Genomic DNA, 57,671 nt, shown 5'->3' on the forward strand with positions numbered 1-57,671 from the left:
GCGCCCGATGTCGCCAGCGCCGGCGGGCTCGCCAGGCGGCGGCAGGTAGTCGAACAGCTGCGGCAGCGGCAGCGGCAGGGCGACGCGGAGGGTGGCGGCAGGGGACGGCATCGGCGCTAGTTTAGCGGTGGGGACGGGGGCCAATGCCCCCTCGGCGGTGGTCGGCAGGGAGCGCCAGTTGCACGCGATAGCTGCTCGCAAAGTGATAAACAAGTCGTAAATAGCTGCCCCGCTTGGAGAATCGATTTTATCCACACCCGCTGTGGATAAAGCTGTGCATGAAAGGGATGCTCCACGCCGTGAAGACGGATTCACAAGCCTCTGCCACAAGTTGGACAAAAAAGCGCCAATCGGATAAATCCAATAAATAACAACAACTTGGCCGTGAAACATGGCTGCAACATGATTTCGCGGGGGCTTGACAGGAGGCGCCGCCCGCGCCTCCGGGGCGCTGTGCACAACCCGTCGGTGCGATCCGCCCGGCTGGCGCCTGAAGCAGCCGATCGGCGCGCCGTTGTCAAGCGCGCGGCGCGGCGGCGGCCTCGCTATCATCGCGCCGATGATGGAGTTCCGATGACCGCCGCGCCCCCCTCCGACGGCGCGGTCGCACCGCCCGCCCTGGCCGCCTTCCTGCGCGGCATCGAACGCCGCGCCGCGGTGCTGGCCGAGTTGCAGAGCGGCAGCGTCGAGCGCGGCGCGCCGGCGTTGGCCGCGGCGATGCGTGCGTTCCGCAGCCATGCCGCGACCCTGCCGATGGCCGACTGGCCGCTGCGCTTCTGGAAGCTGCTCGCCGCGGTGCCGTCGCTGCGCCAGGTCGCGACCGCCGCCGGCAGCGGCTGGCCCGCGCCGCTGGCGCACCTGGGCGCGTTGGGCGCCGCCGATCGCCTGGCGCTGCTGCTGCGGATCGTGGCCGGGCTGGACGAGCCGACCGCGGCGCAGGTCCTGAACCAATCCACCCAGGACTACCAGCAGGCGCTGGCGCGGGCCTGTCCGCGCGATGCCGGCGGGCGTCCGGACGCCGCCGGCTGGCGCGCGCTGGCCGACGCCGCCCAGCAGCACCTGCGCGAACTGCCGCCACAGCGGCTGCAGGCGCTGGCGCACCTGCGCGATGCGGCCATCGCCGGCGCGGCGCCCACGCCCGCGGCGACGCCGGCGGCGCCTGCTGCGGTCCGTCCGCGCCGTCGCGGCGGCGCGCGCGGGCTGACCCGGCCACGGCTGGCGGCCGCGGTCGTCGTGCTGGTGGCCCTGGCGCTGCTGGGGACGCTGTGGTGGGGGCGGGCGCCGTCGCGGCCTGCGGCGACGGACGCCGGCTCGAGCCTGGCGCTGGGCGATACCGGGCCGGTGCAGGTGGAGGAACTGCCGGCCGAGTCGGATGCGCCCACCGCGCCGCCGTTGCCGGCCGCCGCGCCGGCGCCGCTGCCGGAACCGGCGGTCTACGACCTGGACTTCTTCGCCTGGTACGCGGCGGGCGCGCCGCCGGCACGGATCGAGCGCAGCGCGCCGAGCGCGGAGGACCTCGCCGAAGCCGCCGCCGCCCAGGCCGCCACCGGCAGCGCCGCCCCGGCGGCGCCGGCCGCTGCCGCCGACCCGCCGCCGGCGCTGACCCCGGCGCAGTTGCGCGAGCGCCAGTCCGCCTGGGAGGCGCTGGACGCCACGGTGCAGGCGCGCCTGCGCCAGGTGGCCAGCGCCTTCGCCGGCTTGCCGGTGGAGCAGCAGCACACGCTGCGCGCGCAATTCGCCGCACTGGATGCGCTGGAGCGCCACGGCTGGTTGCTGGGACCGGAACTGGGCAGCGAATACTGGGCGTTGCAGCCGCTGTTCGGCTATGTGCCCGACGCGCAGCGTGCGGCGCTGCTGGGCCTGCTGCGCACGCTGCCGGCCGAGCAGCGCGAGCACCTGGCGCTGTTGTCGCAGCGCACCCCGCCGCAGGAGCGCGCGGCGCTGCGCCGCGAGTTGCTGGCGCAGGGCGCGGACGCGCGCGCGGCCTGGCTGCGCCAACGCGCCGCGCGCTGAGCGCACCGTTCTCCGAGTCCCGAGTCCCGAGTCCCGAAGCCTGCGCCAACCAGCCGCGCAGGTTAAACTGCCGCCCCTCCGCCACCCGGCGCCGGCGCTTTCCTGCGCGGCCGCAGTCGGCGGGATCGCCAGAGTCTTGCAATGTCTTCGTCCTCCACCCCGGCGTCGGTCCGGGGCCGCGAACTGCGCACCACCGCGCAGCTCGCCCTGCCGCTGGTCCTGGGGCACATCTCCGCCGGCCTGATCAGCTTCGTCGACAACGTGATCGCCGGCCACCACGGCACCCGCACGCTGGCCTCGGTCACGGTCGGCACCGCGTTGCTGTGGTTGCCGATGATGATTCCGATCGGCACCCTGATCGCGTTGACCGCGTCGGTGTCGCAACTCGACGGCGGCAAGCGCCATGCGCAGATCGGCCCGATGTTCCGCCAGGCGCTGTGGCTGTCGCTGGGCCTGGGCGTGCTGATGTTCGCGTTCCTGAGCGTGATGCCGATGGCGCTGCCGCAGCTGGGCATCGCTCCGGAGATCGTGCCCGGCGCGCGCGATTTCCTGCATGCGATCCGCTGGGGCGTGCCGGCGATGGTGCTGTACTTCTGCATGCGCTATCTCAGCGAGGGCATGCACTGGACGCTGCCGACGATGCTGCTCGGCTTCGGCGGGCTGCTGGTGCTGGCGCCGCTGGGCTACGTGCTGACCTTCGGCCTGTTCGGGTTGCGCGAACGCGGCGCCGGCGGGTTGGGCATGGCCTCGGCGATCATGATGTGGCTGCAGGCGCTGTGTTTCGCCATCTACCTGGCGCGCTCCAGGCGCTTCGCGCCGCTGCGCCTGTTCGCGAGCTTCGAGGCGCCGGACCTGCGCGCGATCGGCGGGCTGCTGAAGACCGGGCTGCCGATCGGCATCACCATCCTGATGGAAGGCGGGCTGTTCATCGTCACCGCGCTGCTGATCGCGCGGCTGGGCGAAGTGCCGGCGGCCGCGCACCAGATCGCGATCAACGTGGCGCAGCTGTGCTTCATGGTGCCGATGGGCGTGGCCGAGGCGACCACGGTGCGGGTCGGGCGCGCCGCCGGCGGCGGCGACGCGGTCGGCGTGCGCGGCGCGGCCTGGGCCGGCTATACGATCGTGCTCGGCACCCAGGCGCTGTCGGCGCTGGTGCTGCTGTTCGGCCACGACGCCATCGTCGGCGTCTACACCCGCGACATCGCGGTGGCCGGGCTGGCGTCCACGCTGCTGCTGTACGCGGCCGCGTTCCAGTTCCCCGACGGGGTGCAGGTGCTGTCGGCCGGCGCGCTGCGCGGGCTCAAGGACACCCGCGTGCCGATGCTGCTCGCGCTGTGTTCCTACTGGGGCCTGGGCATGCCGCTGGGCGCCGGGCTCGGCCTGTGGCTGGGCTGGGGACCGCAGGGCATGTGGATCGGGCTGATCCTGGGCCTGACCGCCGCTGCGGTGATGATGGCCGCGCGTTTCCGGCTCAGCAGCGGGCGCCTGCTCGCCGCCGCGGCTGCCTGACCCCTGACTTCAGGCGCATGTGCGGCGCCGGCACAGCCGGTATGCTGCACGCGCGCAAGACGCCTTCCTTCCGGAGTTTTCCATGAACCAACCCGTGCGTCGCAGCCCCATCGCCAGCTTCTTCGTTGGCCTGTGGGATGTGATGAACTTTACCCGCCGGCTGATCCTGAACCTGGTGTTCTTCGGCTTCCTGCTGCTGCTCCTGCTGGCGATCGTGTTCGCGATGGCGCGTGGCGATGGCGCCAAGACGCTGCGCGACCGCACCACGCTGTTGATCGCGCCGGAAGGCACCCTGGTCGAGCAGTTCAGCGCCGATCCGGTCAGCCGCGCGCTGACCAAGGCGATGGGCGACAAGGGCGCCGAGGAGATCCAGCTGCGCGATCTGATCCGCGCGCTGGAAGCGGCCAAGACCGATCCGAAGATCGAGCGCGTGGCGCTGCGCCTGGACAAGCTGCAGCCGAGCGGGTTCGCCTCGATGCGCGAAGTGTCCGCGGCGCTGCAGGACCTGCGCGCTTCCGGCAAGCAGGTCGTGGCCTACAGCGACAGCCTGAGCCAGGCGCAGTACCTACTGGCCGCGCAGGCCAACGAGGTCTACCTGGACCCGATGGGCTCGGTGGTGCTGGAAGGCCTGGGCCGCTACCGCCAGTACTTCCGCGAAGGCCTGCAGGACAAGCTCGGCGTGGACGTGCACCTGTTCAAGGTCGGCGAGTTCAAGTCCGCGGCCGAGCCGTACGTGCTCGACGCGGCCTCGCCGGCGTCCAAGGAAGCCGACCTGTTCTGGATGAACGACGTGTGGCAGCGCTACGTGGCCGACATCGCCAAGGCGCGCAAGCTGGCGCCCGAGCAGATCTCCGCCGGCATCGACACGATGCCCGAAGGCATCGCCGCGGCCGGCGGCGACATGGCCAAGTTCGCGCTGCAGCAGAAGCTGGTCGACGGCCTGAAGACCCGCGAGGAGGTCGAGGAACTGCTGACCAAGCGCGGCGTCGCCGACGACGATGCCGATACCGGCTTCCGCAACGTCAACCTGGATGCCTACCTGCAGCAGCTGGACCTGCGCCGTTCGCCGGTGGATTCGCGGCCGCAGGTGGCGGTGGTGGTCGCCGCGGGCGAGATCAGCGGCGGCGAGCAGCCGGCCGGGCGCATCGGCGGCGAGTCGACCGCGGCGCTGCTGCGCGACGCGCGCGACGACGAGGCGGTCAAGGCGGTGGTGCTGCGCGTGGATTCGCCCGGCGGCGAAGTGTTCGCCTCCGAGCAGATCCGCCGCGAGGTGGTGGCGCTGAAGGCGGCCGGCAAGCCGGTGGTGGTGTCGATGGGCGACCTGGCCGCGTCCGGCGGCTACTGGATCAGCATGAACGCCGATCGCATCTACGCCGACCCATCGACGATCACCGGCTCGATCGGCATCTTCGGCATGATCCCCAACCTGACCCGCAGCCTGGACAAGATCGGCGTGCATACCGACGGCGTCGGCACCACCCGGTTCGCCGGTGCGTTCGACGTCACCCGGCCGATGGATCCGGTGGTCGGGCAGGTGATCCAGTCGGTGATCAACAAGGGCTATGCCGACTTCACCGGCAAGGTCGCGCAGGCGCGCAACAAGCCGGTCGAGGCCATCGACCAGGTCGCGCGCGGCCGCGTGTGGAGCGGTGCGCAGGCCAAGGAACGCGGCCTGGTGGACGCGTTCGGCGGCTTCAAGGACGCGGTGGCCGATGCCGCCGCGCGGGCCAAGCTGGGCGATCGCGACAAGTACCGCGTGCGCTACATCGAGAAGCCGGCCACGCCGTTCGCGCAGTTCGTCAGCGGTTTCGCCGGCAGCCGCATGGGCGCGTGGATGCTGGGCGACTCGGCCCTGGCGCACGCCGTGCTGGCGCGCAGCATGCCGGAGCTGGATACGCAGCTGCGCTTCGTGCAGGACGCGACCGACAAGCGCGACGGGACGCCGGTCAAGGCGCTGGCCTACTGCTTCTGCGGTTTCTGATGCAGGCCTGATGCAGGCGCGTCCGCCACTGGCGGGCGCGCTGCGAGCAACGACGAACGCCGGCCGATGCCGGCGTTTTTCATTTCCCGGTGGCGGCGTCGATCGCCGCGTTCTGCGCGGCGGCGGACTGCTCGGTGCCGGCGGCCGCCTGCTTGGCGCGGTCCAGCGGCTGCGCGATCGCCGCGCGCAGCGCGCCGGCCTGCGGTTCGGGCGGCTTGTCCGGCGGTTTTGGCGGCGCCGGCTTGCAGGCGGCCAGCGCGGCCAGCAGCGACAGTGCCAACGTCATCAAGCGCAGTGAACCGGTCATGGCAGCGACCTCGTTGAGCGTGGGCGTTATCCTACGCCCACCCCGGTGCAGACAGGCAAGGCGATGCAGCAACGTTGGCGGCTGGACGGACAGACCGCATTGATCACCGGCGCCAGCGCCGGCATCGGCCTGGCGATCGCGCGCGAGTTGCTCGGCTTCGGCGCCGAGCTGATGCTGGTGGCGCGCGACATCGATGCGCTGGAAGCGGCGCGCGACGAACTGGCCGACGCCTTTCCGGAGCGGCGCATCCTGGCGCTGGCCGCGGACGTGGCCGACGACGAGGACCGGCGCGAGATCCTGGACTGGGTCGAGGACCATGCCGACGGCTTGCACCTGCTGATCAACAACGCCGGCGGCAACCTGAGCAAGGCGGCGGTGGACTACACCGAAGACGAGTGGCGCGGCATCTTCGAGACCAATCTGTTTTCGGCGTTCGAGCTGTCGCGCTATGCGCATCCGCTGCTGGCGCAGCACGCGTCCGCGGCGATCGTCAACGTCGGCAGCGTGTCCGGGCTGACCCACGTGCGCAGCGGCGCGCCCTACGGCATGACCAAGGCCGCGCTGCACCAGCTGACCCGCAACCTGGCCGCCGAATGGGCCGAGGACGGGATCCGGGTCAATGCGGTGGCGCCGTGGTACATCCGCACCCGCCGCACCTCCGGGCCGTTGTCGGATCCGGACTACTACGAGCAGGTGATCGAGCGCACGCCGATGCGCCGGATCGGCGAGCCGGAGGAAGTGGCGGCCGCGGTCGGCTTCCTGTGCCTGCCGGCCGCCAGCTACATCACCGGCGAATGCATCGCGGTGGACGGTGGGTTTCTGCGCTACGGGTTCTAGGGCGCCGGTAGACCGGCGAGTGCCGGCCAAGCCCTGTAGGAGCGGCTTCAGCCGCGACGCTTTGCTGACAATGCCTGTCGCGGCTGAAGCCGCTCCTACAGGGGCAGTGTCGGGTGCAGGGGCAGTGTCGGATCGAACATCCGCGGGGGCACCCTAATCCGGCGCGCCGCAGTTGCTCGCCTGCAGCAGGTGCTGGCGACGCAGGAATTCCTGCCGCAGCTGCTCGGCGTGCTCGGATGTGGCGAAACGCCAGTGCGTCTCGGCTTCGGCCACGTAGGTTGCCCAGGCTTCGCAGGCGCCGGCCTCGGGCAACGCCTCGCAGCGGTCGCGCAGCACCTCGCAGGCGCTGCCGCCGGTCCTGTCGGGGCTGCCGTCCAGGCCCATGGTGCGCAACGGCACGCAGCGCGGCGTCGGCTCGGCGGTTTCGCCGATGTAGCGTTGCTGCTCGTAGGTGGTACAGGCATACAGCGTGGGCGGCGGCAGGCGCGGCGCGGTCTCTGCCGGCGCTGGCGGCGGTGGATCGGGCGTGGCGGCGGCAGCGGCCGGTGCGGGGGGCGGCGGTATCGGCGCGGCTGGTGCCGCCGGCGCCTGCGCGGGGGCGCGGCCGACGCCCTGCATGAGTTTCTTTTCCTGGCGCATGCCCTTGGGGCACGGCTGGTTCTGCACGGTCAGGTTGTCGTGCGCATCGGTGCAGCGATAGAACACCACTTGCTCGGCCTGCGCGGCGCCGGCGCAGGCCAGGAGCGCGGCGAGGCAGGCGCCGCCCCGCATCTCAGCCGCTGCCGCAGTCGCGGTCGAGCCGCGCGTCGATGCCGCGCTGTTCGGTTTCCAGCGCGCGGCGCTCGCTCTGCAGCGCACTGTTGTAGCGCCGGATCAGTTCCCAGCGGCGGTCGGTCAGGCGTGCGCACACTTCCTGCGGCGGCAGCACGTTGCAGGTGTCGCGGATCAGGGTGCTGCCGGCCGGGACTACCACGCCGACGCCGGGATACACCGGCCGCGGCGGGCGCGGGTGGCCGCCTTCGCCGCCACCATTGCCGCCACTGCCACCGCCACCGCCACCGCCACGACGATGGCCGTAGCCATAGCTGCCGGCATAGCCGACGGTCCACAGCGGCACCCAGCGCGGATTGCCTTCGTTGTCGTCGCTGGTATAGCGCTGGCCCTCGCTGGTGACGCATTCGTACATCGGCTGCGGCGGTTGCACGGTGACGATGCGGATCTCGCGCTGCGGCAGCGGCGCCGGCGCCGCGGCGTCGCGCGCCGGGTCGGTACTGAGCGTGGTGGTCGGGCGCGGCGGCGGATCGCGCGGGCGCTGCATGTCCAGCACCTGCTGCTGGCGCGCGTTCTCGCAGGGCGCGTTCTGCAGGCTGACCGCGCCGGAACTGCCGATGCAGCGGTAGATGCGCACCGACCCTTGCGCGCCATCGCTGCTGGTGGTCCGCGTGCTTTGCGCCCAGGCGGCGCCGGCCAACGGCAACAGCGCGGTCAGGAGCAGGGCAGGGCGGGCGAGGCTGGGCATGCGCGCATCTTGCGCGCCTTCGCCGACCAGGGAAAGTGAAGGCGGGCGGGGAGTCGCCCTGCGCTCAGGCGCGCAGGATCTCGCCGCTGACCGCGTCGCGGATCGGAGTGGGTTGGGCCAGGCCGCCGGTTTCGCCCCCGACCACGCCGTCGAGCGCGGCCAGCAGGTGCGGATCCAGTTCGGCGCGCTGCCGCGCCGGCGGCTCGCCGCCGCGGTTGGCGCTGGTCGAGACCAGGGCGCCGCCCCAGGCGCGGCACAGCGCGGCCACCTGCGGGTGCGCGCTGATCCGCACTGCGATGCTGCGGTGCGCGCCGGTGATCCAGGGCGGCGCCTGCGCCGCGGCCGGCAGCACCCAGGTATGCGCTCCGGGCCAGCTGGCCAGCACCGCGGCCAGGCGCTCCGGCGGCAGCGCCGGCAGGTCCAGCAGCGGGCGCAGCGGCTCCAGTTCGGCGGCGACCACGATCAGGCCTTTCTCCACCGGGCGCTGCTTGATCTGCAGCAGGCGCGTCACCGCCGCCTGGTCGTACGGATCGCAACCCAAGCCCCAGACCGCCTCGGTCGGGTAGGCGATGACACCGCCCTGGCGCAGGGCGGCGACGGCTTGGCTGAGCGACAGATCGGTCATGCGCGCATGATGCGGCAGGCTGTTTTGTGGGGCAATGCCGGAGGGCCGGGATTGGGGATTTGGGATTTGGGATTGGCAAGAGCGAAGCGCGCTTTGCTGCCGGTTCCGGGTTCGATTGCTGTCGGGCGGCGTGGGCGGTGCGCAGGCGGTGGGGCTGATGCGCAGGCTGTGGCGGCTACGGTTCTTCCAGTCTGCGCGGCGCCGCTTCCGAATGGGGCCGTGGAACTCGATTGCGGCAAGCGCGAGCGGATCGCTTGGTGCGATGAATGGCGATTGCGGCCATCCGGCGCCGCTCCTGCGGATGTGGCATCCGCAGGAACGGGGTGGTGGATCAGGCGGGCTTGGCCGCGGCCTTCTTGACCACTTTCTTTGCGGCTTTCTTCGCGGTCTTCTTCGCCGCTTTCTTGACCGCCTTCTTCGCCGCGGGCTTGGCCGGGGCGTCGGCCGCGGCCTTCTTGGCTGCGCTCTTCTTCGGCGCCGCTTCTTTCTTCGCCGCGGCCTTCTTCGCGCCGAAGCCGCGCCGCGCCGGCTTGCCGGTCTCTTCCAGCAGCTTCTGCACTTCTTCCAGGGTCAGCGTTGCAGGCTCGCGATCCTTGGGGATCTTGCCGTTGAGCTTGCCGTCGCTGATGTACGGGCCGAAGCGGCCGTTCAGCACCTGGATGTCGCTGCCGTCGTATTCCTTGATGATGCGGTTGCGCGCGATCTCTTCCTTCTCCTCGATCAGGAACACCGCGCGCGCCAGGTCGATGGTGTACGGGTCGTCTTCCTTCTTCAGCGAGGCATAGACGCTGCCGCGCTTGGCGAACGGCCCGAAGCGGCCGATGCCGACGCTGACGTCCTCGCCCTTGTCCTCGCCCAGCGCGCGCGGCATCAGGAACAGCTCCAGCGCGTCTTCCAGGGTGATGGTGTGCATGCTCTGGCCCGGCCGCAGCGAGGCGAACTTGGGCTTGTCCTCGGCGTCCTCGGCGGTGCTGCCGATCGCCGCATACGGGCCGAACCGGCCCAGGCGCACGCTGACCGGCTTGCCGGTCTTGGGGTCGGTGCCGAGTTCGCGCGCGCCGGTGGCCTCGGAGCGGTCCACCGATTCCTTCTTTTCCTCGACCAGTTCCTTGAACGGGCCCCAGAACTTCTCCATCAGCGGCCGCCATTCCTCTTCGCCGCGCGACACCGCGTCCAGCTCGTCTTCGAGCTTGGCGGTGAAGTCGTAGTCGACATAGCGGGTGAAGTGGCCGGACAGGAACTTGCTGACCGCGCGGCCCACGTCCGAGGGGCGGAAACGGCGCGCGTCCAGCTCCACGTACTTGCGGAACAGCAGGGTCTGGATGATCGAGGCATAGGTCGACGGGCGGCCGATGCCGTATTCCTCGAGCGTCTTGACCAGCGAGGCTTCCGAGTAGCGCGGCGGCGGCTCGGTGAAATGCTGGTCGGCATGGATGCGGTCGAGCGGGATGCGGTCGCCGGGCTTCATCGGCGGCAGCTTGCGGCCCTCGTCCTCGTCCTCGGCGGCCTTCTGGTCCTTGCCTTCCTCGTACACGGCCAGGAAGCCCGGGTCGATCACCGTGGTGCCGCTGGCGCGGAAGCTGTGCTCGTTGCCCGCAGCCAGTTCCACGGTGACGGTGTTCATCGTCGCCGGCACCATCTGGCAAGCCACCGCGCGCTTCCAGATCAGCTCGTACAGGCGGCGGCCGTCGTCGTCCAGGTACTTGGCCATCTGCGCCGGGGTGCGCAGCGCGCTGGTCGGGCGGATCGCCTCGTGCGCTTCCTGCGCGTTCTTGGACTTGGTCTGGTACATGTTCGGCTTGTCCGGCAGCGCGCCGGTGCCGAAGTCGCGCGCGATCACGTCGCGGATCTCGGCCAGCGCGTCCTGCGACAGGTTCACCGAGTCGGTACGCATGTAGCTGATCAGGCCGACCGTGCCTTCGTCGCCCAGGGTCACGCCTTCGTACAGCTTCTGCGCCACGCGCATGGTGCGGCTGGTGGTGAAGCCGAGCTTGCGCGAGGCTTCCTGCTGCAGCGTGGAAGTGGTGAACGGCGGCGCCGGGCGGCGCTTGCGCTCCTTGCTGGCCACGTCGGTGACGTGCAGCGCGCCCTGCGCGGCCTTCTGCAGGCGCATCCGCGCGTCTTCGGCGGTGTCGCCGTCGGTGATTGTGAACTGCTCGAACTTCTGCCCGTCGAGCTTGACCAGCTTGGCCGCGAACGGTTGCGAGGGGTGCAGGCAGTCGGCGCCGATGCTCCAGTATTCGCGGGCGACGAAGGCTTCGATCTCTTCCTCGCGCTCGACGATCATGCGCAGCGCCGGCGACTGCACGCGGCCGGCGGACAGGCCGCGCTGCACCTTGCGCCACAGCACCGGCGACAGGTTGAAACCGACCAGGTAGTCCAGCGCGCGCCGCGCCTGCTGCGCATCGACCAGGTCCACGGCGATCTGCCGGGGGTTGGCCATCGCCTCCTTGATCGCGCGCGGGGTGATCTCGGTGAACACCACCCGGTGCAGCGGCTTGTCCTTGAGCAGCCCGCGCTCCTTCAGGATCTCCGCGATGTGCCAGCTGATCGCCTCGCCCTCGCGATCCGGGTCGGTCGCCAGATAGATGTCGTCGGCGACCTTGGCGGCCTTGGCGATGGCCTCGACGTGCTTCTCGTTCTTCTCGATCAGCGCGTAGCGCATCGCGAAGCCGTCGTCCGGATCCACCGCGCCCTCTTTCGGGATCAGGTCGCGCACGTGCCCATACGAGGCCAGGACGTGGAAGTCCTTGCCGAGGTATTTGTTGATCGTCTTGGCCTTGGCGGGCGATTCGACGATGAGCAGGTGCTTGGACATGATGAGGTGGGCTTCGAATGGGCGGGGCGGGCGCCCTGGGGGCGGTAGGGTGGCGCAATTGCTCCGGTTAGTGAAGCGTTGCGGTGTTCAGAGAGGCCGACGCCCGGGGCTGGTACCCCGGGCGTTCAGCTGCGTCTCTTTTTATTAGTGGACATGTCCGGCGGCGGCTGTCAAGCGCGACCGCCCGATCAAGTCTCCGGCATGGGGGCTTCGCCGACTTCCGTCCACCGGGTCCCCGGTCCCGAGTCCCGGCCGTCAGTGCCAGCCGCCCTTGGCGGCCAGGCCGATGGCCAGGATCACCAGCAGCAGGATCCCGACCATCAGCACGCCGAACAGCGACAGGATCACCACGGTGACCGTGCCCAGCTTGTGCTGCTGCCACTCCGGGTGGTCGGTGTAGGCCCACTTGTCCACCACCAGGGTGTCGCAGAGCATGTCGTGCAGGGCCTGCTTGCGCTCGGTGAAGGCGGCCATCAGGAAGCCGATGAAGATGGTCAGGCTGCTCAGCAGGAAGCCGAAATAGCGGCCGATGCCGCGGCCAACGCTGATCCGGCTGCCGTCGGTGCGCACCACCTTGATGCCGACCGCCATCTTGCCCAGCGTGGCCTGCTTGGACGAGGCGTGGAACAGGCCGAAGTACAGCGCCGACATGCCCAGCGGCACCAGGTACACCAGCACCAGCATGACGATGCCGCTGGCGGTGGCGAAATCCGGGGTGCCGCCGCCGCCGAGGCCGCTGAAGCCGAAGAAGCCGAGCATGATCACGAACTGGATCACCTGCGCGACCATGCCCACCAGCATGCCGTCGATCAGATAGGCGGCGGTGCGCTTCCAGAAGCCGGCCTGCACCACCTCGCCGCCGGCGACGAAGCGTGGCTCCTCGCCGAGGGTGGCGGCAGGCGCGGCATAGGGCGAATGCGTTGCGGCGTCGGATTCCGGCGCGGCCCAGGCCGCGGGCAACGCCTGCGCGGGCGGCGTCGGCGCCACCTCGACGGCGTCGCTCGGCGCGATCGCCGCCGGCGCCTGGGTCAGGCCCAGTTCGTCGACGAAGTCGGCCAGCGGATGCCATTCGCTGAGGCCGTCGCGCCACACCAGCGTGGTCAGGCCGACGTCGCCGCGCTGGAAGCGCTGCTGCAGGTCGTCGGCGGGCATCGGTCCGTGACGCTGCTGCGCGGCGTCGGCGTAGTACCACTCACTCATTCCTTTTCCCCGGGGTTGCGATCGAAAAATCCGTTTCCGCTCAACCGCCGCGGCAATGCGCGGGCAGGTAGCGGTCGTCCAGCTCGGAACTGCATTTCCAGGCCGAAGCCCGCTCATCGTAGTCCAGCCACAGCGCCTTGCCATCCAGCTTGGCGTTGCCGGGCGCGTGCAGGGTGGCTTCCAGGCCGCAATGGCCGTTGTCGAAACGGCCGATCCGCACCTGTGCGACGAATTCGCTGGCGTAGCTCTCGGCGGTGCCGAAGCCGGGATCGCCGTTGACCGGACAGCGCCGCTGCTGCATGGCGAAGCCGGAGATCCGGGACTTCAGCGGGGTGACGCTGCCGATCGCCAGTGTGGCCTTGGTGCGCAGCGTGTAGTCCTGATACGCGGGCAAGGCGATGGCGGCGAGAATCCCGATCATCGCCAGCAGCACCGCGCCGACCACGACCGCGACGATCGCGCCGATGCCGCAGCCGGACAGGCCGTTGCGCGGAGCCGCGGCGTGGATGGTCGGGGTGGCGCTCGCCGCTGGTGGCAGCGGGGGCGGTGGCGGTGGCGGCGGCGGCGGGGCTGTCGCTGACAGGCCGAGTTCGTCGGCAAGCGCGTGCAGCGGCCGCCATTCCGGCATGCCTTCGCGCCAGACCAGGGTACTGCGCTCCAGCAGCCCGTCGCGCAGGCGTTCCAGCAACGTCGCGGTGCTCAGCGGGCCGTGCCGCTGGCGCGCCGCGTCGGCGTAGTACCAGGCGCTCAGGACCGGTTCCTCGTGCATCCGTGCATGGCCCGTCAGTGCCTCAGTGCACCGGCTCCGGCTCGTCGACGAACATCTGCGTTTCCATCCACGCGTAGGCCGCCTCGGCGCCGGGCTGGTTGAACAGCACCATCAGCACCACCCATTTCAGGTCGTCCAGGTCCAGTTCGTCCTGGTCCAGCGCCATCGCCCGGTCCAGCACCAGCTCGCGCTGGTCGCTGTCGAGGATGCCGTGCTGTTCCAGGAACAGCAAAAAGCCGCGGCATTCCACGTCGAGCTTGTCCAGCTCCGGGCCGTGATAGATGCGGATCGGACCGTCGATGCGCGGCTGCGGCACGGCCGGCCGCTGGTCGGCCAGCGCATCGAGCCAGTCGAACGCCTTGCTGATTTCGGTGGGGCTGAAGCCAGCCTGGATCAGGCCATTCTGGAGGGAGTCGCGATCGCGGACCGGGTCCGCATCCTCGCTGAAATAATGTTCGAACAGGTACAGCAGGACATCCAGAATGCTCTCTTTCATTGCCCCTCGGCCTGCGTCGCTAGACGCTGTGGAGGTGAAGAAACTAGGGTTTGCGGGTGTAACGACCTCGTTCGACCGCCACGTAGCCATCCAGTTCCATGGCCAGCAGCATGGAGGAGGCCGCCGCGGCCGTCAATCCGGTGCGTGCGATCACTGAATCCATACAGGTAGGGTCGTGGCCCAGCGCCTGCCACAAGCGCTGGTAGTTCGGATCGGGGAAGGACGGCGTGGCGCCGGGGTCGTCGGCGATCCTCTCAGTGGGGGCGCGCAGGCGTCCGCGCAAGGCGTCGGCCAGTTCCGAGGCCAGCGGCGCGACCCCGGCCAGCACCTCCTCGGCGTTCTCCACCAGCCCGGCGCCGTCGCGGATCAGCCGATGGCAGCCGCGCGCCAGCGGGTTGTGGATCGAGCCGGGCAGCGCGAACACCTCGCGCCCGGCCTCGGCCGCCAGGCGCGCGGTGATCAGCGCGCCGGAGCGGGTGGCGGCCTCGATCACCAGGGTGGCCAGGGTCAGTCCGGCGATGATCCGGTTGCGGGCGGGGAAGTGGCTGGGCCGCGCCGGGGTGCCGGGCGGATGTTCGCTGACCACCGCGCCGCGCGCGGCGATGCGCTCGCGCAGGGCGGCATGCTGGCGCGGGTAGGCCAGGTCCGGGCCGGTGCCGACCACCGCCACGGTCAGCCCGTCCTGGCGCGACAGCGCCGCCGCGTGCGCGGCGGCATCGACCCCGGCGGCCATGCCGCTGGTCACCGCCAGCCCGGACGTGGCCAGCGCCAGGGCGAAGCGATACGCATTGTCGCGGCCGCCGGCGCTGGGCGCGCGGCTGCCCACCACCGCTACCGCCGGATGCCACAGCGCCGCCGGGTCGCCTTCCAGGTACAGCGCCAGCGGCGGGTTGGGGCTGCGCAGCAGCAGCGCCGGATAGTCTGGGTCGTGGCAGCCGAGCAGGTGCCGGCGCGGCTGCGCCAGCCAGGCCAGCGCGGCGTCCATCGCGGCGCGGTCGGGCTGCCCCAGTGCCGCGCTCTGCGCCGGATCCAGTCCCGCCGCCTGCCAGGCCGCCGCGCCGGCGGCCAGCGCGGCGGCAGGGCTGCCGTGTCGCTCGAGCAGGCGCCTGCGCGGGGCGCTGGCACCACCGGCCAGCGACAGCGCCAGCAATGCGGGGTCGGGACTGGAGTGTGCGTGGTCGGTGGGCAGGGCGGACATGGGCCCCAGGCTAGGCCGCAAACGCAGACGGCGCCCTCGGGCGCCGTCTGTTGCGGATGTAGGACTTGCCCGCGTGCGCGGGTCAGCGCGCGTCCGGGTGCTTCACGTCGTAGCCGATCCGGGTCGGCTTGACGCCGTCCATCACCAGCGCGTAGCTGACCTTGTCGAAGGTGCGGAACACCATCGCGTGCGCGGCGTATTCGTCGGGCAAGGCCACCGAGCCGCGGCCGCCGGTGAAGCCGTCGTCGGCGCGCGAGGTGTTCGGGCGCTGCACGCGGTCGTTGACCCGGGTGCCATGCCGCCACAGCGACACCACCGTGCCGTTGTCGATGCCCTCGCGGCTGCCGCCGGAGATCGCGATCACGTCGCGCGGACCGGCGGCGCTGAACGCGTCGGCCACCGCCAGCACCCGCAGCCCGGCCTCGAGCGCCTGCGCCGAGGGCGGATGCGGAACGAACTGCAGGTCGTAGGGCTGCGCCTGGACCGCGATCAGGCGGTCGCCGGCGCGCACTTCGCGGGCGCTGTCCTGCAGCAGCAGGGTGGTGGCCTGGCTATCGTCGGCCGAAACGCGGGTGACGGTACCGATATTGACCTGGGCCAGCTCGTAGCCCAGCGTTTCGCGGCGCTTGTTGTCCGGCGCCACGAAGGTCTGCCACAGGTTGCCGGTGCCCGGGGTGCTGCGTCCCTCGTTGTTCAGGTCGTCGCTGAGCCTGGGCAGTTCGTAGCGCAGGGTCGGCCGTACCACCGCGTAGCGCTGCCCGACCTGCGCGTCGCCGAGCCCGGTCGCGTAGACCACCTGGCCGATGGTGGCGCGCAGCCGGTTGTCCTCGAAGCCCACCACGTAGGGCAGCTCGTCGATGCTGTCGGCCACGCGCAGGTTCTTCAGGAACGGCTCGACGTCGGACAGCGGGATCGCGTCGATCGGCGCGTCCTGGCGCGGGCCCGGCTTGACCGTGGCGCGCGCCACCCTGTCCAGGTAGGCCAGGCTGAGCACGTCGCCGGGGTAGATCAGATGCGGGTTCTGCACCTGCGGGTTGGCCTGCCAGATTTCCGGCCACAGCCACGGCTTGCCGAGGAAGCGCCCGGCGATGTCCCACAGCGTGTCGCCCTTGCGCACCACGTAGGTGTCAGGGTGTTCGGCAGCCATGCTCGCGGAAGCGGCATAGGTCGCTACGGTAAGCATCGCCACGGCGACGACCGTACGGAGTCGTTTGAACATGAGTGCGGAGCCTGATTCCCCAACAGGTCCGCGCACTATAGTCCAGAACCCTGGGCGCGGCGCAAGCGTTCGCGCCAGAACGGGGTAGAATTGTCACGTCTTGCCGAATTTTCCGGCGCCCCCATCTGGGTACCGCTATGGCCCTGCTTCCCATCCTCGAATTCCCCGATCCCCGCCTGCGCACCAAGGCGGTGCCGGTCGACCCTGCCGACGTGACCGCGCCGGCGTTCCAGCGCCTGCTCGACGACATGTTCGAGACCATGTACGAGGCCCCCGGCATCGGCCTGGCCGCGAGCCAGGTGGACGTGCACCAGCGCTTCATGGTCATCGACGTCAGCGAGGAGAAGAACACCCCGCAGGTGTTCATCAACCCGCAGATCGTGCAGCGCGACGGCGAGCAGGTGTACCAGGAAGGCTGCCTGTCGGTGCCCGGCATCTATGCCGACGTGACCCGTGCCGACAGCATCGTCGTGCGCTACCTGGACCGCCACGGCCAGCCGCAGGAACTGTCCGCCGACGGCGTGCTGGCGGTGTGCGTGCAGCACGAGATGGACCACCTGGACGGCAAGCTGTTCGTCGACTACCTCTCCCCGCTCAAGCGCGAGATGGTGCGCAAGAAGCTGGCCAAGGCGCGCAAGCACGTGGCCTGAAGGCCGGGAGACGGGAATGGGGAAACGGGAATCGTAAGAGCGGTGTCCGTCCATTTCCGGGTCCGCGCTTTTCCCATTCTCCATTCCCTATTCCCGGTTCCCAGCCTCCATGAAAATCGTCTTCGCCGGTACGCCGGACTTCGCCGTGCCGTCGTTGCGCGCGGCCGCGCAGCGCCATGAAGTGGTCGCGGTCTATACCCAGCCGGACCGGCCCGCCGGGCGCGGCCGTGGGCTGACGCCGTCGCCGGTGAAGCTGGAGGCGGTCGCGCGCGGCATTCCGGTGCTGCAGCCGGAGACCTTGCGCTCGCCGGAGGCGCTGCAGACTCTGCGTGCGCTGCAGCCGGACCTGATGGTGGTGGTGGCCTACGGCCTGATCCTGCCCAAGGCGGTGCTGGCGATCCCCACCCATGGCTGCTGGAACGTGCACGCCTCGCTGCTGCCGCGCTGGCGCGGCGCCGCGCCGATCCAGCGCGCGATCGAGGCCGGCGACAGCGAAACCGGGGTGTGCCTGATGCAGATGGAAGCGGGCCTGGACACCGGCCCGGTGCTGATGTCGCAGCGCACCCCGATCGGCGACAGCGAGACCGGCGGGCAGCTGCACGACCGGCTGGCCGCGCTCGGCGCGCAGGTGCTGGCCGACGGCCTGGGCCTGCTGCGCGCCGGCATCCGCCCGGTGCCGCAGCCGCAGCCGGACGCCGGCGTCACCTACGCGCACAAGCTGGACAAGGCGCAGGCGCGGCTGGACTGGCAGCAGCCGGCGGCGCAGCTGGCGCTGCGGGTGCGCGCGTTCAATCCGTGGCCGATCACCGAAGCGGTGCTGGCCGGCGAGCGCGTGCGCATCCACGGCGCGGTGGCGCTGGAGCTGGAGCATGCACAGCCGCCGGGCACGGTGCTGGCCGCCTCCAAGCAAGGCATCGACATCGCCTGCGGCCAGGGCGCGTTGCGCCTGCGCGTGCTGCAGCGCGAAGGCGGCAAGGCGATCACCGCGGCCGACTACCTCAATGCCCGGCGCGACCTGCCGGTGCTGGCCTGAGCCGGCGCGACCGCGCATGACGCAGCCGCCTGCCGCGCCGCCTGCCGCCGCGCCGCCGCCGCCGGGCGTCGCGCCCCGCGTTGTCGCCGCCCGCGTACTGAGCGCGGTGATCGACCGCGGCCGTTCGCTGAAGGCCGAGCTGGCCACCGCGCTGCCGGCGCTGCCCGATCCGCGCGATCGCGCCCTGGTCGAGGCGATCTGCTTCGCCGTGCTGCGCCGGCGCCCGGCCTACGAGGCCGCGCTGCGGCTGTGGCTGCAGAAGCAGCTGCCGCAGCGCGACGCCGAACTGCGCACGCTGCTGATGGCCGGCTTCGCCCAGCTCGACGTGCTGGGGTTGGCGCCGCACGCGGCGCTGTCGGCGACGGTGGAGGCGGCACGGGCGCTGGACCGGCCGCGCCAGGCCGGCATGGTCAACGCCTTGCTGCGCCGCGCGCTGCGCGACGGGCTGCCGGCGGTGGCCGCCGACGCCGGCTGGCCGCTGTGGCTGCGCGATGCGCTGCACGCCGACTGGCCGGGACAGGCCGAGGCGATCTTCGCCGCCAGCCAGCAGGCGGCGCCGCTGTGGCTGCGGGTGAACCGCCAGCGCAGCACGCGCGACGCCTATCTGCAGTTGCTGGCCGACGCCGGCATCGCCGCGCAGCCGGTGCCGGACCTGGCCGATGCGATCCGCCTGGCCGAATCGGTGGCGATGAGCGCCTTGCCCGGCTTCGCCGAGGGCTGGGTCTCGGTGCAGGACGGCTCGGCGCAGCAGGTCGCCGACGTGCTGGCGCCGGCGCCGGGCGCGCGCGTGCTAGACGCGTGCGCTGCGCCCGGCGGCAAGTCCGCGCACCTGCTCGAGCGCGACCCGACGCTGCGCCTGACTGCGCTGGACGTGGACCCGCGGCGCCTGGCGCGGGTGCGCGAGACCTTCGACCGCACCGGTGCCGGCGCGCAGGCGCTGCTGCAGGCGGCCGATGCGGCGCAGCCGGACAGCTGGTGGGATGGCGAGGCGTTCGATGCGGTGCTGCTCGACGCGCCGTGCTCGGCCACCGGCATCGTGCGCCGCCAGCCCGACGTGCTGCTGCACCGGCGGCGCGAGGACGTGGTCGCGCTGCAGGCGCTGCAGGCGCGGTTGCTGGATGCCGGCTGGCAGGTGCTGCGGCCGGGCGGGGTGCTGGTCTACGCCACCTGTTCCCTGCTGAAGGACGAGAACGCGCGCCAGCTGCAGGCGTTCCTGGCGCGGACCGCCGACGCCATGGCCGAGGATCCCGGCGCCGCCTGCGGCCACGCGTCCGGCGGCGGCCGCCAGCGCCTGCCCGGCGAGCAGGACCGCGACGGGTTCTTCTATGCGCGGCTGCGCAAGACGGCGTGAACCGGCCCCGGTATCATCCCGTCCCATGCTGAAGACCCGCGCGTCCCGAGAATTCTGGTTGCTGGCCCTGCTTGCGCTGCTGGTGCTCGGCGCGGGCCTCGGCCTGCGCGATCCGCACCCGGCCGACGAGCCGCGCTTCGCGCTGGTCGCCAAGCAGATGGTGGACAGCGGCAACTGGCTGTTCCCGCACCGCGGCACCGAGCTCTACTCGGACAAGCCGCCGATGCTGATGTGGCTGCAGGCGTCGTTCTACACGTTGTTCGGCAACTGGCGGGTGGCGTTCCTGCTGCCGTCGCTGCTGGCCGGGCTGGGCACGCTGGCCTGCGTCTACGACCTGGGCCGGCGCCTGTGGACGCGCCGGGTCGGCATGTATGCGGCGTATGCGCTGCTGTTCGCGTTCCACTTCACCTACCAGGCGAAGAAGGCGCAGATCGATCCGCTGGTGGTGTTCTACATCACCCTGGCCAACTACGGCCTGTTGCGCCACGTGCTGCGCGGACCCGACTGGCGGATGTGGGCGCTGGGCTGGTTCGCCGCCGGCCTGGGCACGATCACCAAGGGCGTGGGCGCGCTGGCGCTGCTGATGCTGCTGCCGGCCGCGGCGGCATCGCTGGCGCAGTGGCGCGGGGTCAGGATCGGCGCGCGCAATCCGCGCTTCTGGCTGGGGCCGCTGGCGTTCCTGGGCGCGGTGTCGATCTGGCTGGTGCCGATGGTGACCACGGCGCTGTCGGCGCACCAGCCCGAATACCGCGCCTACCTCGACGACATCCTGTTCCGGCAGACCGCCGGGCGCTACGCCAGGTCCTGGGACCACCCGCACGGGCCGTTCTACTTCTTCGGGGTGATGCCGAGCATGTGGCTGCCGCTGCTGCTGGCCTTGCCGTGGGCGATCCCGGCCTGGGCGCGGCGCCTGCGCCGGCGCGATCCGCGCTACCTGCTGCCGCTGGCGTGGTGGGCGCTGATCCTGTTGTTCTTTTCTATCCCCACCGGCAAGCGCGACGTCTACATCCTGCCGGCGCTGCCGATGCTGTGCCTGGCGATGGCGCCGCTGATCCCGGGGCTGCTGCGCAAGACCGGGGTCAAGCGCCTGCTGCTGGCGTTCACCGTGGTGCTGACCGTGGCGCTGGGCGGCGTCGGCGCGGCGATCCTGGCCGGGCATGGGTTCCGCGCGCAGATGATGGAGCAGCGCGGCGTCGATCTGCAGACCGTGCAGGCGCTGGCCTGGATCCTGTTGGCGCTCGGCCTGTGGGGCGTGGCCAGCCTGGCGGTGTTCGCGCGGCGGCGTCCGGAGCTGGCGATGGTGTCCACGCTGAGCATGCTGTGGGTGCTGGTGGGGCTGCTGGTGTATCCGCTGATCAATACGTCCAGCTCCGCGCGCGGGGTGATGGAGGCGGCCGGCCGCCGCATCGGGCCGGACGCGGAACTGGGCCTGGTGGCCTGGAAGGAACAGAACCTGCTGATGGCCGACCGCGCCGCGACCACCTTCGGTTTCGTGGTGCCGTGGGACGAGCAGTTGCGCCGCGGCGTGGCCTGGCAGGCGCAGGCGCCGCAGCGGCGCTGGCTGCTGGTGCAGGAGGCGGCGATGCTCGGCTGCGTCGATCGCCGCGCCAGCACCCTGGCCGGCGTATCCAACCGCCGCAACTGGTGGCTGGTGCCGGCCGCCGCCGTGCACGGCCGTTGCACGGTCACCACCGGCGACCGCGACCGCTTGCGCGAGCAGGACAAGGACCGCTTCGAGTGAGCCGCGGCCGCGCCTGCTTCGGTCTCGATCTGGGCGCCGCGCGGGCGGGAGGCGTGGCATGCCGCTGCGCCTGATCCGGGTCATCAGCCGCGACAACGGCGGCGGCCTGAGCCGCGACCTGCAGGTGGTCGCCGAGGCGCTGCGCAGCAGCGGCCGCTATCGGGTGGAGGTGCTCGGCTTCGGCACCGTGCGTTTGGCCAACCACCTGCGCGAACTGCGCCTGGCCCTGCGCAGCCTGTTGCTCGGCCGCGCCGACCTGCAGATTTTCCTGGAGCGGGTCTATCCGCGCTGCCTGGGCGCCGGCAGGCGCAATGTGCTGGTGCCCAATCCGGAGTGGTTCCGCCGCAAGTGGCTGCGCTGGCTGCCGCGTTTCCAACGGGTCTTGTGCAAGACCTGGCAGGCAGAGCAGCTTTTTTCCGCGCAGGGTCCGGCGACCACCTTCATCGGTTTCTGCAGCGACGACTGCTACCGCCCGGAGGTGCCGCGCGAGCGCGCCTGCCTGCATGTGGCCGGGCGCAGTTCGGCCAAGGGCACTGCGGTGCTGCTGCAGACCTGGGCGCGGCACCCGGAATGGCCGCGGCTGACGGTGGTGCAGAGCGCGAAGAAATCGCGCCCGATCGATGCCGAGAACATCGACTACCTGACCGGCTACCTGGACCAGCACGAACTGCGCCGGCTACAGAACGCGCATCGCTTCCACCTGTGCCCGTCCGAGGTCGAGGGCTTCGGCCACTACATCATGGAAGCGCTGAGCGTCGGTGCGGTGGTGATCACCACCAACGGCGCGCCGATGAACGAACTGGTGACCGCCGAGCGCGGCGTGCTGATCGAGCCGGTCGGCGAGCGCGAGGACAATTTCGGCGTGCGCTACCGCATCGACGCGGCCGGCATCGAGCGGGCCATGGCGCAGGCGCTGGCCCTGGCGCCGATGCAATGCGATGCGCTGGGCACTGCCGCGCGCACGTTCTTCGAGTCGCGCCAGCAGGAGTTCGGCGAGCGCCTGCAGGCGGTGGTGGCCGATCTGCTCGGCGATGCGCCGCCGCCGGCCACGTCGGCGCCGGCGGGGACCGGCCGCGTGCAGGTCAGGTCGGGTTAGGGGTCGTACTTGGATCATCGCCCCCCACCGTCCCCCCGTCCGTTCTCGCCTAGATGACCGAAGAAGCCCCGTCGCACCATGCTGCGCGGCCGCCGGCCGCATCCCATCGCCACCGGTTGGCCGAGTGGGGCGCCGCGCTGGGCCTGCTGTGCCTGCCGGCCCTGGTGGTCAGCATGCCGGGCGGGCTGCTGCCGTTCGGCCTGCTGTTGCTGGCGAGCAGCCTGCTGGCGCTGGGCCGCATGCGCCGCGCCGCATCCGGCCTGCAGCCCTCGCTGCGCTGGCTGACCGTGCTGGCGCTGCTGGTGATCGTGCTGTCGGTGTTCTCCCTGCTGTACTTCGGCCAGGCGCTGAAGGACATCGACAACCGCACCCGCTTTCTGGTGCTGCCCTGGACCGCGCTGTGGGTCTACGCGCTGCGCCCGCCGCGGCAGGGGCTGTGGTGGGGCGCGCTGCTGGGCATCTTCGCCACCCTGGTGCTGGCGATCGTGCAGGTGCTGCAGGGCCAGCCGCGTGCCGAGGGCTGGACCAACGCGATCGTGCTCGCCGACGTGGTGCTGGTGCTGCTGGTGGTGGCGGTGTTCTGCCGCCCGCCCGGGCGCTGGCCGTGGACGCTGGTGGCGCTCGCCGCCGGCTGCGCCACCATCCTGCTCACGGGTAGCCGCGGCGTGTGGCTGGGCATGTTGCTGCTGCTGGTCGCCACCGCGCTGTGCGTGCGCTGGCGCAGCGGCGTCATGCGTCTGGCGATCCTGGGCGCGATCGCGGCGCTGGCGGCGATGCTGGTGCTGAGCGTGCCGGCGCTGACCCGGCAGACCCGCTTGGCCGAGCTGCATCACGACGTGCAGCGCTACGAGCGCGGCGACAGTGATTCCTCGGCCGGGGCGCGCATCGAACGGCTGCAGGTGGCGGCGGCGACCTTCGTCGAGCATCCGCTGGTCGGGGTCGGCGTGGGCCGTTTCGACAACGCGATGCTGCGCCTGCCCGATTGCCGCAGCAAGACCTGGGTGGAGCGCTGCCATCTGGGCCATGCGCACAACGACCTGGCCGAATGGAGCGCGACCCAGGGCCTGCCCGGCACCGTGCTGATCCTGCTGGTCTACGGCGTGCCGCTGTGGCTGCTGCTGCGCCTGTACCGGCGACGGCCGCGGCGTGAGTTCCATGGCCCGGCCGCGACCGGGATCATGGTGGTGGCCGCCTACATCCTGTGCGGCATGACCCAGTCGATGTTCGCGCATCAGGTCACCACCGGCTTCTACGTGTCCCTGGTCGGCGTGCTGATCGGGCTGGCCGCCTGCGATGCGCAGGCGCCGCGCGTGCGTGCCGGCGCCGCTGAAGGCGCTGCCGGAAGCCGGTAGACTGCCGATCCCGCACCGCCGACCGGCGCGGCGCCGTCCGCGCCGCGACCGCAGGCTGCACCGCTGCCCCGGATACCGAGCGCCATGGCCGACGCCGCCGCGACCACCTTGCCGCTCAGCCTGGTGGTGATGACCTACAACGAAGCCGCCAACATCGCGCGCTGCCTGGACAGCGTGCCGTTCGCCGCCGACAAGCTGGTGGTGGACTGCGGCAGCAGCGACGACACGGCGGCGATCGCCCGCGCGCACGGCGCGCGCGTGGTCGAGCAGGCCTGGCTGGGCTTCGGCGCGCAACGCAACTTCGCCTCCACCCAGGCCGCGCACGACTGGATCCTGGTGCTGGACGCCGACGAATTCCTGTCCGACGCGTTGCGCGCCGAATGCCTGGCGCGGCTGCCGCAACTCCTGGCCGAAGACCGCCTGGACGCGGTGTGGCTGCGCCGCAGTACCTGGTACATGGGGGCGCCGATGCGCTGGTACCGGCCGATGGTCGGCGAACGCCTGGCGCGGCTGTACCACCGCGGCCGCGCGCGCTGGAGCGATGCGCGGGTGCACGAATCGCTGCGCTTCGACGGCGCCAGCGCCGAGTTCGCGCCGCCGTTCAACCACCTGCACAACCCGACCCTGGTGCACAAGCAGCTCAAGGTGCTGCGCTACGCCGAACTGAAGGCGCTCGGCTGGCGCGACAAGCGCAAGCCGGTGAGAATGTGGCAGAGCCCGTTCGTGTTCGCCGGCGCCTTCCTCAAGGATTACCTGCTGCGCCTGGCGGTGCTCGATGGCTGGCGCGGCTTCGTGGTGGCGCAGACCGCGGCCAGCTACGCGCTGTACAAGCGCATGCGCTACTACGAGATGCAGGTCAACCCGGCCTCGGTGGAACAGGTGCGGGCGCAGCTGCAACGGCACGATCTGGAGCACTGATGAGCAAGCATTACCTGCTGTACGGATCCGAACGCTATGCGCTGGCGATCCTGCGCCCGTTGCAGGCCGCGATCCGCGCGCGCGGCGACCAGGTGGCGTGGTTCTTCGACGGTCCCGGCGCCGCCGATCTGAGCGCCGACGAGCGCCACCTGGCGACCGTGGAGGAAGTGCTGGCGTGGAATCCGTATGCGGTGATCACCTCCAGCAACGCGGTGCCGCACTTCTTTCCCGGGGTGAAGGTCGAGACCTTCCACGGCTTCGACGCCGGCAAGCCGCGGCACATCTATGTCCGCGGTTTCTTCGACCTGTACTGCACCACCGGCCCGCGCGACACCGACGCATTCGGCGCGCTGGCGCGCAGGCTCGGCCACTTCGCGGTGAAGGAAACCGGCTTCCCCAAGATCGACCCGTTCATGCGCGAGATCGGCGCCGAGCTGGCGCCGGTGCGGCAACCGCCGGTGATCCTGTACCACTCCACGTTCTCGCCGTCGTGGAGCGCGGCCGGCATCCTCCACGACGAGGTCAAGCGGCTGTCGCGCACGGGCGAATGGCGCTGGATCGTGACCTTCCATCCGAAGATGGACCCGCAGATGGTGGCGCGCTATCGCGCGCTGGAGAACGACTACCTGCGCTTCGCCGACAACGACAACATCCTGGAGCTGTTCCCGCAGGTGGACCTGATGTGCTCGGACACCTCCTCGGCGCTCAACGAGTTCCTGCTCACCTACAAGCCGGTGGTGACGTTCAAGAACCGGCGTCCGGGCCCGCAGCTGATCGACATCGACGACCCCGCGCAGTTCGAGCCGGCGATCCGCCGCGCGCTGGCGCGGCCGCCGGAACTGATGGCGGCGATCCGCGACTTCGCCGACGGCCTGCATCCCTACCGCGACGGGCAGTCCAGCGAGCGCGTGCTGCGCGCGATCGACGACTTCGTCGCCGAGGGTGGACGCAATCCCAGGCGCAAGCCGTGGAATTTCTGGCGCAAGCTGAAGATCCGCCGGCGCATCGGCTACTGGGGGCGCGGCGCGCGTTGATCCGGCGCGTGGCCGGGTACGGCGCTCGCCGCTACCAGCGCAGCCGGCGCCGTGCCAGCGCGCGGCTCAGTTGCAGGTACAGCGCCTGCGCTTGGGCCTCGGGCAGCAGGCGCACCCGCAACGGCGGCTCGCCATGGCGGGCGCCGGCGGTGTCCAGCCACAGCGTGGCGGTGCCGCAGTAGCGGTCCAGCGGCGAGCGGGTCAGCTGCAGCGCCTGCAGCTTGTCGATCTCGGCCAGTCGCCACCAGCGCGTCCACCAGCCGCCGCGCACCGCCACGTAGCGCGCGTCCACGGCATATCCCATGCGTTGCGCCTGGCGCCAGGCCTTGAACGCCGACCACGGCAGCCACAGCAGCGCCAGCGCGGCCCAGGCACCGAACGGCCGCCACAGGCCGGCGCACAGCAGCGGCACCAGGCATAGCGCCGGCAGGCATAGCCGCCACCAGCAGCGCGTGGCGATCCCCTGCCAGTGCGGCGGCGGCCACGCGATCTGCGGCAGCAGCCGGTGCAGCAGCGCGTCGCACGCGGCCGGCGTCGCCAGCGGCGCCAATTCCTTCAGCGCGCGGCCCTCCTCGCCGTGCCCATCCATCACCGCGGTGTCGATGTGCAGGCTGCGCCGCCGCAGCAGGCGTTGCAGCACGCCCTCGTGCAGCGTCCAGGCCTGGATCCGGCGCCGCGCCACGCTGCTGCGCAGCCGCGTCAGCAGGCCGCGCTCCACGGTCAGCCGGCGCTCGCTCTCGCTGAGCCGGAAGCCGTGGTACTGCAGCAGCGCCAGCGCCATCGACAGCACGCGCATGACCAGCAGCAGCGTCGCCAGCATCAGCGCCACGCTGACCACACCGGCCATCCAGCCCAGCTGCAGGTGGCTGGCGTAGCCGAACAACTGCCGCCCGTAGTGCTCGATCGCATTGGAGACCATGCGCTCGGGGAACAGGTGATAGGTGGCGCCGAACGCGGTGATCACCACCACCATGCCGCGGTTGGAGATCAGCCCCTGGCGCAGCACTTCCGAGGTGGGCAGCGCCAACAGCACGTCGCTGGCCGACGCTGCGTCCGCCGACGCGGGCGCGGTCTCGGTGGCATGCGCGCGATGGCGGATCTGCCGCTCCAGCGCCAGCGCCTGGTCCAGCCGCAGCACCCGCATCTGCGCTTCCGGCTTGGTCCCGCCGGCCGATTCCAGCCGCACTTCGGCCACGCCGAACAGCCGATGCAGCAGCGACTGGTGCACGACCACGTTGTGGATGCGCGCGAACGGGATCTCGCGCAGGCTGCGTTCCAACCAGCCGCTGCGGATGCTCAGGCTGTCGCGGCCGATGCGGTACTGGTAGGTGAGGTAGCGCAGCAGCGACACCGCGATCAGCGCGCTGCCCACCAGCAGCATCATCAGCTGGTCGACATGGTCGTTGCGGCCGTCGCGCCCGCCGAACACCAGCAGCGCCAGCAGCGGCAGCAGGAAATGCCGGAGATGCTGCAGCAGCACGAACAGCCACGACCACGGATGCAGGCGCCGGACCGCGGTGTCCTCGGCGTCCAGGGCGGCGCTCACAGCGCGTCGTCGTCGTGGTCGAGCTGGTGCGCCAGGCGTTCGCGCAGGCGCTCGGCGTCGGCCTGGTCCAGGCCGGGCACGGCGACCGCGTTGTGCCGGGTACCCGCGGTGTGCACCACCAGGGTGGCCAGGCGCGCCAGGCGCTCCAGCGGGCCGCGGCGCAGGTCCAGATGCTGCACGCGCGAGATCGGAACGTGCACTTCGCTCTGCCACAGCCGCCCGCGGCGCAGGTCCAGGCCCTGCGCGTTCAGCCGCCAGCGGATCCGGCGATGGCGCACGAAGCCGATGCAGGCGCCGAACAGCGCGCCGAGCGCCGCGGCGCCGGCACCGATGAGCAACGCCTGGCGGCTGTGCAGCGAGAAACCGAAGATCGCCGCGCCGATCAGGACGCACAGGCCCAGCATGCAGCCGCCGCCGAGCGCGGCCAGCCAGGCACCGCGCAGCGGCAGCGGCAGCCAGGCGTCCGCAGGCGCGAACGCGATGGCGGCCTGAGGGTCGGCGCCAAGCGGGGCGGCGGAGGGGTCCAGGGACGGCGGTGCGGTCACGGCGGGCTCTCGAAGCGATGGGCGGGCACTGCGCACGCGCGCCGCGTAGGTCCCCGATCGTAACGCGGGCGGCGCCCGGCGTGCTTCGTGCGCGGGCGCGCGGCGTGGAAACCCTATCCGCAGCACGCCCGGTCGTTCGGCGTGCGCCGCTGTCGTCGCCGCCGGTGCTGCGCCGGCGCGGTTCAGCGCGCGGCGTGGATCAGCGCGTCCACATCCAGCGCATGGCCGGCACGGGCGGCCTTGGTGCGCAGATAGCCCTCGTTCTCGGCGGTGATCGCGCCGGTGATCGGGATGCGTTCGACCACCTCGATGCCGGCCGCGCGCAGACGCTCGGCCTTGGAGGGATTGTTGGTCAGCAGGCGCACGCGCTGGATGCCGAGCCCGCGCAGCATCGCCACCGCACCGCCGTAGCGGCGCTCGTCGGCGCCGAACCCCAACTGCGCATCGGCGTCGATGGTGTCCAGCCCGTCGTGCTGGTAGCCATAGGCGCGCATCTTGGTGGCGATGCCGGTACCGCGGCCTTCCTGGTCCAGGTACAGCAGCACGCCGCCGCCGAGCTCCTTGAGCTTGGCCAGGCCATGCCGCAGCTGGTCGCCGCAGTCGCACTTCAGCGAGCCGAACAGGTCGCCGGTGAGGCAGGAGGAGTGCACCCGCACCGGCACCGGCGCGGACAGGTCGGGCTGGCCGATCACGATCGCGACCTGGTCGCGCTGCGCCACGCCGCCGCGGAACACCACGAATTCGCTGCTGCCGAGATCGCGCAGCGGCACCTGGGTGCGGGTCACCAGTTCGTAGCTGCCGGCGGTGGTGGTCGCGCAGCCGTGTTCCAGGTCGTCCAGCTGCAGCGACTGGCAGCCCTGGAAGGCGCTGCTGTCCGCGCCCAGGTCCACCGCGATCATCGCCGGCAACAACAGGCCCAGGCGCGCGATCTCCACCGCGCCGGCATCCAGCGCATCGCCCGGCAGCCAGTGCGCCGGCAGCGTGCCGTCGCGCAGGTAGGCCAGCGCCGCCAGCGCGTCGTAGGACTGGCCGGCCAGGGCGATGCGCGCGCCCTGCGGCGCGGCCAGGCCCAGCACCTGCGCGCGGGTCGGGGTCAGGAACAGGTAATGCCGTTGCGCCGCCGCCTGGGCGAAGCTGAGGTAGGACTGCGCGGTGCTGCTGTCCAGCGCCAGCACCGCGCGCGCCTGGCCATGGTGCTCGATGACCACCGGGCGGCCGGCACGCAGCTCCGAGGCCGCGCGCTCGCTGCGGATCGCGGCGGGATCGCCGAAGGGGTGCGCGGAGGTGGGGACGGGGCTGGTCATGCACGACTCCAAATGGGGATCTCCGGCGCCGCTTCAAGGCTGGTCGGCGACGGCGCGCCGCGGTCGCGCCGCATGGGAGCGGGCGGGGCGGCGTGCCCGGGCGGCCATTGTCGCGTGGTTTGGCCGCGCCGCCAGCATCCGCAGGATGGAACGCACTGTGCGCCGTGCCGCCATGCAGCGCATGCAACCGCTGGCCGGCGCGCGGTCACTCACCCAATCGCGGCCGCAATCGCCCGGCAAGCGGGGTGGGCATGTTCAAGCGCGGTCGATTGATTTCTACTACGCCGGACCCGTTCTCCAGGACCTGCGCATGCACCTCGTCGAATGCACCGAACAGCGCCATGCCGGCGCGATCCTGGAGATCTTCAACGAGGCCATCGTCCATTCCACCGCCCTGTACGACTACCGGCCGCGCCCGCCGGAGAGCATGGCCGGCTGGTTCGCGGCCAAGCGCGCCGGCGGTTTCCCGGTGATCGGGGTCGAGGATGCGGCCGGCAGCCTGCTCGGTTTCGCCAGTTACGGCACGTTCCGCGCCTGGCCGGCGTTCAAGTACAGCGTCGAGCATTCGGTCTACGTGCACCGCGACCATCGCGGCAAGGGCCTGGGGCGGCGCCTGCTGCTGGCCCTGGTCGAGGCGGCGCAGGCACGCGGCGTGCACGTGCTGGTGGGCGGCATCGACGCCAGCAACGCCGGCAGCATCGCGTTGCACGAGCAATTGGGGTTCGTGCATGCCGGCACCGTGCGCGAGGCCGGGTTCAAGTTCGGGCGCTGGCTGGATCTGGCCTTCTACCAGCGCATCCTCGCCACGCCGGCGGACCCGCACGACGACTAGCCGCTGCGCGGGAGGCGCGACACCGCTAGTGCGGGTGCCTGGCCGTGGCGTAGGGGTTGGCTTCGGCCGGATCCGGACGCAGCGTGTAGCGCTTGTAGGTCCACTGGTACTGCGCCGGGTCGCGGCGCGCCACCCGTTCCACGCCCTCGTTCAACGCGGTCGCGGCGCGCAGCGGGTCCGGGTCGGCGATCGCCTCCGGCGCCGGCTGCACCTGCAGCGCGAATTCCAGGTCGTTGCCGACCCGCTCGCACCACGCGAACAGCACGATCGCGCCGGTGCGTTCGGCCAGCCGGTTGACCAGGGTCATGGTCAGCGCCGGCACGCCGAAGAACGGCGCGAACACGCCGTCGCCGGCCTTGGGTTGCTGGTCGGGAAGAATGCCGACCGCGCCGCCGTCCTTGAGCACCTTGAACAGCTGCCGCACTGCCGGGCCTTCGGCGCGCACCTGGCGCACGTTGTCGCCGCTGCGCACCAGTTGCAGGAAGGCATCGCCGACGTCGGAGGCCGGCGCGCGGTAGACGATGGCGATGTCGCCGCGCGAGGCCAGCCACTGGTTGAGCAGTTCCCAGTTGCCGAAGTGCGGCGCCGCCACGATCACCCCGCGGCCCGTCGCCAGCGCGGCGTCGTACAGGTCCTGGCCGTGGCGCTGGCGCAGCCGCGCCAGGTTCTGCGCCGGCGGCCGGGTCCACAGCACCAGGGTCTCGAACGCCTGTCGCGCGGTGGAGCGCAGCACGTCGCGGTGCAGCGCGATGCGCTCGCTCGGCAGCAACTCCGGATAGGCCAGCTCCAGGTTGCGGCGGGTGACCCGGCTTTCGCGCGCGTCCAGGCGCAGCCACAGGCCGGCCAGGCCGTCGGCCAGGCGCCGCAGCCACGGCCAGGGCAGGCGCGCCACGGCGGCGGCGCAGCGGTACAGAACGGTGGCGAGCGTTGCGGGTTTCATCGCGCCAGTTTATCCGCTCGGCCGGCCGTGCCAGGTCGACTGCGCCCGGATGACCCGATCGGCATCACGGATCGGCCGGCGTGCGGGCCACCGCGGCTTCCGCCGAGCGCCGCGACTCGGCGATGATGCCGGCGGGATGACAGCGCCGCGCCGAACCCTGATGCTTCCGAATCCCGAATCCCGAATCCCGAATCCCGAATCCCGAATCCCGAATCCCGCCCATGCTCTCCCTGATCCAGCGCGTCAGCCAAGCCGAAGTCCGCGTCGACGAGGTGGCGGTCGGCCGTATCGGCCCCGGCCTGCTGGCGCTGGTCGCGGTGGAGCCGGGCGACGACGAGGCCAAGTTCCAGCGCATGGCCGAGCGCCTGCTCGGCTACCGCGTGTTCGCCGACGACAATGGGCGCATGAACCGCTCGCTGCGCGACACCGGCGGCGGCCTGCTGCTGGTCAGCCAGTTCACCCTGGCCGCGGACACGGGCTCAGGGATGCGCCCCAGCTTCACCACCGCCGCGCCGCCGGCCGAGGCTGAACGCGGCTTCAACCGATTGCTGGAAATCTGCCGGGAACGGCACGCCCCCGGGGTGGAAAGCGGGCGCTTCGGTGCCCATATGATCGTCAGCCTGGTCAACGACGGCCCGGTCACTTTCCTGCTTCGGCCCTAGGCCGGGGCGCTCCTGGCGGAGCGATTCAGCTCCTTGTCCGGCAAGCGGCGGTCCGGGCTGTTATAATGCTAGGTTCACTCATTCATCTACCTGCCGGTGGCGCGAGCACTCATGGCCAACGAACGTCCTGCCCAGCAATCCGACATCAAGCTACTGATCAGCAAGGGCCTGGAACAGGGCTATCTGACCTACGCCGAAGTCAATGACCATCTGCCCGACGACCTGGTCGATCCGGAGCAGATCGAAGACATCATCAGCATGATCAACGGCATGGGCATCGACGTCCATGAAGTCGCTCCCGACGCCGAGACCCTGCTGCTCAACGACGGCAACACCGGCAACCGCGAAGTCGACGACACCGCGGCCGAAGAAGCCGCCGCGGCGCTGACCGCGCTCGACACCGAAGGTGGTCGCACCACCGACCCGGTGCGCATGTACATGCGCGAGATGGGCACGGTCGAGCTGCTGACCCGCGAAGGCGAAATCGCCATCGCCAAGCGCATCGAGGAAGGCCTCAGCCAGGTCCAGGCCGCGCTGGGCGCGTTCCCGCTGGCGGTGGAGACCCTGCTCGAGGACTACGAACAGCACAAGGAAGGCAAGAAGCGCCTGGCCGAGATCGTGGTCGGCTTCAACGACCTGATCGAGGAAGAGCCGGCGCCGGTCGTGGTCGCCAGCGACGACGACAGCGCCGCCGATGCCAGCGACGATGACGACGACGAGGAAGTCGAAGCCGCCGAGGAAGAGGCCGGCCCGACCGGTCCGGACCCGGCCGAAGTCGCGCGGCGCATGGAGGTGCTGGCCACCGAATACGCCAAGTTCAAGAAGGCACACGCCAAGAACGGCGCCGAGCACAAGCTGGTCACCAAGCTGCGCACCGACATCGCCGAGGTGTTCGTCACCTTGAAGCTGCCGCTGCCGCTGACCGACGTGCTGGTGCGCAAGCTGCGCGACACCATGGCCCAGGTCAAGGACCACGAGCGTCGCGTGCTGCACCTGGCCACGCACGTGGCGCGCATGCCGCGCAAGGACTTCATCCGTTCCTGGGAAGGCAACCAGACCAACGTGGCCTGGGTCGACGACGCACTGAAGCGCAAGCAGAAGTGGTCCTCGGCGCTGCGCGACGTCAAGGACCAGATCGTCGCCGAGCAGGAAGCCACCGTGGCGGTGGAGCAGGCGACCTACCTGAGCCTGACCGAGCTGAAGGAAATCAGCCGCGCGATGGCCTATGGCGAAGCCAAGGCGCGCAAGGCCAAGAAGGAAATGGTCGAGGCCAACCTGCGTCTGGTGATCTCGATCGCCAAGAAGTACACCAACCGCGGCCTGCAGTTCCTCGACCTCATCCAGGAAGGCAACATCGGCCTGATGAAGGCGGTGGACAAGTTCGAATACCGTCGCGGCTACAAGTTCTCCACGTATGCGACCTGGTGGATCCGCCAGGCCATCACCCGTTCGATCGCCGATCAGGCGCGCACCATCCGTATCCCGGTGCACATGATCGAGACGATCAACAAGTTGAACCGCATTTCCCGGCAGATGCTCCAGCAGTACGGCCGCGAGGCCACGCCGGAGGAGCTGGCCAAGGAAATGGACATGCCGGAGGACAAGATCCGCAAGGTGATGAAGATCGCCAAGGAGCCGATCTCGATGGAAACCCCGATCGGCGACGACGAGGATTCGCATCTGGGCGACTTCATCGAGGACACCAACGTGGAGTCCCCGATCGAGAACACCACCAACATCAACCTGTCCGAGACCGTGCGCGACGTGCTCGCCGGGCTGACCCCGCGCGAGGCCAAGGTGCTGCGCATGCGCTTCGGCATCGACATGAACACCGACCACACCCTCGAGGAAGTCGGCAAGCAGTTCGATGTCACCCGCGAGCGCATCCGCCAGATAGAGGCCAAGGCGTTGCGCAAGCTGCGTCACCCGAGCCGTTCCGAGCAGCTGCGCAGCTTCCTCGATATCGACTGATCGAGCGCGGTTCGCGGCAACGAAAAAGCCCCGCCATGTGCGGGGCTTTTTTGTGGATGGAGAGCTGCGCCGTTCGCCATATCGAACGGCTCCGCGTGCGCCCCCTGTAGGAGCGGCTTCAGCCGCGACCGGGTCTCACCGGTAACATCCTGTCGCGGCTGAAGCCGCTCCTACAGGAAGCAAGGGGCGCCGCATCGCCGGCGCCCCCTGCGCATGCCGCATCCGCGTTACGCGAACGCCCGGCTGCTGCGCATCACCGCCAGCACATCGTGGCAGGCGCCCATGGTGTGGTAGTCGGTCTTGCCGGCCGGGCTCTTCTCGTCGCTGTAGCTGCGGTTGTCGCGGCTGAGGATGCGGAACCAGGCGCCGTAGCGGTGGTCGACCAGGTGCTCCCACGAATACGTCCACACCTTGTCGTAAGCGCTGCGGTAGGACGCATCGCCGCTGGCGGCCAGCAGCCGCGCGGCGGCGGCGATCGCTTCGGCCTGCACCCAGAAATACTTGTCGTCGTCGCAGAAGTAGGTCGGGTGTCGCGCCACGTCGGGCACGCCGACTTCCGGCGTGGCCTCGGTGCCGGAGGCGAAGCCATAGACGATGCCGCCGTGCTGCGCGTCCCAGCCGTGCGCCAGCGCGGTGTCGAACAGGTGGCGGGCGGTCGGCAGCAGCCAGTCCGGCGCGCTGCCCTCGGCGGCCTGCAGATGCCCGTGCAGCAGCACCAGCAGCTTCGACCATTCGACCTGGTGGCCGGGCTGGAAGCCCCATGGCCGGAACAGGTGCTTGGGATTGTCGCGGTTGTAGTCCCAGTCCACCTGCCAGTTCGCGTCGTAGTGCTCCCACACCAGGCCGCCGGCCAGCGCGGCTTGCCGGCGGGTGATGTGGTCGGCGAGCAACAGCGCGCGCTGCAGGTAGCGCGGCTCGGCGCTGGCCTCGTAGGCGGCGATCAGCGCCTCGCACAGGTGCATGTTGGCGTTCTGCCCGCGGTAGCTGGAGAACTGCCAGTCGGGCGTGGCCTCGTCGCGGTACAGGCCGGCGGCGGCGTCCCAGTAGCGCGTTTCCAGCAGCTGCCAGGTCTCGTCCATCCACGCGTCGGTGTCGAGGCCGGCCTTCTTCGCGGTGGAATAGGCCAGCAGCACGAAGGCGGCGCCGTAGGCGTGCTGGGTGCGGTCCTCGGCGACGCCGTCGCGCAGGGTCCACACGTAGCCGCCGCTGGCGGTATCGCGGTGCACCTCGCGCAGGTAGCGCAGGCCGTGGCGCGCGGCATCCAGGTACTCGGCGGCCAGCGGCGAATCGGCGAACTCGTTCGCCGCCATCGCGTAGTTGAAGACGAAGCGGGTGCTGCTGACCAGGTGACGGTGGCCGGCGTCGTACACGCTGCCGTCGTCGCGGAAATAGTGGAAGAAGCCGCCGGCCGGATCGATCGCGCGCGGATGGTAGAAGGCCATGGTGTCGGCGATATGCGCGCGCAGCACGGCGGCATCGGCGAAGTCGGGCAGGGGCGTGGCAGGCAGGTTCATGCGGTCGCTGGGAGCCATGTGAGTGGGGGAAGGGGAGGGACGGGCACGCGCAGGGCGCGACGGCAACGCGCCGCCGCGCCCGTTTCGCGCATCAATGCATCGCGCGCGCCACCGGCTTGGCGCCAGGCGCCTCGGCCGGCAGATTGGCCGACAGCCGCGAGCCGCGCAGGCCGTACCAGAGGATATAGGCGTAGCACAGCAGCGGGATCACGAAGGCGTGCTGGATGCCGACCACGTCGGCCAGCGCGCCCTGCGCCAGCGGCACCAGCGCGCCGCCGACGATGCCCATGATCAGCAGGCTCGAGGCCTTGCTGGTCAGCGGGCCCAGGCGCTCGATGGCCACGGTGAAGATGGTCGGGAACATGATCGAGTTGAACAGGCCGATCGCGATCACGCTCCACATCGCCACGTGGCCGGTGCTGATCATGGTCACGATCAGCAGCAGCGAGGCGACGCCGGCGAACGCGGCCAGCAGCTTGCGCGCCGGGATCACCTGCAGCAGCGCGGCGCCGGCGAAGCGGCCGACCATCGCGCCGCCCCAGTAGAACGCCAGGTAGCGGCTGGCGGTGGCTTCGGTCAGGCCGCCGGTGGTCGGGCCGGAGATGTAGTTGATCAGGAAGCTGCCGATCGACACTTCCGCGCCCACGTACATGAAGATCGCCACCACACCCCACAGCAGGTGCGACTGGCGCAGCGCGTCGCCGAAGCTGTGATGCGACTCGACGCTGCCGGCGTCGTCCTCGCGCAGCGAGGGGATGCGCATCACCAGCACGAACACGGCCAGCAGCAACAGGCCGCCCGCCAGCAGCAGGTACGGCACCTGCACCGATTGCGCCTGCGCGCCGCGGTAGGCCGCCTGCTCGAGCGCGCTCATCGCCGCGATCTTGTCGGCCGACAGCACCGCGCCGGCCAGGATCAGCGGGCCGATCAGCAGCGGGAAGATGGTGGTGCCCAGCGAGTTCAGCGCCTGCGCGAAGTTGAGCCGGCTCGGCGCCTTGTCCGGGTTGCCGATCAGGCTGATGTACGGATTGGCCGCCACCTGCAGCAGGGTGATGCCGCTGGCCAGCACGAACAGCGCGGTCAGGAACAGCGGATACGACGGCAGCCGCGCGGCCGGGTAGAACATCGCCGCGCCGATCGCCGCGACCACCAGGCCGATGACGATGCTGCTCTTGTAGCCGACCCGCGCCACCACCGCACCGGCCGGCAGCGACATCAGGAAGTACGCGCCGAAGAAGGTGAACTGGATCAGCATCGACTGCGCGTAGTTCATCTGGAACACGGCTTTCAGATGCGGGATCAGCACATCGTTGAGGCTGGTCAGGCCGCCCCAGGTGAAGAAGATCATGCTGACCACCGCGATGGCGGCAGTGTTGGACAGCGGACGACGGCTCATGCAGCGACTCCGGGAACGGGCGATAGGGCGACACGGCTGCTGGCACGCAGGCACAACCGGGACGGGGCGATGGTAAGCGCAGGCAGCGCCTGTTGCTGGCGCAGCGCGTCCAGCACCAGCCGTGCGGCCTGCATGCCGCATTCGCGCGGGGCGACGGCGACGGTGGACAGCGGCGGGGTGGCGACGGCGGCTTCGGCGATGTCGTCGAAGCCCATCAGCGCGTAGTCGCGGCCGGCATGGCGGCCGCGTTCGGCCAGACCGCTGGCCAGGCCCAGCGCGACCACGTCGTTGTAGCAGACCAGCGCGGTCGGCAGCGGATCGCGCGCGCACAGCGCGCCGGCCTGGCGCGCGGCGTCCAGCCGGGTCGGCGCGCATTCGATCAGCCAGTCCGGATCGGCGGCGATGCCGGCGGCGGCGAGCGCGTCGCGGTAGCCGGCGCGGCGTTCGGCGCAGGAACTGGACTGGCGGTGGCCGCCGAAGAACGCGATCGCGCGGTGGCCCAACGCCAGCAGGTGCTCGGTGGCCAGGCGCGCGCCGCGGCGGTTGTCCAGCGCCAGCAGCGGCCAGTCGCCGTCCAGCGCGCGGTTGAACAGCAGCACCGGCAGCCGCGTGCCGAGCAATTGGCGCAGCCGCGCCGCGTCGGTGTTCTCGGTCGGCGACAGGATCAGCGCCGCCGGCTGGTGCTCGATCAGCGAGGCCAGTACGGTGTGCTGGCGCTCCGGCGATTCGCCGGTGCTGCCCATCAGCATCACGTAGCCGGCCTCGGCCAGCGCCGCGTCCACGCCGCCGGCGAATTCGGCGAAGAACGGATTGGCCAGGTCGTTGACCACCAGCGCCACCGCGTTGGAGGCGCGCCCGCGCAGGCTGGCCGCGCCGCGATGGTAGACATAGCCCTGCCGCGCGATCTCCGCCGCCACCCGCGCGCGCGTGTCCACATGCACCAGCGGGCTGTTGCGCAGCACCAGCGACACGGTCGCCCGCGACACGCCGCAGGCGGCGGCGATGTCGGACACGGTGACGCGTTTGTCGGCGGGGGACGACGGCACGGCGATTAGACCGGTTCAAAAGGCCGCCCATCCTGCGCTGTCGTGAACCACCGCGCATTTTGCAGTGCAGCAAAAGGGGTGGCGGCTTTTGTGGTATCCGTTTTGGACCGATTCGATCCGGGGGAGGACTCCATGCGTAGCACCTTGACCAAGCGCGCCGCCGCCGCGCTGCTGCTGGCCGCGCTGTGGCCGGCGGCGAACGCCGCCACCAAGCAGGCCGCCACCGACCCAGGTGCGCGTGCGGTCGCCGCGGTGGACCCGTTCATCGGCACCGGCGGCGAAGGCCATACCTATCCCGGCGCCACGGTGCCGTTCGGCATGGTCCAGCTGAGCCCGGACACCCGCATCCAGCCGCGCAAGGAGGCCTACGGCTGGGCCGCCGGCTACCGCTACGACGACCGCAGCCTGGTCGGCTTCTCCCACACCCATTTCTCCGGCACCGGCCATTCCGACCTGGGCGACGTGCTGCTGATGCCGATCAGCGGCGCGGTGCGGCTGGAGCGCGGCGACCCGGACAAGCCCGGCAGCGGCTACAGCTCGCGCTTCCGCCACGACGACGAGCGCGCCGAACCCGGCTACTACGCGGTGACCCTGGACGACTACAAGGTGCGCGCCGAACTCACCGCCAGCGCCCGCGCCGGCGTGCACCGCTACACCTTCCCCAAGGGCCAGCCGGCGCACGTGCTGCTGGACCTGCGCACCAGCATGTACGACTACCCCGGCAAGATCAGCTGGTCGCGGCTGCGCCTGCGCGCCGACGGCACCGTCACCGGCTTCCGCGAAACCCGCGGCTGGGCGCCGGGCCGGCAGCTGTACTTCGCCATGCGCTTCTCGCAACCGCTGCGCGGCCACGCCTTCCACAACACCGAGCAGGACGTTGCGTACAAGGGTTTCCCGCCGCCGGGCGACAACGACCCGGCGCAGCGCGCGCAGATCGAAGGCCGCCAACTGGTGGGCAGCTTCGATTTCGGCGACGCCGGCCGCGAGCCGCTGCTGGTGAAGGTGTCGATCTCGCCGGTCAGCGAGGACAGCGCCATCGCCAATCTCGAGGCCGAGGTGCCGGGCTGGGACTTCGACGGCGTGCGCCGCGCGGCACGCGCGCAATGGGCGCAAGCGCTGGGTGCGGTGGAAGTGGACGCAGCGCCGCAGCAGCGCACCCAGTTCTACACCGCGCTGTACCACAGCCTGCTCGGCCCCACGCTGTTCATGGACAGCGACGGCAGTTACCGCGGGCCGGACAACGCCGTGCACCAGGCGCAGGGCTACACCAACTACTCGACGTTCTCGCTGTGGGACACCTACCGCGCGCTGCATCCGCTGCTGACCCTGGTGCAGCCGCCGCAGCGCACCAACGACATCGTCAACTCGCTGCTCTCGCACCGCAAGAACAGCCCATACGGGGTGCTGCCGGTGTGGTCGTTCCAGGGCCTGGAAACCTGGTGCATGATCGGCTATCACGCCGTGCCGGTGATCGCCGACGCCTACATGAAGGGCATCCGCGGCTACGACTCCGACGCCGCGCTCGAGGCGATGGTCGCCAGCGCCGACTACGGCCCCTACGACGGCATCGCCCAATACCGCGAACTGGGCTACGTGCCGATCGATGAGGAAGGCGAAGCCGCATCCAAGACCCTGGAATACGCGTTCGACGACTGGACCATCGCGCGCATGGCGCAGGCGATGGGCCGCACCGAGGTGGCCAGCGCATTCGAAAAGCGCGCCGGCAACTGGCGCCACGCCTTCGACGCCAAGACCGGCTTCATGCGCGCGCGCAAGCGCGACGGCAGTTTCCGCGAGCCGTTCGATCCCAGCGCCAGCGGCTACGGCAGCGACTACACCGAAGGCAATGCCTGGCAATACTCCTGGTACGTGCCGCAGGACGTGGCGGGCCTGGCCAGTGCGCACGGTGGCGAAGACAAGCTGCTGGCGCGGCTGGACCAGGTGTTCGAGGCCAAGGTCGATCCCAAGGTGTTCGAACACATGGAAGACATCACCGGCTTGATCGGCTGGTATGCGCATGGCAACGAGCCCAGCCACCACGTCGCGTATCTGTATGCGTACGCGGGGCAGCCCTGGCGCACCCAGGCGCGGCTGCAGCAGATCATGCGCAGCCAGTACGCGGCGCGTCCCGACGGCCTGGCCGGCAACGACGACCTGGGGCAGATGTCGGCGTGGTACGTGTTCACCGCGCTGGGCTTCTATCCGGTGGCGCCGGCCAGCAACCAGTACATCATCGGCCGCCCGTTCCTGCCGCACGCCACCCTGGCGCTGCCCAACGGCAAGCGTTTCAGCGTGGTGGCCGAGGGCCTGGACGATGCGCATCCCTACATCGGCAGCGTCACCCTCAACGGCCGTTCGCTGGACCGCGCCTTCCTGCGCCACGAGGAGATCATGGCCGGCGGCGAGCTGCGCTTCACCCTGCAGGCGGAGCCGAACAAGACCTGGGCTGCGGGCGCGGCCGAGCGCGCCTATTCGATGAGCGAATAGGCGAGCGCTGCATCGTCGCGGCAGCGCTCGCCGCGACGCCGAGCTGCCCGAAACATGGCGGCAACCAGCGTCACGCCCGCGTCTTCGCGCTTGGCGAAGATGCCCGCCCGCGTCTGCAAGCTGTCGTAAGCGCGTGAACGGACGATGACGTCAAGGCGTCGGCAGCGCCGCGCCCGCAGTGACGATTCCTGCGCAAACCCCGCGCCGCGGAGCCGCGCGCGCTGCGCATGGCCGCTTGGCGAGCGTCCGCGGCCAGCCGGCGTATGCGTTTATTTAATGCCATGAACACATTCCATTGGCATCCCCTGTGGTCTTGTGGGGTCAGTCGCATGGCATCGAGCGGCATTGGCGCCCCGGCGTCGAATCCGATTGCGGATGCGGCACATCGTGCAGGTGCATTCCGTCTCCGTCTTGTGCGACGGCCGATCCGTGCCGCCGATGGCGATCGCTGCGGTCTGGATCGTGCACTCCTCATTACGCCGAACGGGATATCCGAATGCATGTCTGCCTGCTGTCCCCCCTTACGCACGACGCGGCCACGCTGGAGACGGCCATGGCCGCCGCGCAGGCCAATGGTTGCGATCATGTCGTACTGCCCAATCCGTTCGCGCAGGACCCGCAAGGGCGGCTGACGGACCCGGCCAGCGACGATGCCGCCGGCGTCGCACAGCTGCAGCAGTGGCTGGCGCTGGCGCAGAAGCACGGCCTGAACCTGTTGGTCGATCTGCGCATCGACGAGATCGGCGGCGGCAGCGGCCTGCTGCAGCAACATCCGCACTGGTTCCGCGCGCGCACCTCGGCGCTGCCGGATCCGCGCACGCAGCGCGGTACGCCGGAAATCGCCCAGGGCCGCTTCGCCTACGCCGAAGAGGGCGCGGGACTGGCGCAGTGGTGGAGCGTGCGTGTGCGCGACTGGCTGCGCAGCGGCGTGGCCGGATTCCGCGTGCTGCAGCCGCAGCGCGTGCCGGCCACGCTGTGGCGCAGCTTGATCGCCGATGTGCAGGCGGACGTGCCCGGCGCGAAATTCCTGGCCTGGACGCCTGGCCTGGGCCTGGAGTCCTTACGCGGGCTGCAGGGCGCCGGCTTCGATGCGGCATTCTCGTCGCTGGCCTGGTGGGACGGACGCGGCAGCTGGTTCTTCGACGAAGACGTGGCGCTGCGCAGCCTGGCGCGTCGCGTCGTCGCCACCATCGATCCCGATGCGCCGTCCGAAGCGCAGCCGCCGTTGCAGCGCGCGCAACGCGCCCGGTTGGCCTCCGCGTTCGGCGATGCATGGGCGATCGCCGAACTCACCGCCTTGCCAGTGCCGGCCGACACCGATGCCGATTACGCGCCGGCCATCCCGGCCGCTGCCGGACAAGATCTGCGCTTGCGCCCATTGCTGCGCGATGGCGCGCTGACCGCAATCGCGGTGGAACCGCTCGGCGCCGCGCCGTGGCTGGTACTGCTCAACAGCGACCGCGACCATCTGCTGCCGGTACCTGGATCGGCGCTGCTGCGCCTGCTCGGCGACAGCGAAAGCTTGCTCAGCGATCAGGGCGAGCCGATCCAGGGCGACCAGGGCGGCACCCTGGAAGCGGGCGAAGTGCGCGTCTATCGCAGCGTGCCGGCGCGCCCGGTGCTGGCCGCCGCTCGCGCCCGCACGCCGGCCGATGTCGCCGCCGCTGCGGCGCGGATCTGCATCGAAGCGGTGACGCCCTCGGTGGACGATGGTCGCTTCCCGGTCAAGCGCACCGTCGGCGACCGCATCTGCGTGGAAGCCGACGCGTTCTGCGACGGCCACGACCGCATCGCGGTGGCATTGCTGTGGCGCGCCGCCGACGCACGCACCTGGTCCAGCGCGCCGATGCGCGCGCTGGGCAACGACCGCTGGCGCGGCGAGTTTCCGCTGGAGCGGCTGGGCCGTTACGAATTCCGCATCGAAGCCTGGCGCGACATCTTCGCCACCACCCATGCCGACCTGGAAAAGAAGCGCGCCGCCGGCACGCTGCTGCCGGTGGACGTGCAGGAAGCGCTGGCCCAGGTCGAGGCGGCGCGCGCGCGCAGCCGCGGCGCCTTGAACTCAAGGCTGAAGGCGATCCTCGCCCGGATCACCCGCAGCGAGGATCCCGCCGCCCGCGCCGAGATCCTGCTGGAACCCGGCACCGCCGAAGCGATGGCGCGCGCCGACGACAAGCCGTTCCGTACCGAATACCCGATGACCTTCCGCGTGGAGGCCGAGCGCCGCGGCGCGCATTTCTCCAGCTGGTACGAGCTGTTCCCGCGGTCGCAGAGCGGCGACCTCGCGCGCCACGGCACCTTCGACGACGTCATCAAGCGCCTGCCGCACATCCGTGCGATGGGCTTCGACGTGCTGTACATGCCGCCGATCCATCCGATCGGCGAGAAGAACCGCAAGGGCCGCAACAACGCGGTCACCGCGCAACCCGGCGAACCCGGCAGCCCGTACGCGATCGGCTCGGCCGAAGGCGGGCACACCGAGGTGCACGCCGAACTCGGCGGGTTGGAGGGCTTCCGCCGGCTGCGCGCCGCGGCCGCCGCGCAAGGCCTGGAACTGGCACTGGATTTCGCGATCCAATGCGCGCCGGACCATCCGTGGCTGCGCGAGCATCCGGACTGGTTCACCTGGCGCGCCGACGGCTCGATCCCGTACGCGGAGAATCCGCCGAAGAAATACCAGGACATCGTCAACGTCGATTTCTACGCCAGCGGCGCGGTGCCCGAACTGTGGAACGCGTTGCGCGACGCGGTGCTGTTCTGGGTCAACGAAGGCGTCAACCTGTTCCGCGTCGACAACCCGCACACCAAGCCGTTCCCGTTCTGGGAATGGCTGATCGCCGAAGTGCGCGGCCGCCATCCGCAGGTGGTGTTCCTGTCCGAAGCCTTCACCCGGCCCAAGCCGATGTACCGGCTGGCCAAGGTCGGCTTCTCGCAGTCCTACACCTACTTCACCTGGCGCCAGCACAAGGCCGAGCTGCAGGCCTACATCGAAGAACTCAACACCGGCATTCCGCGCGAATGCTTCCGACCGCATTTCTTCGTCAACACGCCGGACATCAACCCGGTGTTCCTGCAGCAGAGCGGCCGCGGCGGCCACCTGATCCGCGCCGCGCTGGCGACCACGCTGTCGGGCCTGTGGGGCATGTACCAGGGCTTCGAACTGTGCGAAGCCACGCCGCTGGCGCCGGGCAAGGAGGAATACCTGGATTCGGAGAAGTACCAGCTGCGCGTGTGGCCCGAGCGCGCACCCGGTGACATCGTCGACGAGATCACCCGCCTCAACCTGCTGCGCCGCCAGCACCCGGAACTGCAATCGCACCTGGGCACGCGTTTCTATCTCGCGCACAACGACCAGGTGCTGTACTTCGGCAAGTTCCTCGATGAAGCGCATCTGGCGCGCAGCCGCAGCCTGGTGCTGGTGGCGATCAGCCTCGACCCGCATGCCGCGCAGGAAGCACAGATCGAAGTGCCGCTGTGGGAGCTGGGCCTGCCCGATCACGCCAGCGTCGCCGTGCAGGACCTGTGGAATGGCCACGCCTTCGCCTGGCACGGCAAGCAGCAAACCATTCGCCTCGATCCCTCGCGGCCGTTTTCCCTATGGCGTATCCGCGCCGGAGCCACTTCATGAATGCTGCAGTTCCATTGTCCGCCGACAGCGAGGCAAGCCCGCTGGTGCGCGACGCGCTCTGGTACAAGGACGCGATCATCTACCAGGTGCACGTGAAGTCGTTCTTCGATTCCAACGACGACGGCATCGGCGATTTCCCCGGCCTGATCTCCAAGCTCGACTACATCGCCGACCTCGGCGTGGACACCATCTGGCTGCTGCCGTTCTATCCCAGCCCGCGCCGCGACGACGGCTACGACATCGCCGAATACATGGCGGTGCACCCCGACTACGGCAGCATCGCCGACTTCGAACGGCTGGTCGCGCAGGCGCACGCGCGCGGCATCCGCATCGTCACCGAGCTGGTGATCAACCACACCTCCGACCAGCACGCCTGGTTCCAGCGCGCGCGCAACGCGCCGGCCGGTTCGCCGGAGCGCGACTTCTACGTGTGGTCCGACAGCGACCAGGACTACGCCGGCACCCGCATCATCTTCTGCGACACCGAGAACTCCAACTGGACCTGGGACCCGGTCGCCGGGCAGTACTTCTGGCACCGCTTCTATTCGCACCAGCCGGACCTGAACTTCGACAACCCGGCCGTGCTGGAAGCGGTGCTGGAAGTGATGCGCTTCTGGCTCGACCTGGGCGTGGACGGCCTGCGCCTGGACGCGGTGCCGTACCTGATCGAGCGCGACGGCACCTCCAACGAGAACCTGCCCGAGACACACGCCATCCTGCGCCGCATCCGCGCCACGCTGGACGCCGAGTATCCGGACCGCATGCTGCTGGCCGAGGCCAACATGTGGCCGGAAGACACCCAGCAATACTTCGGCGAGAACGCCGACGAATGCCACATGGCGTTCCACTTCCCGCTGATGCCGCGCATGTACATGGCCATCGCGCGCGAGGACCGCTTCCCGATCACCGACATCATGCGCCAGACCCCGGAAATCCCGGAGAGCTGCCAGTGGGCGATCTTCCTGCGCAACCACGACGAGCTGACCCTGGAGATGGTCACCGATTCGGAGCGCGACTACCTGTGGCAGACCTACGCCGCCGACCGTCGCGCGCGCATCAACCTGGGCATCCGCCGGCGCCTGGCGCCGTTGCTGGAACGCGACCGCCGCCGCATCGAACTGATGACCTCGCTGCTGCTGAGCATGCCCGGCACACCGGTGCTGTACTACGGCGACGAGATCGGCATGGGCGACAACATCCACCTCGGCGACCGCGACGGCGTGCGCACACCGATGCAGTGGTCGATCGACCGCAACGGCGGCTTCTCGCGCGCCGACCCGGCCGCGCTGGTGTTGCCGCCGATCATGGATCCGCTGTACGGCTTCCAGGCGGTCAACGTCGAGGCGCAGCAGCGCGACCAGCATTCGTTGCTGACCTGGACCCGGCGCATCCTGTCGGTGCGCAAGCGCTACCGCGCCTTCGGCCGCGGCACGCTGCGCTTCCTGTATCCCGGCAACCGCCGCCTGCTCGCCTACCTGCGCTGCCACGAGGACGAGACCGTGCTGTGCGTGGCCAACCTCTCGCACACGCTGCAGGCGGTGGAACTGGACCTGTCCGAATTCGAAGGCCGGGTGCCGGTGGACATCATCGGCGGCGGCAGCTTCCCGCCGATCGGGCGCCTGACCTATCTGCTCACCGTGCCGGCGTTCGGCTTCTACGCGTTCCAGCTGGTCGGCAACGCCACGCTGCCGGACTGGCACGTGCCCGCGCCGATGCCGCTGCCCGACTATCAGACCCTGGTGCTGCGCGGCGCGGTCGATGCCGATGCGCTGCTGCCGCACCTGGGCACGCTGGAGCGCGACATCCTGCCGGCGTGGCTGTCCACGCGGCGCTGGTTCGCGGCCAAGGACCGCGCGTTGCGCAGCGTGCGCATCGCCCGCCGCACCCCGCTGCCCGGCACCGACGCGTTGACCATGCTGGAGATCGAAGCGGAGCTGGAGCATGGCGAATACGAACGCTACATGCTGCCGCTGGGCATCGTCTGGGACCGCGAACAGCCCAGCGTGCTGGCCGAACAGCTGGCGCTGGCACGGGTGCGGCACGGCCGCGAAGTCGGCTATCTCACCGACGGCTTCGCGCTGAAATCGCTGACCCGCACCACGCTTGCCGCATTGCGCGAGGGCGCGGTGCTGTCGGTCCAGGGCGAGACCCATGCCGGTGCCGATGCCGCGCCGGAACAGATCCGCTTCTGCCCCACGCCGGCACTGGCCGCGGTCGAGATCGCCGACGATGCCGAGATCCGCTGGCTGTCGGCCGAGCAGAGCAACAGCTCGCTGATCGTCGGCGACAAGGCGGTGTTCAAGCTGCTGCGCCGCGTTTCCGCCGGTGCCAACCCCGAGATCGAACTCGGCGCGCGGCTGACCGAGATCGGCTACGCCAACGCCGCGCCCTTGTTCGGCCACGTCACCCGGGTCGATGCGCAGGGCGTGGAAACCACCCTGGCCTTGCTGCAGGGCTTCGTGCGCAACCAGGGCGACGCCTGGCGCTGGACCCTGGATCACCTGGCGCGCGGCGCCGAGGAATACGCCGCCGCGCAGGACGATGCCGCGCGCGACGAGAGCGTGGCCGGCTACGACGCCTTCGCCGCCGTCGTCGGCCGGCGCCTGGCCGAGCTGCACGACGTGCTGGCCCAACCGACCGATGCCGCCGCGTTCGCGCCGCAGCCGGTGGATGCCGCGGCCGCGCGGCAGGTCGTCGCGGGTGTGGAGCACGAAGTGCAGGCGATGTGGGACACGTTGTCCGCGCATCGCGACGGCAGCGAGGATGGCGCCGAGCGCGCCGCGATGGACGCGTTGCTGGCCGAACGTCCGCGCCTGGACGCCTGGTTGCAACAGGCGCCGGCCCTGCTCGACGGCGCGCTGCTGACCCGCGTGCACGGCGATTTCCACCTCGGCCAGATCCTGGTCGCGTTCGACGACGTGGTGCTGATCGACTTCGAAGGCGAACCGGCCAAGTCGCTGGACGAACGCCGCGCCAAGGCCAGCCCGCTGCACGACGTGGCCGGCTTCCTGCGCTCGCTCGACTACGCCAGCGAAGTCTCCGCCCGCGGCGAAGAGGGCACCGCCGCACGCGCCGGCGTCGGCCTGGACACCGCGCTGGACGCCTTCCTGTCCGCGTTTCGCAGCCGCGCCAGCGCCACCTTCCTGGCCGCCTACCGCCAGGTGCTCGACGCCAGCCCGCATCCGTGGGTGGCGCCGGCCGCCTTCGAGACCACCACCCTGTTGTTCCTGATCGAGAAGGCCAGTTATGAAATTCGCTACGAGGCCGCCAACCGCCCGGCCTGGATCATGGTGCCGATACAGGGACTGCTGCGCATACTCGACCGCTTTCCCGCACCACAGGAGGCGATGCGATGAGTGATGTCGGCCACACCTGGGACGAGGCGACGCTGCGCGCGTTCGCCAATGCCCGCCACGGCGACCCGTTCGCCGTGCTCGGTGCGCACCGCATCGGCGACACGCGCGTGCTGCGCAGCTACCTGCCCGGCGCCGAAGCCGTGGCGGCAGTGCTCGAAGACGGCCGCGAGGTGCCGCTGCAGGAAGGCCCCAGCCCTGGTTTCTTCTCCGCGCCGCTGCCCGACGACGGCCGCTACCGCCTGCGCATCCGCTGGCCCGGCGGCGAGCAGGTCACCGAGGACGCCTACGCCTTCGGCCCGCAGCTCAGCGATTTCGACCTGCACCTGATCAGCGAAGGCCACCATCTGCAGCTGGCTGATGCGCTGGGCGCCAACGCGGTCGAGGTCGATGGCGTGCGCGGCACCCGTTTCGCGGTGTGGGCGCCGAACGCCACGCGCGCCGCGGTGATCGGCGATTTCAACAGCTGGGACGCGCGTCGCCACCCGATGCGGCTGCGTCACCAGGCCGGCGTGTGGGAACTGTTCGTGCCCGGCGTCGACGTGGGCGCGCACTACAAGTACGCGCTGCGCGGCCCGCGCGGCGAAGACCTGCCGGCCAAGGCCGACCCGGTCGCGCGCAGCGCCGAACTGGCGCCCGGCACCGCCTCGATCGTGGCCGATCCCACCCCGTACCAGTGGCGCGACGAGGCCTGGATGGCGTCGCGCGCGCGACGCCACAGCCCGAACGCGCCATTGAGCGTGTACGAGATCCACGCCGGCTCGTGGATGCATGCCGACGACGGCAGCATGCTCGACTGGGACGCCCTGGCCGACCGCCTGATTCCCTACGTCGCCGACATGGGCTTCACCCATATCGAACTGATGCCGGTCACCGAACATCCGTTCGGCGGCTCCTGGGGCTACCAGCCGCTGGGCCTGTTCGCGCCCACCGCGCGCTTCGGCTCGCCCGACGGCTTCGCCCGCTTCGTCGACCGCTGCCATCGCGAAGACATCGGCGTCATCGTCGACTGGGTGCCCGCGCATTTCCCCACCGACGCGCACGGCCTGGCCCATTTCGACGGCACCTCGCTGTACGAACACGCCGACCCGCGCGAAGGCTTCCACCGCGACTGGAACACGCTCATCTACAACCACGGCCGGCGCGAAGTCTCCGGCTTCCTGATCGCCAGCGCCCTGGAATTCCTGCAGCGCTACCACGTCGACGGCCTGCGCGTGGACGCGGTGGCCTCCATGCTCTACCGCGACTACAGCCGCAACGCCGGCGAGTGGGTGCCCAACATCCACGGCGGCCGCGAGAACTACGAGACCATCGCCTTCCTGCGCCGGCTCAACCAGGTGGTCGCCGAACACGCACCGGGCGCCATCACCATCGCCGAGGAATCCACCGCCTGGCCGGGCGTCACCGCCGACCTGGCGCACGGCGGCCTGGGCTTCAACTACAAATGGAACATGGGCTGGATGCACGACAGCCTGCACTACATCGAACTGGATCCCATCTACCGCCGCTACCACCACGGCGAACTGACCTTCAGCATGGTCTACGCGTACTCCGAGCGCTTCATGCTGCCGATCTCGCACGATGAAGTGGTGCACGGCAAGCGCTCCCTGCTCGGGCGCATGCCCGGCGACGACTGGCAGCGCTTCGCCAACCTGCGCGCCTACCTCGGCTACATGTACACCCACCCCGGGCGCAAACTGCTGTTCATGGGCTGCGAAATCGCCCAGCCCACCGAGTGGAACCACGACGCCGCGCTGCCCTGGCACCTGCTCGACGACCCGCGCCACCGCGGCATCCAGCGCCTGGTCCGCGACCTCAACCGCCTGTACGCCGAACACCCCGCGCTGCACGCGCGCGACGACACCCCCGACGGCTTCGCCTGGGTCATCGGCGACGACGCCGGCAACAGCCTGTTCGCCTACCTGCGCACCGCCCAGGGCAGCGACACCCCGCTGCTGGTGGTGGCCAACCTCACCCCGCTGGTGCACCACGGCTACCGCATCGGGGTTCCCCGCGGCGGCCGCTGGCGCGAACTGCTCAATTCCGACGCCGAGATCTACGGCGGCAGCAACACCGGCAACGGCGGCAGCGTGCGCACCGAGAACATCGGCGCCCATGGGCATCCCGCCTCGCTGTCGCTGACCATCCCGCCGTTGGGGGTGTTGGTGCTGGGGTTGGAAGACTGAGGATGGATTGAGGGAGGGGAAGGGGAGCCAGTCCGGACGACAAGTGACGGCGCGGAGCCGTCTGACCCTCCGTCGCCGTCCATCAGCAAAGGCGTCGTCCGCCGCGTCTACCGCGGCGGGCAGACAGCGCGCCACCGCGGACGTTAAACTCACGCCCGCCTCGGCGCCTTCCTCTGCATGCACGCCAGAGGCGCCAAGCCGGCGGCCGACGCATCGCCCGCCCGCTCCGGACGCTTCCGGGCCTATAGCTCAACGGTTAGAGCAGAGGACTCATAATCCTTTGGTTCCAGGTTCGAATCCTGGTGGGCCCACCAATAAGCCGTGGCGCGCGCAACGCCATCCAGGGTGCTCGCGTCATGCGGAGGGGCCACTGGCGCAATGCGCTTGCTGTGCAGCGGCAGCCGGCAGCGTGATCGCATGAACGGCTACGCGTCGCTGCCGGCATGCGTTGCCCGTGCCGCGCCGCCGCTGCCGGGCGAACGGCGGCTCAAGCGGCTCGGGCTTGATCTAGATCAACGCATCGCCTGAGCCGGCAGCCTATAAAGATTCTCAGCAAGAGTCCGGCAGCGTCGGGCATGCGGATCCCCGCAACATGGCGAGGATCCGCCATCCGGACGCCGGCTCTTCCGAACTCCATTCCCAAGGAATCGCTCATGGGCATCGCGCTCGCTCCAGAACAATTGCTGTCTTCCCTCGAGAAGGTGATGGTGATCTCCACCACCGACCTGCAGGGCACCATCACCTATGCCAACGACCTGTTTTGCCAGCTGACCGGCTTCGCGCGCGAAGAGTTGATCGGGCAGCCGCACAGCATCGTGCGTCACCCGGACGTGCCCAAGGCGGTCTACAAGGACATGTGGGACACGATCAAGGCCGGCAAGGTCTGGACCGGCATCGTGCCGAATCTGGGCAAGGGCGGCGTGCTCTACGTGGTCGATACCACCGTGCAGCCGTTGTACGACGAGCAGGGAAATATCAACGCTTACATCAGCATCCGCCGCGTGGTCAACGATCTGATGACGAACTTCGAGGCGGTGGAAGCGGCGAAGGAATACTTCGACGACTACTACGCCGGCAAGTGAGCGCTGCGCCCCCCATCGCGCGCGTGCTGGTCGGCTACGGCTCCGAATCGGGCAATGCGCGCGCACTCGCGCAACGCCTGGGCACGCAAGCGTTCCTGCAGCCGCACGGTCCCGTGGTGTTGGCGCTGGACGAGATCGATCTCGCCAGCCTGGGGCCGCACGATGCCCTGCTGATCGTCTGCAGTTCGTTCGGCGACGGTGAGCCGCCGGGCAACGCCGAACGCTTCCTGGACGCGCTCAGGCAGACACGGACGTTGCCGGACCTGCGCTATGCGGTCTTCGGCCTGGGCGACACCGCCTATCCGCGCTTTTGCGGCTTCAGCAAGACGCTCGACGCGCTGCTCGCCGAGCGGCTGGCGACCGCCCTGGTCAACAGGGTCGATGCCGATGCCAACTACGCTGCCTTCTTCGAGCGCTGGCTGCCCGTGCTCGAGCGGGTGTTGCATGGCGACCTGCAGGCAGGCCGCGACCTGCACCTTCAGGTCAAGGCCTATGGCGAGGCCAACGCGTTCGCGGCCACGGTGATGGAGCGACGCAGGCTCAGCGCCAGCGATCCGGCGGCCTGGCATGTGCGCCTGGATATCGCCGGCAGCGGCATCGTCTACCGGGCCGGTGACACGTTGCATGTGGTGCCGGAGAACGACGAGGACCTGCTCGGACGTCTGGCGTCCTGGTACGGGCAACCCGAGGCAGTACCGACTCTGCGCGGCAAGGAGTTGCGCCAGATCGGCAAGCCGCTGTTGCGCGAGCTGGCGCGGCTGGGCGGGAGCGAGATCCTCAAGGGCCTGACCAAGATCAGCCAGCGCGCCGCGCTGGAAGCGTATCTGTACGGGGCGGACCTGCTCGACGTGCTCGAGGATCACTGCACGCCCGACACGGTTCCGCTGGCGAGCCTGGCCGACCTGTTGCCTGGATGCCTGCCGCGCGCCTATTCGATCGCGTCGCGGGCAGATCCGGACAGCCTGGACCTGTGCGTGCGCGAAGTGCGCTATACGCGCGGCGGCCGTGTTCGCAGTGGCGTCTGCACCGGCTGGCTGTTGAGCGATCGCGCCGAACGGGTACGTATCTTCAGCCGGGCCAATCCGGGCTTCCACCTGCCGCCCGATCCGGGTTGCCCGCTGATCCTGATCGGCACCGGGACCGGCGTCGCGCCGCTGATGGGTTTGATGCGCGAAGCCGCCGCCAGCGACGGGCGCCGCGAGATCTGCCTGATCTTCGGCGAGAAGCGCCGCGAGCAGGATTTCCTCTACCGCGACGAACTCGAGGCGCTGCGCGACGGCAAGGTGCTGGACCGTCTGATCACCGCCTTCTCGCGCGACACCGACGCGAAGTACTACGTGCAGGACGCCATGGCCGAACACGGCGACTATCTCGCCGGGCTGCTGCGGCGCGACGCGCACATCTATCTGTGCGGAAACAAGCGACACCTGGAGGGCGTGGTGGAGCAGGCCGTAGGTGGGCTGATAGATGCGGACGCATCGCAGCAGGCTCCCTGGCATGCGCTGTCAGGGCAAGGGCGGCTGCACCGCGAGCTGTATTAGTCTTCGCACGCGGCCGGCAGGGCGGCCGCCGCATGGCGCGGCGTCAGCCGAAGCGGACCGGCACGCCCTGGCGGTCGAATGCGGCGAAACGGTCGATGCGGCCTTCGTTGATCGCATTGACCATGAAGCGCAGCGGCTGCATGGCCTCGTCGGCCGAGGGCGTCACGCCTGCGCGTCCAGCCAGGCCGCCGACGAACAGCAGATCCCACGCGATGCCGGTCCGTTCCGATTCGGCGAGCAATGCCTGGAACGACGCGATCTCCGCAGGCAGTTTGTCCACGCACAGCACGGGTGCAAGAGTGCCGCCCTGCCCCGATCGGTGTTGCTGCCGCTGCACCTCGGTCGCCGAGGCAGGCAGGTCGGTGCGAACGAAGACCAACAACAGGCGTTGCGGCTCCTGCTGAGCGCCGGCGGCCCGCAACAGGTCGGAAAAACTGGTCAGCATGGTGTGCTCGTGGGTGATGGCGGTCGCCTACAGCATGCACGCGGCAACCACAGGGTTTCTTGATCAAGATCATGGTGCACGCCGGTCGCATGCCCAAAGCTATGCGCAGTGGGAACAGGGGCGGAAGGCGGAGGGATCTCGTCGCCGCGCGGCCAGCCAGTGAATCAGACGAGCGAGCACAGATGATGGGCAGCCTCACCGACGGCTACGGGCGCAGCTTTCCCTATCTGCGCCTGTCGCTGACCGAAGCCTGCAACTACCGCTGCAGCTACTGCCTGCCGGACGGCTACCGCGCCGACGGCGCATCCCGCTTTCTCGGGATCGCGGAAATCCGGCGGCTGGTAGGCGGTTTTGCCGCGCTGGGAATGCACAAGATCCGCCTGACCGGCGGCGAACCCAGCCTGCGCAAGGACCTGCCGGCGGTGATCGCTGCGGTGTCGGCGGTGCGCGGTGTCCGCAAGATCGCCTTGACCACGAATGGTTGCCTGCTGCCGCGGCACGTGCGCACATGGCGCGAGGCCGGGCTGACCGCGCTCAACGTCAGCATGGACAGCCTGGATGCTGGACGCTTCCACGCCATCACCGGCCACGATCGCTTTGCCGAGGTCTACGAAGGCATCGAACAGGCGCTGACGCTGGGATTGGAGTCGGTCAAGGTCAACGCGGTGCTGCTGCGCGGCTGCAACGACGATGAGCTGCCGTGTTGGCTGGATTATCTGCGCGAGCGCGCGCTGAGCGTGCGCTTCATCGAACTGATGCGCACCGGCGACAATCTGGCGTATTTCGAGCGTCACCATCTGCGTGCGGAGGAGCTCGAGCTGCGCTTGCAGGCGGCGGGGTGGCGCCTGCGCGTGCGCGCCGCCGACGCCGGGCCGGCGCGGGAGTACGCGCATCCCCAGTTCCGCGGCACCATCGGCGTGATCGCACCGTACTCGAGGGATTTCTGCACCGGTTGCAACCGCTTGCGGGTCACTGCGCGCGGCGATCTGCGGCTGTGCCTGTTCGGCGACTTCGGCATCGCGCTGCGGCCGTTGCTGCAGTCCGATGCGGACCACGATGCGCTGGTGATGCGTATCGCCACGCAGTTGGGGCTCAAGGCGGCCGGACACGGCCTGCACCAGGGACATACGGGCCTGACCCCGCACCTGGCATCGATCGGAGGTTGAAACCATGAACGGCGATTCCGCAGCGGCCTTCCACATGGCCGACATCCGCGACAAGCGTCCGACCGCGCGCCGTGCGGTGGCGGTCGGCGAGCTGATGGCCGGGCCACTGGCGTACCCGATGATCGTCGCACGGCGCCTGCCCAAGGGCGACGCACTGGCGTTGGCGGAAGTCGCCGGCCTGCAGGGCGCCAAGTCGGCTTCGACGCTGATGCCGCTGTGCCATCCGTTGCCGCTGGAGCTGGTACGCACGTTGTGCGTGCCGGTACCGGAGCGGTATGCGATCCGCGTGTACTGCGAGTGCGCCAGCCAGGCGCGTACCGGCGTGGAAATGGAGGCGCTGGCCGGCGTCAGCGCGGCGTTGCTGACGCTGTACGACCTGAGCAAGCCGGTCGAACCGGCGCTGACCTTTGGCGGCGTCCGCCTGTTGTTCAAGGAGGGCGGCAAGCGCGGACTGTGGCGGCATCCGGATGGCATGAGCGAGTCCGAGCAGGCGCGCTTCCGGCCGCGCGCGCCGCTGGCGCTGGACGGCGTGCCGTGCGCAGTGCTCACGCTCAGCGACCGTGCCGCCGGCGGCCTCTATGCGGATGCGTCCGGCCCGGTACTGGTGGATGGGCTGCGGCATCTGGGCGCGCAGGTGTCCGCGAGCGAGGTGCTGCCCGACGGCATCGAGCCGCTGGCCACGCGCCTGCGCGCATTGGCGGACGCGGGCGTGCGGCTGTGCCTTTGCACCGGCGGTACCGGGCTGGGTCCGCGCGATCTGACCCCGGAGGCCTTCGCATGCGTCGCCGACCGCCGTGTCGAGGCGCTGGCGCAGATGCTGCGCACGCTCGGCGCGCAACATACGCCGCTGGCCTGGCTCAGCCGTGCCGAGGTCGTGCAGGTAGGCCGGATGCTGGCGTTCGCGTTGCCCGGAAGCCCGCGCGCGGCGGCGCAATGCATGGACATCCTTGCGCCGGTGCTCGGCCACGCGCTGCGCATGCTCGATGGAGGGCGGCATCCATGATCGGCTATGCGCAGGCGCTGTCGATGGTGCGCGAGGCGGTTCCGTTGCTGGGGATGGAGGCCGTGCCGGCGATTGCGGCCGAAGACCGGGTGCTGGCCGAGCCGCTGGTCAGCGCCGCTGCGCTGCCGCCGTTCGACAACTCGGCGATGGACGGGTTCGGCGTGCATGCCAGTAGCGCGGGACTGGCTGCCGGTGTGGAACTCGCCGTGCGCGGCTGGCAGGCGGCCGGCGATACGCAATGCCGCGCCGGCGATGGCGCCTGGGAAATGATGACCGGCGCGCCCGTGCCTGCCGGGCTGGATGCGGTGATTCCGGTGGAGCAGGTGGAGGTGCTTGCACGGGCCGAGGGCCGGCCGCTGGCGATCCGCCTGCTGGCCGCGGTGCAGCCGGGCCAGCACGTGCGCCGCAGTGGCGAGGACGTCGGCGTGGGCGAACCGGTGCTGCCCGCCGGCGAGCGCCTGGGTGCGCCGCAGACCACCATGCTGGCAGCGCTGGGCGTGGCGCAGGTGCTGGTGCGGCGGCGTCCACGGGTGGCGGTGATCGCCACCGGGCGCGAACTGGTGGGCGATCCGGCACAGCCGTTGGCCTCGGGCCAGATCCGCGACAGCAACCGTCCATTCCTGGCCGCGCAACTGCGCGCGGCGGGTGCCGAGGTGGTCTGGCAGGGCATCGTCGGCGACGAACCTGCGCAGTTCCATGCCGCCCTCGACGCTGCGCTGGCAGCGGGCGCCGATGCGGTACTCAGCAGCGGCGCGGTGTCGCAGGGACGCTACGACTTCGTGCCCGAGGCGCTGCGCCAGCGCGGCGCGCGGATCGGGTTCCACAAGGTGGCGATCCGCCCAGGGAAGCCACTGCTGTTCGCCACCCTGGCGGAGGGGCCGCTGTACTTCGGCCTTCCCGGCAATCCAGTGTCCAGCGCGGTAGGCCTGCGCTTCTTCGTCGAACCGGCGCTGCGCGCGATGCTTGGCCTGGCTGCGGAAAAGCCGCTGTGGTTGCCGGCGGGCATGCCGATCGCCAAGCCGGCAGCGCTGCGCTTCCATGGCAGCGGCGTGGTGGCGTGCGATCGCAGCGGGCAATTGCGCGCTGCGATCCTGCCGCAGCAGCACTCGTTCCGGCTGCGGCCGCTGCTGGCGGCCAATGCGTGGCTGGTGGTGCCGGAAGGCGTGGCCGACGTGGCCGCGGACGAACCGGTGCAAGTGTATGGCCTGGGCCATTGGCAGCCCGTGCAACTATCCTGGGAGAAACAGTCATGAAGATTTCGGTGCGCCTGTTCGGCGCGCTTTCCGATTACGCCGCCGGCCAGCCGCTGGAATTCGAACTTGCGGCCGGGCAATGCATGGCCGATCTGCGCGCGGTGCTGCAAGAGCGCCTGGAGGCCACGGTTCCGGGCTTCCGCCCGGCGCTGCTGCGCTGTTCGGCGTTCGCCGACAGCCGGCAGATCCTGCACGAGCGCGATCCGCTGCCAGCCGATGGCGAAGTGGCGGTGCTGCCGCCGGTGAGCGGAGGTTGAGCGGGATGAACGCACATGCAGGCATCCTTCATGCGCAGGTCGTCGATCGCGCGCTGGCGGCGCTGGATCCGGCCGCAGCGATCGATTTCGTATCCGACCCCGGCTTCGGCGGGCTGGCCGTCTTCATCGGCCGCGTGCGCGACTTCAATCATGGCCGCGTCGTGACCGGCATCAGCTACGACATGTTCGATGCGCTGGCGCTCAATGGCTTCGAGCGCATCATGCAGCAGGCGCTGGCCGACATCGGGCCAAAGCTGAAACTGTACGTGGCGCACGCCAGGGGGCGGCTGGCCATCGGCGAACTGGCGGTGGTGGTGGCGGCCGGCTCGCCGCATCGCGACGAAGCGTTCCGCGCGTGCCGGCGGGTGATCGAGGCGGTCAAGCACACCAGCCCGATCTGGAAGCGGGAACACTACCAGGACGGCAGCAGCGAGTGGAGCGAAGGCTGCACCTTGTGCGAATCGGCGCTGGTTCCCGCCTCAACGGCGGACACCGAGCGCGAGTCCGTGCATGCGCATCGCCACGACCGGGATGTCGCCGCGGACGGCATGGCGTTGACCGATGTCTGACGGCGCCATGTGCTGCGGCGCGCGATGCAGTGAGCGTCGATTGTGGGGCCATCCCTTCGCAACCGCTGAGCCGATGCGCCCGGCTGCGCTATCACTGACGTGGAGAAGCGATCCATGAAGCTGCAACACCAGGCACAGACCTTGCGGTTCCGGGTGGACGAGGCGGAGCTGGCCGTGCTGCTGGGGGGCGGAGAAGTGGCGAACCGGTTGTGCATCCCCGGCGGGCCTTCGTTGTGCCAGACGCTGGTATTGGCCGAACTGGAAACGGCGGCGATGGGTGGCACGCCGACCCACTGGCGGGTGGCGCTGCCACGCGCGGCGGTGGAGGCCTACTGCGGGCGATTGCCGTGCCGCGACGGGCTCCAGTTCCAGGCGGCGGCGCAGCAAAACGGCCAAAGCGCGCTGCGGATGGTGTTCGAAGTGGATGTGCGCGACAGCGCGCGGACGCGGACCGGCACCGCACGCGGACGCAATGCCGAAGCGCAGGCCGTGACCGGCATCCAGATCGGCTTTTCCGGCGACGGCGCCGTTTGACATTTGTCATGGATATCCGATTGGAGGCGGCGGGATTGATTTCGATCAACGGCCTGGTGCCGCGGTGATGGCTCAATGGCCGTGGGGCGATGGGAGCTGTATCTCCGCATCTGCCGCAAGTCCAATTCATCAGGTGACGGCCATGACTGTTCAAGCAGATGTCGCAACTCACAATCCCGGCGGCGGCCGCGGCCGCATCATCCAGGACTGGCGTCCCGAGGACCCGGCCTATTGGGCAAGCACCGGCCGGCGCATCGCCACGCGCAACCTGGCGATCTCCGTCCCTTCGCTGCTGCTGGCGTTCTCGATCTGGATGCTGTTCTCGGTGGTGAGCGTGAACCTGCCGCGCGCGGGCTTCGCCTTCGACACCAACCAGCTGTTCCTGCTGGTGGCGCTGCCGAGCCTGTCGGGGGCGACGCTGCGGATCTTCTATTCGTTCGTGATTCCGTTGTTCGGCGGGCGCCGCTGGACAGCGCTGTCCACCGCCCTGTTGCTGATCCCAGCGCTGTGGCTGGGCTTCGCGGTGCAGAATCCGAACACGCCGTACTGGGTGTTCGTGGCCATCGCCATCTGCTGCGGCCTGGGTGGCGCGAACTTCTCGTCCTCGATGTCCAACATCTCGTTCTTCTATCCGAAGGCGCGACAGGGCTTCGCGCTGGGCATGAACGCCGGGCTGGGCAACCTGGGCGTGTCGGTGACGCAGTTCGTGGTGCCGCAGGTGATCGCCTTCAGCATCTTCGGCGCG

Annotated in this window: 46 protein-coding genes, 1 tRNA gene and 1 pseudogene (2 of these 48 only partly in view); 29 read left to right on the forward strand and 19 right to left on the reverse strand. The window is 70.2% G+C overall.

Translation table 11 applies throughout. The features are described from left to right. Nucleotides 1-111, reverse strand: the 5' portion of a protein-coding gene (locus AB8810_RS03265) for a primosomal protein N' (RefSeq protein WP_369915546.1). Its footprint begins 2,079 nt before the window's first position; only the first 111 of its 2,190 coding nucleotides appear in the window; the start codon lies at nt 109-111; its stop codon lies off the left edge, out of view. A 462-nt stretch (nt 112-573) separates the two neighbouring features. Between AB8810_RS03265 and AB8810_RS03270 the strand changes: the two are divergent. The 3 genes and pseudogenes from AB8810_RS03270 to sppA form a co-directional block, all read left to right on the forward strand. Then, nucleotides 574-1,587: pseudogene (locus tag AB8810_RS03270) on the forward strand (hypothetical protein); the annotation flags it as partial. 567 nt (nt 1,588-2,154) lie between these two features. Beyond that, complete coding sequence (locus tag AB8810_RS03275) at nt 2,155-3,522, forward strand: MATE family efflux transporter (protein ID WP_206259976.1); 1,368 nt, start codon at nt 2,155-2,157, stop codon at nt 3,520-3,522. 82 nt (nt 3,523-3,604) lie between these two features. After that, nucleotides 3,605-5,503, forward strand: a complete 1,899-nt coding sequence (sppA, locus tag AB8810_RS03280) for a signal peptide peptidase SppA (protein WP_179567743.1) — start codon at nt 3,605-3,607, stop codon at nt 5,501-5,503. 79 nt (nt 5,504-5,582) lie between these two features. On the opposite strand, the gene AB8810_RS03285 is transcribed toward sppA, so the two are convergent. Next, the gene (locus AB8810_RS03285; RefSeq protein WP_206229809.1) at nt 5,583-5,810 is read right to left on the reverse strand and encodes a hypothetical protein; all 228 of its coding nucleotides are present in this window, start codon (nt 5,808-5,810) and stop codon (nt 5,583-5,585) included. A 63-nt stretch (nt 5,811-5,873) separates the two neighbouring features. Between AB8810_RS03285 and AB8810_RS03290 the strand changes: the two genes are divergently transcribed. Next, nucleotides 5,874-6,647, forward strand: a complete 774-nt coding sequence (locus AB8810_RS03290; protein ID WP_179567739.1) for an SDR family oxidoreductase — start codon at nt 5,874-5,876, stop codon at nt 6,645-6,647. A 153-nt stretch (nt 6,648-6,800) separates the two neighbouring features. Here the strand turns inward: AB8810_RS03290 and AB8810_RS03295 are convergent, their stop codons facing one another. The 9 genes from AB8810_RS03295 to AB8810_RS03335 form a co-directional block, all read right to left on the reverse strand. Continuing rightward, nucleotides 6,801-7,418, reverse strand: a complete 618-nt coding sequence (locus tag AB8810_RS03295; protein WP_369915547.1) for a DUF4124 domain-containing protein — start codon at nt 7,416-7,418, stop codon at nt 6,801-6,803. A 1-nt stretch (nt 7,419) separates the two neighbouring features. Then, complete coding sequence (locus tag AB8810_RS03300) at nt 7,420-8,166, reverse strand: DUF4124 domain-containing protein (protein ID WP_369915548.1); 747 nt, start codon at nt 8,164-8,166, stop codon at nt 7,420-7,422. 64 nt (nt 8,167-8,230) lie between these two features. Further along, entirely contained in the window at nt 8,231-8,791 is a 561-nt protein-coding gene (locus AB8810_RS03305; RefSeq protein ID WP_369915549.1) for an L-threonylcarbamoyladenylate synthase, read from the reverse strand. Between the two features lie 331 nt (nt 8,792-9,122). Further along, nucleotides 9,123-11,609 carry a DNA topoisomerase I gene (locus tag AB8810_RS03310; RefSeq protein WP_206229805.1) on the reverse strand — a complete coding sequence of 829 codons (2,487 nt, stop codon included), beginning with the start codon at nt 11,607-11,609 and terminating at the stop codon, nt 9,123-9,125. A gap of 255 nt (nt 11,610-11,864) precedes the next feature. Beyond that, nucleotides 11,865-12,809 carry an RDD family protein gene (locus AB8810_RS03315; protein WP_369915550.1) on the reverse strand — a complete coding sequence of 315 codons (945 nt, stop codon included), beginning with the start codon at nt 12,807-12,809 and terminating at the stop codon, nt 11,865-11,867. Nucleotides 12,810-12,849: 40 nt separating this feature from the next. Further along, nucleotides 12,850-13,578 (reverse strand): GYF domain-containing protein, encoded by a 729-nt coding sequence (locus AB8810_RS03320; protein WP_369915551.1) that lies wholly within the window; start codon nt 13,576-13,578, stop codon nt 12,850-12,852. A gap of 22 nt (nt 13,579-13,600) precedes the next feature. Further along, nucleotides 13,601-14,074, reverse strand: coding sequence for a DUF494 family protein (locus AB8810_RS03325; protein ID WP_003470396.1), 474 nt, complete (start codon nt 14,072-14,074; stop codon nt 13,601-13,603). A gap of 43 nt (nt 14,075-14,117) precedes the next feature. Further along, the gene (dprA, locus tag AB8810_RS03330) at nt 14,118-15,272 is read right to left on the reverse strand and encodes a DNA-processing protein DprA (RefSeq protein ID WP_369915552.1); all 1,155 of its coding nucleotides are present in this window, start codon (nt 15,270-15,272) and stop codon (nt 14,118-14,120) included. An 82-nt stretch (nt 15,273-15,354) separates the two neighbouring features. Continuing rightward, the gene (locus AB8810_RS03335) at nt 15,355-16,491 is read right to left on the reverse strand and encodes a LysM peptidoglycan-binding domain-containing protein (RefSeq protein ID WP_191825133.1); all 1,137 of its coding nucleotides are present in this window, start codon (nt 16,489-16,491) and stop codon (nt 15,355-15,357) included. A 137-nt stretch (nt 16,492-16,628) separates the two neighbouring features. Here AB8810_RS03335 and def point away from each other — a divergent pair, with 137 nt between their 5' ends. The 8 genes from def (at nt 16,629) to AB8810_RS03375 (ending at nt 25,666) form a co-directional block, all read left to right on the forward strand. Then, complete coding sequence (def, locus tag AB8810_RS03340; RefSeq protein ID WP_179567704.1) at nt 16,629-17,141, forward strand: peptide deformylase; 513 nt, start codon at nt 16,629-16,631, stop codon at nt 17,139-17,141. A 109-nt stretch (nt 17,142-17,250) separates the two neighbouring features. Beyond that, nucleotides 17,251-18,174, forward strand: coding sequence for a methionyl-tRNA formyltransferase (gene fmt, locus AB8810_RS03345; RefSeq protein ID WP_369915553.1), 924 nt, complete (start codon nt 17,251-17,253; stop codon nt 18,172-18,174). Between the two features lie 16 nt (nt 18,175-18,190). After that, complete coding sequence (rsmB, locus tag AB8810_RS03350) at nt 18,191-19,525, forward strand: 16S rRNA (cytosine(967)-C(5))-methyltransferase RsmB (protein WP_369915554.1); 1,335 nt, start codon at nt 18,191-18,193, stop codon at nt 19,523-19,525. A gap of 25 nt (nt 19,526-19,550) precedes the next feature. Further along, a complete protein-coding gene (locus AB8810_RS03355; protein WP_206256705.1) occupies nt 19,551-21,266 on the forward strand; it encodes a glycosyltransferase family 39 protein in 1,716 nt (571 codons plus the stop codon). Between the two features lie 58 nt (nt 21,267-21,324). Continuing rightward, the gene (locus AB8810_RS03360) at nt 21,325-22,362 is read left to right on the forward strand and encodes a glycosyltransferase (protein ID WP_369915555.1); all 1,038 of its coding nucleotides are present in this window, start codon (nt 21,325-21,327) and stop codon (nt 22,360-22,362) included. A 53-nt stretch (nt 22,363-22,415) separates the two neighbouring features. After that, entirely contained in the window at nt 22,416-23,714 is a 1,299-nt protein-coding gene (locus tag AB8810_RS03365; protein ID WP_369915556.1) for an O-antigen ligase family protein, read from the forward strand. Nucleotides 23,715-23,798: 84 nt separating this feature from the next. Next, entirely contained in the window at nt 23,799-24,632 is an 834-nt protein-coding gene (locus AB8810_RS03370) for a glycosyltransferase family 2 protein (RefSeq protein ID WP_369915557.1), read from the forward strand. Beyond that, entirely contained in the window at nt 24,632-25,666 is a 1,035-nt protein-coding gene (locus AB8810_RS03375) for a CDP-glycerol glycerophosphotransferase family protein (protein WP_369915558.1), read from the forward strand. The genes AB8810_RS03370 and AB8810_RS03375 overlap by 1 nt, the downstream gene beginning before the upstream one ends. Nucleotides 25,667-25,697: 31 nt before the next feature. Here AB8810_RS03375 and AB8810_RS03380 read toward each other — a convergent pair whose 3' ends face one another. From AB8810_RS03380 to ribA, 3 genes are all read right to left on the reverse strand, one after another. Continuing rightward, complete coding sequence (locus tag AB8810_RS03380; RefSeq protein WP_369915559.1) at nt 25,698-27,212, reverse strand: PH domain-containing protein; 1,515 nt, start codon at nt 27,210-27,212, stop codon at nt 25,698-25,700. Next, entirely contained in the window at nt 27,209-27,757 is a 549-nt protein-coding gene (locus tag AB8810_RS03385; RefSeq protein WP_369915560.1) for a PH domain-containing protein, read from the reverse strand. The genes AB8810_RS03380 and AB8810_RS03385 overlap by 4 nt, the downstream gene beginning before the upstream one ends. A 182-nt stretch (nt 27,758-27,939) precedes the next feature. Further along, nucleotides 27,940-29,061, reverse strand: coding sequence for a GTP cyclohydrolase II RibA (gene ribA / locus AB8810_RS03390; protein WP_179567674.1), 1,122 nt, complete (start codon nt 29,059-29,061; stop codon nt 27,940-27,942). 310 nt (nt 29,062-29,371) lie between these two features. Here ribA and AB8810_RS03395 point away from each other — a divergent pair, with 310 nt between their 5' ends. Further along, entirely contained in the window at nt 29,372-29,893 is a 522-nt protein-coding gene (locus AB8810_RS03395) for a GNAT family N-acetyltransferase (protein WP_179567672.1), read from the forward strand. A 25-nt stretch (nt 29,894-29,918) separates the two neighbouring features. Here AB8810_RS03395 and AB8810_RS03400 read toward each other — a convergent pair whose 3' ends face one another. Then, a complete protein-coding gene (locus tag AB8810_RS03400; protein ID WP_206230881.1) occupies nt 29,919-30,833 on the reverse strand; it encodes a lauroyl acyltransferase in 915 nt (304 codons plus the stop codon). A 221-nt stretch (nt 30,834-31,054) separates the two neighbouring features. On the opposite strand from AB8810_RS03400, the gene dtd reads away from it, so the two are divergent. Continuing rightward, on the forward strand, nt 31,055-31,495 hold the full coding sequence (dtd, locus tag AB8810_RS03405) for a D-aminoacyl-tRNA deacylase (protein ID WP_191825142.1): 441 nt from the start codon (nt 31,055-31,057) through the stop codon (nt 31,493-31,495). Nucleotides 31,496-31,606: 111 nt separating this feature from the next. Further along, nucleotides 31,607-33,466, forward strand: a complete 1,860-nt coding sequence (gene rpoD, locus AB8810_RS03410; protein WP_179567666.1) for an RNA polymerase sigma factor RpoD — start codon at nt 31,607-31,609, stop codon at nt 33,464-33,466. Nucleotides 33,467-33,693: 227 nt separating this feature from the next. Here the strand turns inward: rpoD and AB8810_RS03415 are convergent, their stop codons facing one another. The 3 genes from AB8810_RS03415 to AB8810_RS03425 all read right to left on the reverse strand — a co-directional run bounded on the left by AB8810_RS03415 (nt 33,694) and on the right by AB8810_RS03425 (nt 37,422). After that, on the reverse strand, nt 33,694-34,980 hold the full coding sequence (locus AB8810_RS03415) for an AGE family epimerase/isomerase (protein ID WP_369915561.1): 1,287 nt from the start codon (nt 34,978-34,980) through the stop codon (nt 33,694-33,696). Between the two features lie 91 nt (nt 34,981-35,071). Further along, a complete protein-coding gene (locus AB8810_RS03420; protein WP_369915562.1) occupies nt 35,072-36,376 on the reverse strand; it encodes a sugar MFS transporter in 1,305 nt (434 codons plus the stop codon). After that, entirely contained in the window at nt 36,373-37,422 is a 1,050-nt protein-coding gene (locus AB8810_RS03425; protein WP_369915563.1) for a LacI family DNA-binding transcriptional regulator, read from the reverse strand. The genes AB8810_RS03420 and AB8810_RS03425 overlap by 4 nt, the downstream gene beginning before the upstream one ends. A gap of 132 nt (nt 37,423-37,554) precedes the next feature. Here AB8810_RS03425 and AB8810_RS03430 point away from each other — a divergent pair, with 132 nt between their 5' ends. From AB8810_RS03430 to AB8810_RS03460, 7 genes are all read left to right on the forward strand, one after another. After that, complete coding sequence (locus AB8810_RS03430) at nt 37,555-39,909, forward strand: GH92 family glycosyl hydrolase (RefSeq protein ID WP_369915564.1); 2,355 nt, start codon at nt 37,555-37,557, stop codon at nt 39,907-39,909. A 496-nt stretch (nt 39,910-40,405) separates the two neighbouring features. Further along, nucleotides 40,406-43,537, forward strand: a complete 3,132-nt coding sequence (locus AB8810_RS03435) for a maltotransferase domain-containing protein (RefSeq protein ID WP_369915565.1) — start codon at nt 40,406-40,408, stop codon at nt 43,535-43,537. Then, nucleotides 43,534-46,893: a maltose alpha-D-glucosyltransferase gene (gene treS, locus AB8810_RS03440; RefSeq protein WP_369915566.1), complete on the forward strand. Its 3,360-nt coding sequence runs from the start codon at nt 43,534-43,536 to the stop codon at nt 46,891-46,893. The genes AB8810_RS03435 and treS overlap by 4 nt, the downstream gene beginning before the upstream one ends. Further along, nucleotides 46,890-49,076 (forward strand): 1,4-alpha-glucan branching protein GlgB, encoded by a 2,187-nt coding sequence (glgB, locus tag AB8810_RS03445; RefSeq protein ID WP_369915567.1) that lies wholly within the window; start codon nt 46,890-46,892, stop codon nt 49,074-49,076. The genes treS and glgB overlap by 4 nt, the downstream gene beginning before the upstream one ends. A 238-nt stretch (nt 49,077-49,314) precedes the next feature. Next, nucleotides 49,315-49,390: transfer RNA gene (locus AB8810_RS03450), tRNA-Ile, on the forward strand. Nucleotides 49,391-49,729: 339 nt separating this feature from the next. Beyond that, complete coding sequence (locus tag AB8810_RS03455) at nt 49,730-50,158, forward strand: PAS domain-containing protein (RefSeq protein WP_179567650.1); 429 nt, start codon at nt 49,730-49,732, stop codon at nt 50,156-50,158. Further along, the gene (locus AB8810_RS03460) at nt 50,155-51,699 is read left to right on the forward strand and encodes a sulfite reductase flavoprotein subunit alpha (RefSeq protein ID WP_179567648.1); all 1,545 of its coding nucleotides are present in this window, start codon (nt 50,155-50,157) and stop codon (nt 51,697-51,699) included. The genes AB8810_RS03455 and AB8810_RS03460 overlap by 4 nt, the downstream gene beginning before the upstream one ends. A gap of 43 nt (nt 51,700-51,742) precedes the next feature. On the opposite strand, the gene AB8810_RS03465 is transcribed toward AB8810_RS03460, so the two are convergent. Beyond that, complete coding sequence (locus AB8810_RS03465) at nt 51,743-52,144, reverse strand: ribonucleotide reductase subunit alpha (protein ID WP_179567646.1); 402 nt, start codon at nt 52,142-52,144, stop codon at nt 51,743-51,745. A gap of 185 nt (nt 52,145-52,329) precedes the next feature. On the opposite strand from AB8810_RS03465, the gene moaA reads away from it, so the two are divergent. The 7 genes from moaA to AB8810_RS03500 all read left to right on the forward strand — a co-directional run. After that, nucleotides 52,330-53,310, forward strand: a complete 981-nt coding sequence (gene moaA, locus AB8810_RS03470; protein ID WP_179568085.1) for a GTP 3',8-cyclase MoaA — start codon at nt 52,330-52,332, stop codon at nt 53,308-53,310. Between the two features lie 4 nt (nt 53,311-53,314). Continuing rightward, on the forward strand, nt 53,315-54,313 hold the full coding sequence (gene moaCB, locus AB8810_RS03475) for a bifunctional molybdenum cofactor biosynthesis protein MoaC/MoaB (RefSeq protein ID WP_263395928.1): 999 nt from the start codon (nt 53,315-53,317) through the stop codon (nt 54,311-54,313). Next, the gene (gene glp, locus AB8810_RS03480) at nt 54,310-55,566 is read left to right on the forward strand and encodes a gephyrin-like molybdotransferase Glp (protein WP_369915568.1); all 1,257 of its coding nucleotides are present in this window, start codon (nt 54,310-54,312) and stop codon (nt 55,564-55,566) included. Before moaCB ends, glp begins: the two co-directional genes overlap by 4 nt. Continuing rightward, nucleotides 55,563-55,823 (forward strand): MoaD/ThiS family protein, encoded by a 261-nt coding sequence (locus AB8810_RS03485; RefSeq protein WP_218848162.1) that lies wholly within the window; start codon nt 55,563-55,565, stop codon nt 55,821-55,823. Before glp ends, AB8810_RS03485 begins: the two co-directional genes overlap by 4 nt. 5 nt (nt 55,824-55,828) lie before the next feature. Then, complete coding sequence (locus tag AB8810_RS03490; RefSeq protein WP_179567640.1) at nt 55,829-56,392, forward strand: molybdenum cofactor biosynthesis protein MoaE; 564 nt, start codon at nt 55,829-55,831, stop codon at nt 56,390-56,392. A 114-nt stretch (nt 56,393-56,506) separates the two neighbouring features. Beyond that, nucleotides 56,507-56,926 (forward strand): hypothetical protein, encoded by a 420-nt coding sequence (locus AB8810_RS03495; protein ID WP_179567638.1) that lies wholly within the window; start codon nt 56,507-56,509, stop codon nt 56,924-56,926. Nucleotides 56,927-57,068: 142 nt separating this feature from the next. Further along, nucleotides 57,069-57,671, forward strand: partial view of a NarK family nitrate/nitrite MFS transporter gene (locus tag AB8810_RS03500; RefSeq protein ID WP_369915569.1) — the start only. Its footprint extends 816 nt past the window's final position; the window shows 603 of its 1,419 coding nt (coding positions 1-603); its start codon is at nt 57,069-57,071; the stop codon falls past the right edge of the window.

The sequence above is a fragment of the Xanthomonas sp. NCPPB 3005 genome, assembly GCF_041228095.2.
GTDB classification, from domain to species: domain Bacteria; phylum Pseudomonadota; class Gammaproteobacteria; order Xanthomonadales; family Xanthomonadaceae; genus Xanthomonas_A; species Xanthomonas_A bonasiae.

Excerpts from the sequence above, each read along its gene's own strand:
- AB8810_RS03315 (WP_369915550.1), bottom strand. The coding sequence starts at position 12,809 with ATGAGTGAGTGGTACTACGCCGACGCCGCGCAGCAGCGTCACGGACCG.
- AB8810_RS03305 (WP_369915549.1), bottom strand. The coding sequence starts at position 8,791 with ATGACCGATCTGTCGCTCAGCCAAGCCGTCGCCGCCCTGCGCCAGGGC.
- AB8810_RS03360 (WP_369915555.1), top strand. The coding sequence starts at position 21,325 with ATGCCGCTGCGCCTGATCCGGGTCATCAGCCGCGACAACGGCGGCGGC.
- glgB (WP_369915567.1), top strand. The coding sequence starts at position 46,890 with ATGAGTGATGTCGGCCACACCTGGGACGAGGCGACGCTGCGCGCGTTC.
- AB8810_RS03465 (WP_179567646.1), bottom strand. The coding sequence starts at position 52,144 with ATGCTGACCAGTTTTTCCGACCTGTTGCGGGCCGCCGGCGCTCAGCAG.
- AB8810_RS03370 (WP_369915557.1), top strand. The coding sequence starts at position 23,799 with ATGGCCGACGCCGCCGCGACCACCTTGCCGCTCAGCCTGGTGGTGATG.
- treS (WP_369915566.1), top strand. The coding sequence starts at position 43,534 with ATGAATGCTGCAGTTCCATTGTCCGCCGACAGCGAGGCAAGCCCGCTG.
- rsmB (WP_369915554.1), top strand. The coding sequence starts at position 18,191 with ATGACGCAGCCGCCTGCCGCGCCGCCTGCCGCCGCGCCGCCGCCGCCG.
- AB8810_RS03415 (WP_369915561.1), bottom strand. The coding sequence starts at position 34,980 with ATGAACCTGCCTGCCACGCCCCTGCCCGACTTCGCCGATGCCGCCGTG.
- glp (WP_369915568.1), top strand. The coding sequence starts at position 54,310 with ATGATCGGCTATGCGCAGGCGCTGTCGATGGTGCGCGAGGCGGTTCCG.
- sppA (WP_179567743.1), top strand. The coding sequence starts at position 3,605 with ATGAACCAACCCGTGCGTCGCAGCCCCATCGCCAGCTTCTTCGTTGGC.
- AB8810_RS03365 (WP_369915556.1), top strand. The coding sequence starts at position 22,416 with ATGACCGAAGAAGCCCCGTCGCACCATGCTGCGCGGCCGCCGGCCGCA.
- AB8810_RS03395 (WP_179567672.1), top strand. The coding sequence starts at position 29,372 with ATGCACCTCGTCGAATGCACCGAACAGCGCCATGCCGGCGCGATCCTG.
- AB8810_RS03290 (WP_179567739.1), top strand. The coding sequence starts at position 5,874 with ATGCAGCAACGTTGGCGGCTGGACGGACAGACCGCATTGATCACCGGC.
- AB8810_RS03275 (WP_206259976.1), top strand. The coding sequence starts at position 2,155 with ATGTCTTCGTCCTCCACCCCGGCGTCGGTCCGGGGCCGCGAACTGCGC.
- AB8810_RS03375 (WP_369915558.1), top strand. The coding sequence starts at position 24,632 with ATGAGCAAGCATTACCTGCTGTACGGATCCGAACGCTATGCGCTGGCG.
- AB8810_RS03420 (WP_369915562.1), bottom strand. The coding sequence starts at position 36,376 with ATGAGCCGTCGTCCGCTGTCCAACACTGCCGCCATCGCGGTGGTCAGC.
- ribA (WP_179567674.1), bottom strand. The coding sequence starts at position 29,061 with ATGACCAGCCCCGTCCCCACCTCCGCGCACCCCTTCGGCGATCCCGCC.
- AB8810_RS03320 (WP_369915551.1), bottom strand. The coding sequence starts at position 13,578 with ATGCACGAGGAACCGGTCCTGAGCGCCTGGTACTACGCCGACGCGGCG.
- AB8810_RS03455 (WP_179567650.1), top strand. The coding sequence starts at position 49,730 with ATGGGCATCGCGCTCGCTCCAGAACAATTGCTGTCTTCCCTCGAGAAG.
- AB8810_RS03430 (WP_369915564.1), top strand. The coding sequence starts at position 37,555 with ATGCGTAGCACCTTGACCAAGCGCGCCGCCGCCGCGCTGCTGCTGGCC.
- AB8810_RS03325 (WP_003470396.1), bottom strand. The coding sequence starts at position 14,074 with ATGAAAGAGAGCATTCTGGATGTCCTGCTGTACCTGTTCGAACATTAT.
- AB8810_RS03400 (WP_206230881.1), bottom strand. The coding sequence starts at position 30,833 with ATGAAACCCGCAACGCTCGCCACCGTTCTGTACCGCTGCGCCGCCGCC.
- AB8810_RS03490 (WP_179567640.1), top strand. The coding sequence starts at position 55,829 with ATGAACGCACATGCAGGCATCCTTCATGCGCAGGTCGTCGATCGCGCG.
- moaCB (WP_263395928.1), top strand. The coding sequence starts at position 53,315 with ATGAACGGCGATTCCGCAGCGGCCTTCCACATGGCCGACATCCGCGAC.
- AB8810_RS03435 (WP_369915565.1), top strand. The coding sequence starts at position 40,406 with ATGCATGTCTGCCTGCTGTCCCCCCTTACGCACGACGCGGCCACGCTG.
- AB8810_RS03310 (WP_206229805.1), bottom strand. The coding sequence starts at position 11,609 with ATGTCCAAGCACCTGCTCATCGTCGAATCGCCCGCCAAGGCCAAGACG.
- rpoD (WP_179567666.1), top strand. The coding sequence starts at position 31,607 with ATGGCCAACGAACGTCCTGCCCAGCAATCCGACATCAAGCTACTGATC.
- AB8810_RS03300 (WP_369915548.1), bottom strand. The coding sequence starts at position 8,166 with ATGCCCAGCCTCGCCCGCCCTGCCCTGCTCCTGACCGCGCTGTTGCCG.
- moaA (WP_179568085.1), top strand. The coding sequence starts at position 52,330 with ATGGGCAGCCTCACCGACGGCTACGGGCGCAGCTTTCCCTATCTGCGC.
- AB8810_RS03485 (WP_218848162.1), top strand. The coding sequence starts at position 55,563 with ATGAAGATTTCGGTGCGCCTGTTCGGCGCGCTTTCCGATTACGCCGCC.
- dprA (WP_369915552.1), bottom strand. The coding sequence starts at position 15,272 with ATGTCCGCCCTGCCCACCGACCACGCACACTCCAGTCCCGACCCCGCA.
- dtd (WP_191825142.1), top strand. The coding sequence starts at position 31,055 with ATGCTCTCCCTGATCCAGCGCGTCAGCCAAGCCGAAGTCCGCGTCGAC.
- fmt (WP_369915553.1), top strand. The coding sequence starts at position 17,251 with ATGAAAATCGTCTTCGCCGGTACGCCGGACTTCGCCGTGCCGTCGTTG.
- AB8810_RS03355 (WP_206256705.1), top strand. The coding sequence starts at position 19,551 with ATGCTGAAGACCCGCGCGTCCCGAGAATTCTGGTTGCTGGCCCTGCTT.
- AB8810_RS03285 (WP_206229809.1), bottom strand. The coding sequence starts at position 5,810 with ATGACCGGTTCACTGCGCTTGATGACGTTGGCACTGTCGCTGCTGGCC.
- AB8810_RS03295 (WP_369915547.1), bottom strand. The coding sequence starts at position 7,418 with ATGCGGGGCGGCGCCTGCCTCGCCGCGCTCCTGGCCTGCGCCGGCGCC.
- AB8810_RS03495 (WP_179567638.1), top strand. The coding sequence starts at position 56,507 with ATGAAGCTGCAACACCAGGCACAGACCTTGCGGTTCCGGGTGGACGAG.
- AB8810_RS03335 (WP_191825133.1), bottom strand. The coding sequence starts at position 16,491 with ATGTTCAAACGACTCCGTACGGTCGTCGCCGTGGCGATGCTTACCGTA.
- def (WP_179567704.1), top strand. The coding sequence starts at position 16,629 with ATGGCCCTGCTTCCCATCCTCGAATTCCCCGATCCCCGCCTGCGCACC.